The organism is Streptomyces sp. NPDC002092 (assembly GCF_053593775.1).
Window position 1 is genome coordinate 404257 of sequence record NZ_JBSFDG010000002.1, and the last position, 56588, is coordinate 460844.

Consider the following 56588-nt stretch of genomic DNA (forward strand, 5'->3'; position numbering starts at 1 on the left):
CGACGGTGGCCGGCGGCGCCTTCCCGCTGACCGCCAAGGGCAGCGACGTCACGGGCGTACCCGCGGCGCTCGCCATAGGGGCCCCCACCGCTGTGTCGCCGTCCACTCGGAGAGCGCCGGCCGGGCCATGGGACGGAGACAGCGCCTCACTGGTCGAAGTGGATGAGATCTCCTACGGTCCATGCGCTGACGTCCTTGATCGCGACGCGGTACATGCCACCCGTCTCCGGGATCCCGAGGCTGCCCTGCAGGATCCGGGCGAGATGAAAGTGCAGATGCGTGGGCGCCTCGCCACGACCGGACCGGTTTCCTCCCGGCGGGTGGGCGAAGACGTCCGAGAACGGGCCGAGACGGTCCGAGTCCTTCAGGACCTCCGCCACCCGCTCCCTCCACACGGCCTCGGGAGCCAGCCGGCCGGTGATGACGGCGCCGCCGACGACCACGGTCAGCGACATCTGATTGCTTCGCTCGGACTCCACCGCGGCGGAGATGGCGACGAGCAGCTCATCAGGGTTCGACATGACAGCAGAGCTTATGCGGCCCACCCGCACCCGCGACCCCCGCGGGGCCGAAGTGGTCGCGTGCGCGGCCGGCAGGCGGCTTGCGCCCACCCGGTGGGGGCCTGCCACGGCAGGGTTCTTCCTCCACCAGAAGAGTGAAATCTTCTCTTGCCAGAGTAGATTTTCGTTCCTGGCGTGGGTATGCTTCTTCACGTAGACACGGTCGACGAGATCCGCCAGACACGAACTGGCGGGTGACTGAAGACGAAGTACGCAGGTCAGTGCGGCTCTCGAGCCTCGAAGCCAGAGTGTTCCCAGGACGGTGACGGGACTGAGAGCCGCACTGGGCGGCTCGCACGTCAAGGAGCTGCCGACAGCAGTACCGGTTCAAACGGTGGTTGGTTCAGAGAGGAACGGAGGAGCAGACGCCATCAGGATCGCCCGGCCCGAGAAGCACTCGGCCCGGGTACCGCAAGACCCCGGAATGGATGGTGGTCCCCGGTCAAGCAGCTGCGATCCCCCCGCACCCCCGTCTGCCGGGCCGGTAGCGGAAACAGAAGGTCGGCACAGCAGTAGGGCCGACAGATGGTGTTCAATTTCCTTCGGGGCCCTGGTGCCGTACGGCACCGGGGCCCCTCGACGCGTTGCACAGCGAGGTGACATGACATCGGACATTCCCCTGAATGATCGTCTGGACGACGATGACTATCCCGCGTACACGATGGGCCGGGCAGCCGAGATGCTCGGCGCCACCCCGGCCTTCCTCCGAGCCATCGGTGAGGCTCGCCTGATCACTCCGCTCCGCTCGGAGGGAGGACATCGCCGGTACTCCCGTTACCAACTCCGGATCGCCGCGCGCGCCCGGGAGCTCGTCGACAAGGGGACTCCGATCGACGCCGCGTGCCGCATCGTCATCCTCGAGGACCAGCTCGAGGAAGCGCAGCGCATCAACGCCGAGTACCGCCGTGCCGCCGGCGAATCGGCGGGCCGCGCCGGCTCCGCGTCCGCCTGAACACGCGGACGCGTGCCGTATCCGGAACGCACTCGTCAAGGGCGGGGCACAAGACCCTTGCAGGGCCGGGCACTTGACGGCCGAGCGGGCGTACGGCCCGCGCGGACACGGACGGACCGGGCGAGCCGAGTCCACTCGCCGCTTTTATCGTCCAGGCCAATTCGGCCAGGGCGCACCGTCATGCGTGAATTCAGTAAGAGAAAAATACCCAGTCTTCACCTTTCATTTTGAGCGGGATTTCGCGTCGCCCCCGTATTCACCGGTGCCACACAGTCCAAGTCAGCGGCGAGCAGCGCCAGTTGGCAAGACAGACAAGGCATCGGAAAGGAGGGCCTCACCATGTCCTTCGCGAAGATCACGCTGGGCAAGAAGGCCAAGAAGAAGGAAGACTGCGCCGGCAAGGCCAAGCACCACCACAAGAAGAAGCATCACCGCAAGCACAAGAAACACGCCGCCAAGTAGCAGGGCGTCGAAACACCGACCGGACAAGAACGCCGTGCCGGGGTCCGTGCGCACCAGCGGGTGCGCGACGGGTCCCGGCGCGGCGTCGGTTCGAGCACCGTGCTGGGAGTGTTGCGCACATGAGCCGAGCTGCCCCGATCGCCATGCCCGTGGCCGCACCCGGAGCATCCGCCCCCACCCGTCATGCCCGTCTCTCCCCGCTGGCCGCGTTCCGGATCTTCTGGCCGCTGGTGAGCGTCAACCGCGTGGTCGTCGTGGTCTCCGTGGTGCTGCTGGTGGTGTCGGCCGGGTGCGACGCGGCCGCGATCGGCATCGTCGGCGTACTCACCGACAAGGTGCTCGCCCCGGGCGACCTGGCCGCTTTCTGGCAGCCCGCCGCCCTCTGGCTGGGGCTCGCCGCGGCCGGTGCGGTGGCCTCGGCCGCGGGCGGTTATCTCACCGGCTGGTCCAGCGAACACTTCCTGCTCGGCCTGCGCGACCGGCTCTTCCAGCACCTCCAGCAGGTGCCGCCCGACGCCCTCGACCGCTTCGGCACCGGCGATCTGGTCACCCGGCTCACCGGCGACATCGAGGCCGTCGAGTCACTGGTGGCCTCCGCCCCGGTCGACCTCGTCACCACCGCGGTGTCAGCCGTGGTCTTCGGCGTCGCGGCCTTCTGGACCAGTTGGCAACTGGCCCTGGTCACCTTCGCCGTGGCGCCCGTCATCTGGTTCGGTGCCCGGGTGTTCGGCACCCTGATGCGCTCCGCCACCCGCGACGAACGCGACAGCAACGGACGCCTCGCCTCCCTGCTGGAGGAGAGCCTCGCCAACATGCCGCTCGTGCAGGCGTACGGCCGTCAGCAGGCCGAGCGGGGGAAGCTGCACCGGGAGGGACGGGTGTGGATGCGGGCCGGGCTGCGGCAGATCCGGCTGTCCTCGGTGTACGGGCCGGCGGGTGAGTTCATCGAGACCCTGAGCGTGCTGGCCGTGATCGGCGCCGGGGCCTGGCAGATCTCCGAGCACCACCTCAGCGTCGGCGGTCTGCTCTCCTTCGCCGCCTACCTCGGCTATCTCCAGCCCAAGCTGCAGGAACTCGGCGAACTCGCGGTCAGTGCCTCCTCCGCGACGGCCGCGTGCGAGCGCCTCGTCGAGGTGCTGCGCACCGGCCCCGTCGCCGCAAGCGCCCCACGGCCGGACATACCGCCACTCGCCGAACCGGTGCGCGGCGCCCTCGCCTTCCACGACGTCGGCTTCGCCTACCCCGGTGCCGGCCACCCCGTACTGGACCGCGTCCGCCTGGACATCGCCCCCGGCACCCTGGTCGCGGTCACGGGCCCCAGCGGCGCCGGCAAATCCACCCTCGGCAAGCTGCTCCTGCGCGTGTACGAACCCTCGCGGGGGCGCATCCTGCTGGACGGCCGGGACATCGCCGAGCTCCCCGTCGACGAGGTGCGCCGGCACATCACCCTGCTGCTCCAGGACAGCATGCTCTTCGACGGCACCATCAGGGAGAACATCGTCTACGGCCGCCCCGACGCCACCGACGAGGAGGTGCTCGCCGCCGCCACGGCCGCCGACGCGCACGGCTTCATCGACGCCCTGTCCGGCGGCTACGACACTCCCGTCGGCAAACGCGGCAGCCATCTCTCCGGGGGCCAGCGCCGCAGGATCGCGCTGGCCCGGGCCATGCTGCGCACCGCCCCCGTGCTGATCCTCGACGAGCCCACGGCCGGCCTCGACGACGCCTCGGCGGCCCGCATCATGGCGCCGCTGCGCCGCCTGACGGCGGGCCGTACGACCCTTCTCATCACCCACGACCTGCGCCTGACCGCCCAGGCCGACCTCGTTCTCCACCTGGCCGACGCCACGGTCACCGTTGTCGCCGGTGCGCTTGCGGCCACGGCCACCGAGGTTGAGCACGACGCGGCCTGAAGCACCCGCTGACCGCCACGCGCTCTCAGGCGGGCCGGGTGGGGGCCCGTAGTTCGATCTCGTAACCGCCGTGGGGGGTGGGTTCGGCGGTGAGGGTGCCGTCGAGGAGTTCGGCGCGTTCTTTCAGGCCGATCAGGCCGTGCCGGGCGCTGGGCAGGGCGACGGACGGGCGGGTGGGGGCGGTGTTGGTGACGGTGACGCCGAAGTGCTGCGCGTCGTGCCACAGGCGTACCTCTGCGCGGGCGCCGGGGGCGTGCTTGCGCACGTTCGTGAGGGCTTCCTGGACCGTGCGGTAGACGGTGCGTTGGGCGGTCGTGCTGATGCCCGGCGGGAGGCCGCCGGTCAGGGTGGTCTCGATGCCGCTGTTGTCGATCAGCTGCTGGATGTCCGCGAGGGTGGGCTGGGGGGTGAGTTCGGTCTCCTTGCCGCCGGAGGCGCGCAGCAGGGTGACCATGTGGCGGAGTTCGTCGAGGGTGTTCACGCTCAGGGTGCGGATGGTGCGGGCGGCGTCGCGGGCGTCGGGGTCCTTGGCGGCGACCTGCAGGGCTCCGGCCTGTACGGCGATGAGGCTGACCTGGTGGGAGACGACGTCGTGCATCTCGCGGGCCAGTTGGGCGCGTTCGCGGGCCAGGACGGTCTGGGCGTACAGGGCGCGTTCGTGTTCGCGGGCCACTTCGACCTCGACCAGCTGGCGGGCCACGTCGTGTCCGGCCTGCACGAGCTGGCCGCACAGGATCGGGGCGAAGGCCGTGGCCAGCGTGTAGACGAACTGGACGAGCGTCCAGGTCCGGTCGCCGGAGAACGTCTCGGACAGGGGCCAGGCCAGGGTGCTCGCCGTCGCGTTCAGCAGGGCGCAGCCGGCCAGCAGCGGGCGGTTGCGGGTGTGCGTGGCCAGGGTGTACAGGGCGGACAGCGGTGCGACCGCCACGTCCATGAACAGGGTCATGGGCAGGGTCAGCAGGAAGACGGCCAGGGGAAGGCGCCTGCGCAGGAACAGTCCGGCGCAGCCGAGGGCGGCGCAGGCCCACATGAACGGTGTCGCCTCGCCGTAGAGGTTGATCCAGGTGTCCAGCGCGGCGAGCACGACGAGGCCCGCGTCGACGGCCCAGGGCGGCACCCGTCGCCACAGCGCCTGGCCCGTGCTCACCACCCGTTGTCCCGCGCGTCGGCGCGGTCGTCGCTGAGCAGTCCGGCCCGCTCCGCGAGGAGCGCCGCCTGGACGCGGCCGGCCACCCGGAGCTTGGTCAGGATCGAGCTGACGTGGTCCTTGACGGTTCCCGCGCTCAGATGGATGCGGGTGCCGATGTCGGCGTTGGAGAGTCCTTCCGCGATCAGGACGAGGACGTCGCGTTCGCGGTCGGTGAGCTGGTGCACGCGCGCCACGTCCGCGTCCTGGGACGCGCCTGCCCCGGGATGGCTGCGCAGCAGAGCCCGCGAGGCTTTCGGAGACATCACCACCCCGCCCGCGGCCAGGGTCCGTACGAGGTGGGCGAGTTGTTCGGGCTCGGTGTCCTTGAGCAGGAAGCCCGCGGCTCCCGAGCGCAGCGCGGTCAGGATGTACTCGTCGGTGTCGAAGGTGGTCAGCATGGCCACCGTCGGCGGCTCGGGCAGGGTCTGGATCTGACGGAGGACGGTCAGGCCGTCCACGTCCGGCATGCGGATGTCGAGGAGTACGACGTCCGGGTGCTCGCGCCGGATCACGTCGGCGGCCTGCGCTCCTTCCGCGGTCGCCACGACCCGGATGCCGTCGGAGGCGTTCAGGATCAGCTCGAACCCTGACCGCACCAGGGCCTCGTCGTCCACCACCACTACCCGGATCACCGGCGTTCCGCCTCACACTCGTCTGCTCTGTCCAGCTTCTCGGCGACCCGTGCACCGCGCATGGGGGCACCATGTTCTCGTACGGTGATCGCCTGCCGTCGACAGTACGTCCGGCGCGACGGGCGACGGTACGGCCGCCGTGGACACCCGCCACCCCGCAGGCCGGTTCCAGCCGTTCGGGGGGAGCGCTCCGGCCCGTCGGCGGGGGTGTCACCGAGACCTGTCGGATGGTCCGCCCTGTGACCTCCACGCGAGGTTCTCCGTATGACACAGATACAGCCGCCGCAGGAGACACCGGCTCCGCAGGAGAACTCGCCGCCAGGGCCCCGCACCCCGCCCGAGTCCGCCGGGCAGGCCCCCGGCGGCCCCTCGACGGGACGCCTCGTCGGAGTGGACCTGGCCCGTGCGCTGGCGGTGTTCGGCATGTACGTCGTGCACATCGGCCCGCCGCTGTCGGCCACGCACGGCGTCGCCGGCTGGGTCCGGTACATGGCCGACGGCCACTCGTCGGTCCTGTTCGCCACCCTCGCCGGGTTCTCGCTGATGCTGATCGCCGGCCGCTTCGAGCCGAAGACCGGACTCGCCGGCCGGCAGGCGAAGGCCCGGATCGCGATCCGCGCCGTGATCCTGCTGGCGCTGGGCACCGCCATGGCGATGGAATACGGCGGCGTGATCATCCTGGGCTTCTACGGCGTCTACTTCCTCCTCGCCCTGCCCCTGGTGCGGCTGAGCGCCGGGGCCCTCGCGACGATCGCGGCGGGGCTCGCGCTCGTCACGCCGCAGCTGGCGTTCGTCCTGACCGCGCGGCTGAGCGACTCGGTCCAGCAGGGCATCAACGCCTACGACCCGCTCCACCGGCTCAGCGAGGTGGGCGTGCTCGATCTGCTGCTCACCGGTTTCTACCCGGCGCTCACATGGATGCCGTTCGTGATCGCCGGTATGGCACTGGGTCGCCTGGACCTGTCGGCGGTGGCCGTCCAGCGGCGCCTGGCCGTGCTCGGCGCCGGCCTCGTCGTGGGGGCTTACGGCCTGTCCCTGCTGCTGGCGGGCAGGAACGCGTTGCGGAGCACGGCGGAGGACGGGGCGTCGTCCGGTGGCTCCGGGGCGGCGTCCATGGGCAGCGGGTCCATGAGCCCCCGGCTGTCGTTCTCGGATCTGTTGTCCGCCGGGCCGCACAGCGGCACCACGTTCGACATCATCGGCAGCGTGGGCGTCGCGATCCTCGTGATCGTGGGCGCGACGGTGCTGATGGACCGGCTGCCGCGCCTGCGCCGCCTGGCGAAACCGGTCATCGCCGTGGGCACCATGTCCCTGACGGCCTACGTCGGCCACTTCCTGGCGCAGTCCCTGCTGTCCACGCCCGCCGGGACGGGCACCCAGCAGTCATGGATGCCGCTGCTCATGTTCGTACTCGTGGCGATCCTGTTCGCCGCCGTCTGGTCCCGCTTCTTCCGCCGCGGTCCCCTGGAGCATCTGCTCAACACCGCCACCAGGCCCGCCAAGTACGTACGGTGAGGTCCGGCCGGGGCGGCTCGGCTCCGGCCCCGTCCAGACGGCCCGCACGGCCCGCACGGCCCGCAGGGGACCGCCCTTGCGGGCTTCGGCCGTGGTCCCGGCCGGCGGCTGTCAGCTCGGCGCGGCGCCGCAAGGCCCGGACAGCTGCGGGGGGCACGGCGGCCGCCGGTGTGGCTGAGAGCACGACGGACACACCGAGGTGGTGTGAGGACTCGGCGGCGGCGCACCGGGATGGCACGGCGAAAGTGCCGAGGCGGGCCACGGTGGTGAAGCCCGGGCGCGCCGAGCGTCCGGGCACGGAGCGGGCTGTCGGCCGATGCCCCTGCGCATCAGGTTGAGCGGGCGGCTGTCCGGCCTGCTCAGCGGAGCCTGCCAGGCCCGCCCCTGGCCATGCGGTGGCGAAACTCCCGTCGTCCGCCCCGAAGGGCGGGCCTCGCGGCGCCCCGTGCGTACTCGGCGCGCCGGGGGCAAGCCCTCCCACCTCGGGTGCGGCGCGTGGGCCCCTATCGAAGAGCTTGGGGGCGCGCGCCGGGCTCGCGGGACAGGCAGACTTTCACACCGGGCCCTGACCCGCCCGCGCCCACCGCACGGCCCTGGTAGTGGGACGCGGCGTCGACCAGCTTGTACACCGGCTCCATCAGGTAGAAGAGGTACAGCAGGAACGCGATGACCGTGGAGACCGGGATCTCCCCGGACGCCACCCGCGCCCCGCCGACAGCGAGCACCGCGAGGAACGCCAGTTCGACGGCGAGGTTGTCCGCCGTCCCCAGCACGGCCTCCCACTTCGCGCCGCGTACGCCGTGGCGCCACGCCCTGCGTGCCGCCGCCTCGACGCGAGCGGTCTCCCGTCCCTCGGCGCCGGACGCCTTCACCGTACGGAATGCGCCGAAGACCCGCTCCAGGCCGGTGGACATCTCCCCGACGGCCGCCTGGGAGCGCTCGGTGGCCTGCCCGATCTTCGGCATCATCAGCGCGGCACCCACACCGACGACCGCGACCACGCCGAGCGTGACGCCCAGCAGAACGGCATCGAGGAACGCCATCACCACGACCGCCGCGACCAGCGTCACCGCCCCCGTCGCCGCGGAGACCACCGCCTGGGTGCTGACCGCCCTCAGCAGCGTGGTGTCGGAGGTCACCCGGGACATCAGATCGCCCGGCTGCATCCGGTCCACCTCCGCGAGGCGCAGCCGCAGCAGCCGTCCGACGAGGCTGCGGCGGGCGGCGAGCACCACCGACTCCGCGGTCCGTTCCAGCACATAGGCACCGAACGCCTCAGCCGCCGTGCTCAGCAGCACCAGCGCGGTCAGCATCAGCAGGACGGTACCGATCGTGCCACCGGAGGAGAGCCGGTCGACCAGCGTCTTCGTGGCCAGCGGCTGCAGCAGGCCCCCGGCGGCCCCGGCCAGCGCGCACAGCAGACCGAGCGCGACGGCCCACCGGTGCGGACGGACGTACCCGTACAGCGCCTTGAGCGTCTCGCGGGCACGGAGGGACTCGGCACCCGTCGGCTCCAGGGCGGATGCGGTGTTCACGGGATTCCTTTCCTACGGGCCTTCGGGACGCGGCTCAGCGGACCAGTGAAGCCGCCCGTGTGGCGAAGAGGTGCACCGCTGCCTCGTAGAACTCGGGGCGGACGACGAACAGGACGCCGGCGGCCGCCGCCAGCGTCAGGCCGAGGAGTTCCAGCGGCCCGCCTTTGCGGGGTGTGACGTCACGGCCCGCCGGGTCGGTGTCGGCCGATGTCCTGAGGGCGGTCTCGGGCTCCTTGTTGAGAACATGCTGTGTCATGCCTCCAGCCTGGAAGCCCGGCCGCTCTCCGCATATCCGGCGACTGTCGGGTCCGCCCCCGCCGAGTGGCTGGAGCAGCTCCCGCCGGTCAGGGAGCGGGCGATGAGCACCGAGCCGCCGCCGTGCAGCAGAACGCTGCCGAGCACCGTCAGGGTCATGGCGTACAGGGCGGTGTCGGCGTACCGCCCGTCCGGCAGAGCGTTGAACGCGAGCAGGCCGAACACGATGGAGGTGGTGCCGCGTGGCCCGAGCGCACCGACCATGAGCCTCTCCCGCCAGGTGAACTTCGAGCCGAGGAAGGCGAGCATGATCGGAAGGATGCGCACGACGGTGAGCGCGGCGACGCAGAGCACGACGGTGGGCCAGTGGACGCCCTCCTCCATGGCGAGCACCACGGCGTTGCCGAAGAAGAACCACATGCACATCGTCGCCATCGAGTTGGTGTCCTCGATGAGCTGGAAGTCCGAGGCGTGGGGAGCCGAGGCGCCCCGTCGGCGGACCGGCGCCTGTCTGACGTAGCGGAAGGCGATCCCGCACACGAACGAGGCCACGAAACCATTGCCGTCCATCGCCGTGGTCACGGTGTAGGCGAGCAGCGGTGTGACCAGCACGACGATCCGCCGGGACTGCTCCGTCATCCACTCCGCGCGGTCGGCCAGATTGATCAGCCACGCCACCAGTGCCCCCACCACGAAGCCCGCCACCAGGGCCTTCAGCGCGAACGGCACGGCCGTGCCGAGGGCCTGCATGGGCGTGCGCGTCACGGTGTCGGTGCCGACGAGGATCAGTGCGAACAGGAAGAGGGGCGAGACGATGCCGTCGTTGTAGCCGCTCTCCACGTTGAGCACGCTGCGCACCCTCGCCGGGATGCGCCGGTCGCGGACCAGCGTCTCGGCCGGGGCGAAGTCGGTCGGGACGACGATGCACGCGATGAGCAGCAGCAGCGCGACCGGCAGCCCGGGCAGCAGCCACGTTCCCAGCAGCACCGCCATGACCAGGCTCAGCGGCAGCGCCACCAGCAGGGCCCGCGCCGCGGAGCCGGGGTCGTTGCCGAACAGTCGCCCGCCCGGCAGCTCGGTGGCGTCGACGAACAGCAGGACGGCCAGGATGACCTCGGCCACATGCTGGGCGACCTCGGAGTTCAGGGTCACGGCGATATGGCTGTGGGTGAACACTCCCGTGACCACACCCGCGAGCACCAGCACCAGGGGAGCCCGCACATGCCGTTGCTCCAGCCGCCCGGCGACCAGCGACCACCCGGCCACCACCGTGGTGATCACAATCAGGACAAAGATCATTTGCATCCGCTTCAGAACTCGGAACAGACCAGGGGCCACTCCATCGGAATCCTTGCCGAAAGTCACTCCGCTGATCAGCGGCATCCTCCCCGCCGACCGGCTGGAATCCACCGTCCCCGAGGAGACCCGAGGAGAGCGGTCACAGGCGGCGGGCCGCGCGCAGCCCCTGGGCGTAGTAGCCGTCACCGTCGAGCCGTGCGGTGCCGCCCTTGTCGCCCATGGTCGGGCCGCCCGCGTTCTTCCGGCTGGAGATGAAGCGCGGGTGGTCGTCGGTGTCCAGGCCGAGGTAGACACCCACGTGGCCGATGCGTCCGCCGGGCAGCTCCCGTGTGCTGAAGAAGACCAGGTCGCCGGGCTGGAGCTGCTGGACGGCAGCGGGGCGGCGGTCGGCGAGCGGGATCACGGGTACGCCGAGCCGCCCGCGGGCGATCGCGTCGGGGGTCCGCTCCAGCCCGCTGCCCGCCGGGCTGTCCCTGCTGTCCAACGGCAGCCCCGAGCGGTATCCGTACACCAGCCGTACATAGCCGGAGCTGTCGACGGAGCGCGCGCGGTCCTTCTCCGGGCGGCGGGTGACCCCGTCGGGGAAGGTCCAGGGGATGCCCAGGTAGTCGTAGAAGTCCGAGCCCGTGCGTCGCTTCCGCTTGCCCTGCCCCGCACTCCCTGAGCCATCGGGTGTGTAGCGTGCGGCACCGCTGTACGGGACTCCCGCTGCCGTCGTCCGGGCCGGGGCGCCGGCGATGTAGTCGAAGGCCGTGGCGAGGATGTCGGGGGCGCGGCTGCCGAGCCGGGAGCCGAGCCAGGTCCCGAACCAGCCGCTCCGCTCCGCGCCGCGGGCCCAGGCCTTGGGCAGCAACCGCACCCAGCTCCTGGTGACGACCTCGGCGTCCGTCGTACGCGGCTCCGCGAAGGTCCTGCTGGGCCCGGTCAGTACGGCCGTACGGGCGCCGTCGGTGAAGGTGGCGACGACGGTGCCGCGCCGGTCCCGGGCGACCGTGCGGGCAGGGTTGCCGATCCGCTCGAAGTGCAGCCGGCCGTTGCCGACCCGGATCTCGGCACCCGGTGCGCCCTGTGCTGCCTGTGCTGCCTGTGCTGCCTGTGCTGCCTGTGCTGTCGGCGGCGATGCCTCCGGATGGTCGGTGCGGTGCCTGAACTGCAGGGTCAGCACGCAGCTCGCCGCGAGCAGGACGGCTGTCACCAGGAACAGGGCCGCGTTCCTGGACAGGGAGAAGGCCCGGATTCCGGGCAGGGGGCGTTTCACTGGTCAACTCCGGTGCGAACAGGGCGAGATGGTGCCGTAGGCCGGGGACAGGACCGGCTCATGTCGTGGGCAGGGCGCCCAGCAGCAGCCCGGACACGAGAATCACGTAGGTGGCGAAGGTGACCGCGCCGGTGGAGAGGACCGTCGCCGTCTTGGGCTGCCTCTCCAGCTGGTAGGCGATGAGACCGGGGACGATGAACCCGAGGGCCTGATGGGCGAAGAGCAGGGGGAACTGCTGCTGGAGCAACAAGGAGAGCCCGGCCTGGAGCAGGACGCCGGTGAGCACGACGGCGGCGAACAGCCGCTTGCCGTAGAGGATGACGAAGCGCTGGAGCAGCTTGGTCAGCAGGTAGGTCAGGCCTGCCACGGCCGCGACCATGGCGGCGCGCCGCAGATCACCGACGAGGGTGAGGGCGAGCCAGCCGGGGGTGATCATGCCGCCCGGTGAGAGGTTCGTGGTCAGGTAGCACAGGAGGGAGAAGACCAGACCGAGCGCGATACCGATGGCGGCGATCTGCGGGGTGACTACTGCGGGGATCAACGGGATGCTCCGTGGAGGGAGTTGTGGTCGGCGGCGTCGGGCGGTTCGGGCGCGAGAGCCGCGAGCCGCTCCAGGAGGAGTTCGCCCTGGCCGTGGATGTTGCCGATGGCGACGAGCGAGGAGTCGGGCCCGATCTGGGCCAGCAGATCCGTGGTCAGCTGGTCGGGGTCGCGGCGGTCACCGCCGAGATCGACGACGTTCCCGGTCCAGTGGGTGGGTATCGCGTCGGCGGCCGACTTGGTGGGGTGGCCGATGAGGAACACCGTCTCCGGGTCCAGTCGGGGGATGAGCGCGCCCATCTGCCCGTTGCGCTCCACACGGTCGGGACGGCAGTTGACGACGACGTGCAACGGGCGGTGGATCGCGCCCAGTTCGAGCAGCTGATTGATGTTCATCAGCGTCGACTCGGGGTCGTTGGCGGCGAAGACGTTCGCGAAGCGCAGCCGCTTTCCGTCAGGGGTGCGGTACCGCTCGACGGACAGCACACCCGGGTCCGGTGGCGCCTCGTACATTCCCTTCAGCGCGGTCGCGCGGTCGACGCCGAGCAGTTCGGCGACCGCGATGGCGATGGCGACGTTCTCCTTGAAGGTGAACCAGCTGAAGCCGCGCAGTTCCTCGTCGGTGACGGTTCCCGGGTCGACCTGGACCAGCTTGCAGTTCCGGGCGTCGGCCTCTTCCCGGAGTATGTGGAAGCGCTCCTTCTCCGCCGTCACGCAGACACCACCCTCCGGCAGGGACCTGCACAGGGAGCGGGCCACGTCGTCCAGCGTCGGGCCCATCTCGGCGAGATGGTCCTCTCGGACGTTGCAGAGCACGCCGATGGTGGAGCGGATCAGCTTGGACTGGTTGATCTCCTGGAGTGCGGGCATGACGGCCATGCACTCCATGACCAGGGCATCGGGCCGGTAGCCGGCGGCCCGCCGGACGATGCCGATCTGCTCCACCACGTTGGCGATGCCGAACTTGCGGTAGACCGGCTCCTCGGTGGCGTCGGGGTGGATGAACCGGGCCGCGGTGCCGGTGGTCTTGGCGACGGTCACCAGGCCGCTGCCGCGCAGCGCGCCCGCGCACAGCCGGGTGATGGAGGACTTGCCGCGTATGCCGTTGACCAGCACTCGGGTGGGTATGGAGGCGAGATTCGCGTCATGGCGGCGCTGTTCGACGATGCCTGCGACGAGCAGGCCGGCGCAGCACGCCGCAAGGACGCAGTACAGGAAGAGCACCGGAGGTCAGCTCCTGGGACCGGGGTCGGACGGGGAGGTGGAGGGAGTGGGCGCCGCCCCGTCCGGGGAACCGGGCGCGGGCGGTGCGCCGGTACGGGGGAGTCGCTGTCTGATCAGTTCGAGGCTGCGGGCGACGGATCCCACCTCGTCGTGGTGGCGCGGGTAGCGCACCGTCGTACGGTCCCCGGCCGCCAACTCCTCTGCGCCCCGGGCGACTTCACACAGGGGCCGTACGACGACGAGGTACAGCCAGCCGAGGCAGAGGGCACCCGTGGTCACCCCCAGCAGACCGACGAGCATGATCCGGCGCTGTGCCTCGTACTCGGGCAGGCCGATCCAGAACACCGGCCTGATCGAGGCGACCTTCCAGCCGAGTGCGCCCGCGACGCCGGGCTTGCCGTTGAACGGCGCCACCGCGGCGACCGCCGGATCCCCCCGGCCGAGCAGCAGTTCGGCGGAGCCCTTGGTCGTACGGTCGGTCTTCATCTGGGCCCGCAGCCGGCTGTCGGAGACCCGCCCGAAGGCCACGAACCCCTTGTTGGACGCGATGACCCGATGCGCGGAGTCCACCAGCCACACCGAGCCGAGACCGGGCCGGTTGAGGATGCCGGTCAGGTACCGGACCTTGAACTCGCCCACGACGTAGTGGCGTCCGGACCTCGCCGGCGCGCCCTTGACCGGCTGAGCGGCCACGGCGGCGAGCACCGGTTCCGTGCCGGAGGTGTTCGTCTGCCTGACCCCGGGCCTGATGCGGGCCTTGTTCTGCGTACGGGGTTCGTCGCCGGCGCGGACGAGGATCTGGCCGGTGCCGTCGACGACGTACAGGGACCGGTATCGGCCGTGCTGCTCCAGGGACCTGTCGAGGACCTCGCGCGCCCGCTGCGACCGGGAAGCGTCGATCACCGTGGCGAGACGGGCGAGATCCGCGTAGCCGTCGTTGATTCCCCTGCGCACGCGATCCGCCGTCGTCTCGGTGCGTTGCCGCTGGTCGTCGGAGATCACCCGCGGTACGACCGCAGCCGGATGCGGCCAGGTGCTGCCGAGCGTCAGCAGCATCGAAGCGGGCCAGGCCAGCAGGGCGAACGCGGACACCACCAGGACGGCGCGCAGTCCGAGCCGGCGCCGGACCTTGCCCGCCCCCGTGGCCGGTGACTGCCCGCCCCCGCCCCGTAGTTGAAGGCGCAGTGCCTCCAGCGCGGCGCCGACCCGGGCGGGTTCCCCGAAGCGGGGCACGTGGACGGGGGCCGTGAGGTCACCCGAGCCGAGCCTCTGCGCGTCGCGGCGCAACCGCAGCACAGGCCGCTGCACCAGCAGGTGGAGGGCGGCGGTGACCCCGGCCGCGAGAGCCAGGAGCACGGCCGCGGCGAGGAGGGCGAGACGGAGGTCACCGGTCCCGGCCCCATGAGGCTCGGTTCGCACCGTCGTGACGACCGTCAGTCCGAGTGCGCCGCTCGGACTCTCCTTCGCGGCGAGCCCCCGGGCCACTGCTGCGTACCCGACGGCGGTACGGGTGCTGCCTTCCGAGGCCTCGACGAGACTGCCGCTCGGACCGTCGAAGCCGCCGGCCGCGGCGGTGTCCGACGGTCCCCTGCCCTGCACCTCGCGGGCCGCGGTGCCCAGTGCCCTGGCCCGGTCGGTGCCGGATCCCGGCCCGGCCGAGGTGAGGGCGGTCCCGTCACGGTCCACGACGTCGACGGTGTGGTTCCTGCCGACGGAGATGCCCGGCGGCTTCAGGCTCTGGGAGGCGACGAGCACCTCCTGCCTGCCGCCCTGCGCCAGCGTCGCGAAGGTCAGCAGCCGGGTGACGCCCGAGTCGTCCCGCACCAGTCTCGGCGGCGGGTTCTCCGGCAGCCCGCGAAGGTTCACCTTCCCGAGCGGTACGGCCTCGCCCTGCGCGGCGAGCAGCCGGCCGGTCGGCCGGTCGACGACGGCGGTGCCGCGCCACTTGCGGTAGGCGCGGTCGAGGCGGCTCAGCATCGCGTCCGCCGGTACGGACATGGAGCCCGCGAAGTCCGCGGCCGCTGTCCGCAGATCGGTGACGCTCTGGTCCACGGCGCCCTGCAGCGCGACCGCCCCGTCCTCGGCGATGTGCTGCTGGGAGCTGAGGACGGCCTCGGGCACACCCCGTTCGGCATCGCTCCCGACGGCGAACACCGTCAGGGCCGCGACGAGCGCCAACAGAACCGGCAGGGCTACCAGTGGCGGCCGCACACCTCCCAACACCGCCATGTCCGCCCGACGCCGGGACGGGCTCTGGATGGATATCCGGGATCCAGTGGTGGTCAAGAAGAAACCCTTCCAGGCGTGAAACAGTCATAGAGGCCGAAGTTGCCCCTGGTGCGCCAGCCGTAGGCGCCGGAGCGGATGCGCCCGCAGTGGGACTTCACCCACGTCGTGGCGGGGGTGGTGGGACGCAGGCGGGTGAGCAGGACGTAGCGGAGTTGGTGAGTGGCGATCAGGTCGGACAGCTGCGGGGCGCTGGGAAAGGGGGTCCTGCCGGTGAATCCGCCCATGACGAGCACGGGTTGGGACCGAGCGCGCAGCAGGCGTTCCGCCGGGTAGGCCGCCTGGGTCGCGAGCAGGTACTTCTCGCCTCTGCGGTGCGCGACGAGGTAGTCCAGCAGGGCGGTGTCGCGGGCGCTGGGCCGGTCGAGCTCGGCCCGGCGGAGAGCGGACGGGGCGTGCAGGGCCCTGTGGTGGAACTCGCCGACCGGACCGGCCGTCGGGGACGTGGAGGCCCCGGCGTAGCGCGGGTCGAGGCAGGAGACGGCCCAGCCGGCGGGTACGAGCAGAGTGGCCGCGATCCCGGTGGCCAGACAGGCCCGGACCCGTCTCCGGGAGGCGTGTGACCCGCCGGCCCACAGGCCGAGCGTCCCGCACACCGCGAAGACCACGGCGAACACCAGCAGCCGGGAGGCGAACCACGCCGGCCCGTCGAGTACGAGCGCCCAGGCCACCGACAGCACGATCGCCGAGGGCAGCCACAGCCGTCGCCGGCCGCCCGCCTCGTACGCGGACCGGAAGAGCGCGAGCCCGCCTCCGGTGAGCGCGGCGACCGCCGGGGCGAGGACGGCCGTGTAGTAGGGGTGATTGCCGTTGGAGACGCTGAACACCACGGCATGGACGGCAAGCCAGCCGCCCCAGAGGAGGAAACCCGCACGCAGCAGGTCCGTCCGCGGCTCACGGGCGCGCCAGATGAGGGCCGTTACGACGGTGAGCGCGGCAAGCGGCAGGAACCAGGCGACCTGCGGGCCGACGGTGTGGTTGACGAGCATCCCCCAGCCGGTGTTTCCGGTCGTACGGCTGGCGGCGGTGGCCGGGACGGCGCCGAACGCGGTGGCGTCGGCGCTGAAGCGGCTCAGGCCGTTGTAGCCGAAGACCAGGCTGAAGGGGTTGTTGTTCGACGTACCGTCGACATACGGGCGGTTGCCCGCGGGAGTCGCCCACGTGATCAGCGCCCATGAGCAGGAGACGGCCAGCGTGACCGCACCGCTCAGCAGGAAGCGCAGAGCCCTGCGCAACGGCGGGCCCGGCGCGGTGAGTTGATGGACCACGGCGAAGACGGGCAGGACGAGCCAGGCCTGCAGCATCTTCGTCTGGAAGGCGAGCCCGACCCAGACGCCACACATGACCAGCGGGAACAGCCGCCCCGTCCGTACCGCCTTCTGCAGGGCCCCGGCGGCTGCAACCAGCAGCAGAGTGAGTGCGGTGTCCGGGATGGTGGCCCTGTTCAGTGCCACGGTGACCGGAGTGAAGGTGAGTGTCAGCGCGGCGGTCAGTGCGGCGAAGGGACCGGCCCAGGCCCGTACGATCCGGTGCAGCAGCCATACGGTGAGCACGCCCTCGATCACATGGGGCAGCGCCGCCGCCCACGTGTGCGGCCCGAAGATCCATACGGAGACGGCATCGGGCCAGAAGGCGCCCGGCAGCTTGTCGAGGGTGATCGAACCGCTGGTGTCGAGACCGCCGAAGAAGAAGGCACGCCAACTGGTGGCCATCGACCGTATCGCCGCGCTGTAGTAGGGGTGGATCGCGGCGTGCCCCATGCCCCAGCCGTACAGCAGTGCGGCGACGCCCAGCACGGCGGCCGACGCCGGGCGCTCCCAGCGTGCCGGAGCTTTCGGCCGGTCGGCGCGAGCGTGCGATTCCCGGCCCAGGCCCAGGAAGCCGGTGCTCCGGGCGGTGGGGAAGACGGCCATGGCCAAGGTCCTCGAAGTCGGGGTTGAGGCGGAACGGCAGGCTCAGCGGGCGAAAGGGGCAAGCCTGGTGGCGCCGTTGAGCAGGTGCTCCAGTGGGCCGCGGCGAAAGAGGCGGGACCAGACCGCCGCGAACACGGTGGCTGCGACGACGAAGCAGAGCAGCGCGGCGGAGGCGGACTGCGGCGGGGTGGCCCGCTTCGCCGGGCAGGGCGGGGATCACCAGGATGTGGCCCACGTAGAGAGTCAGGGACATGGTGCCGACGGCGATGACCGGCGTTGCGAGCCGGCGCAGCCATGGCAGCCGGTCCAGGGCCACGGTCAGGCACAGGAGCACGCTGATCGCGATCCCCAGGCTGCCGATGAGGTCGAACGTGCAGCCGCTGTGCGGCTCGGCCGCCAGGAGCCCCCATGTGTCGTTGCCGCCCGGAGCCTCTCACGGCAGGCATGGCGGCCATGATCTTCTGAGCACCGCCGGTCAGCCGGAGCGCCAGCCATGAGACGCCGTATCCGAACGTGACCATCGCGGGGCCGACGACGGCCAGGCGCCGCCGGACCGTGCCGGAGGTCAGATCCAGCCTGCCCAGCGCCATGCCGGTGACCAAGAACGTCATCCAGGTGATCGCCGGGTAGAGGCCGGTGAGCAGGAGATCGAGCACGCCCACGCCGCACAGTCGCGCGAGCGGGTCGTACGCGTCGATGCCGTGCACGACCGACTCGGTGAGCAAGGCCCGGATCACGTACGCCACTTGCGGCGTGACGACCGCGAGCGTGACCGCGATGATCGCGAGCGTCCTGGCCCGCAGTCGCGGCAGAGGCAGGGCCAGCAGGAAGTACACCGCGTAGAAGTTGAGGATTCCGGCGCCGCCGAAGTCGGTCATCGCCAGCGCGCTGCCCAGCACCAGCAGGATCAGGGCCCGGATCACTGTGCGGGCCCTCGCCTGCCGGCCGGCCAGTCCGGTCTTCGGCTCGAAACGGCCCGCGATCAGCATCAGCGAGAACCTGGCGAGGGTGGCGAACAGCGCCGACGCCCGGCCGCTCGCCGGCTCCGGTAACCAGTCGCCGACGCCGCCCCCGGGCGTGGGCGCAGGACCGACGTGCACGGCGAACATCCCGAAAACGGCCAGTGCACGGGCGAGGTCCACCCCGACCAGCCGCGTCATCGGCGCCGGGCGTTTTGTCGCCGTCGCGGACTCGGGTGCGGGGTTTTTCGATCTCGGTCACCGGGACAACCCTGCCGAGGCGGGGGGCGGTCGACCATCCGCCGGGCTTCGGAAGGCGCCCCGCCGGTCGACCGGCCGGACCCCTCCGGTCGGCGGGGTCCGGCCCCGGCCGTACGCGCCGTGGCTCTCGTCCACACCCTGTGGAGGGAGAGCGCGTCCTGCCAGTGCGTCATGGCCTGCCCGTGCGAGAGGGGCCGCCCGGACGGCGTCTGCCGCGGGAAGTGGTGGTCCAGCCGGTGCGTCGGCACGTTCCCGGCGACCGTCAGCAGCGTCGCCTCCGCCAGGTCCTCCGCGCTCACCGCCGCGCGCCGCGCGGACGGGTGCGCGGAGGACATCAGCAGCACCCTCGGCTGCGACACCAGCACCGGACCCAGCGTCAGATCGGGTTCGCCCACGGGGGGGTTCGGTGACCTGGAGTTCTATGTCCCCGGCGCGCAGCGGACCGTAGGGCGCGGGTCAGTCATGTGCGCGTGGGACCAGGGCGACCCCGCGGTGGCAGCCCTCGGACCCCGGACCCGACTGGTGCTCGCCGACGACGAGGTCTTCCCATCGACTAGACCGCGTGGCCGCGGCGGAGGACCCCCGCCTCCTTTGCCAGGCGGCTCGTGCTGCCCATGACGACGACCTGGAAGGCCGCGCCGAAGTAGGCGGTGACGAAGCGGGTGATCCTGCGGGTGCTGCGCATGGTGGTTGCCTGCCTTCCGGGTCGGTGGGATGCGGTTCGCCGAACGGGCCCCAGGTGTCACCAGCTGGTGGCGTCGCCCAGCTCCTGCTGCCAGTACGTGACCTTGATCGAGTCGTCGACGTAGACGCCCTTCGCGGGCAGCGGCGGGTGGGCGGCGGCGCCGACGCTTCCGCTCATGGAGCGAGGGGAGAAGTAGACCGCCAGGGACTTCGCGGTGTGGCCGCCCTCGCTGCTGCCGTCGGTGGCGGACAGGCTGATGGCCGCGTACCCGGACTGGCCCGGCTCGAGGGTGACGACCGCCTGCGGCTGCGAGTCCTTGATGACCGGCGGCACGGCCTGGGCGCCGGTGAAACGGACGGCCGGATAGCCGTAGAGGAAGCAGGTCCTGCTGCCGGTGTTGGTCACCGTGAGCAGCATGTGGTTCACGGGGCGGGTCAGCGGGGCCGCGACCGTCTTGGTGTTGGAGCCCTCGCAGGTGACCGGCGTGCCGGGCGCCTTCGACGCGGAGGTGCCGCCGGCGGACTTCGAACCGGTGGTGGACCCGGAGGTGGACTTGCCGCCGGAGGAGCCCGTCGTACCCGTGGAGCCGGTCGTGCCCGTGGAGCCGGTCGTACCCGTGGAGCCGGTCGTACCCGTGGAGTTGGAGGCCGTGCCCGACGAAGTCGCGCCGGACGAAGGGCTCGTGGAGGTGGTCGACGCCGCGCCCTCGTCGTGGGCGCCCGTTCCGTCGTTGCAGGCGGTCAGGGAGAGCGCGGCGAGAACGGCGGTTGCGGCGGCGGCCGCGAGACGGGTGCGGGAGGTACGGAGACCGGACATGTGGCTGTGCCCCTCAGGTGTTCGGGTGGTGGTGCTGATCGGATGACCGAAGCTTGCGAGGCGATCCGTCCCAACCGCCACGCCCAGCGGGCTGTTGGGGACACTGGAACGGTGAAACGCATCCTGACCTGGGAGAACACAGTCACCCTGGAACGGGCGAATGGGATGCGGGGGCTACCGGGAACGGGTGCGGGGGCCACAGTGCTTTTGCGGTTCGGGGTGAGGACTGCGTTGCTCGGGCGGGCTTCTCGGCGTTGCTGTGTCGTAGCCCTCTATCCAAGGAAGTCCGGACATGCCCCGTTCTGCTCATATCGCCATGGTCGGTACGCCTCTGGTCGGGCATGTGCTGCCCAGTCTGGAGATCATCCGTGAGCTTGTGGCGCGCGGTCATCGCGTGACCTATGCCAACGCCGGTCCCCTCGCCGAGCTGGTCGCCTCCACGGGCGCCGAGCCGATCGGCGTCATGTCCACCCTCCCGGCCGCCGGCCACGACTGGCCGCGGGATCCCATCGCATCCGCCTCCCGCTTCCTCGACGAGGCGATGAGCGTGCTGCCTCAGCTGCACGCCGTGTACGACGACGATCCCGCCGATCTCTATCTCTACGACGCCGGCGCGTACGCGGGCCGTGCGCTGGCCGAAGCACAGGGCCGCGGCGTCGTCCAGCTGGCCGCGGGGCATGTGGCCTGGGAGGGCGCCCAGGAGGAGATCGGCGCGGCGTACGACCGGCTGCCCGGAGGCCCCGCCTACCGGGCGCGGTTCGCCGACTGGCTGGCCCGGTGCGGTGCGGTGACCACGAACGTGGAGGAGTTCACCGGCCATCCGAAGCGGGTGCTGGCCATGATCCCGCGCGCCATGCAGCCGCTCGCGGAACGTGTCGACGCCGAGGCGGTGACGTTCGTCGGCCCGTGCTTCGGCGCCGAGCGGGAGCAGGACGGCTGGATGCGGCCGGCCGGGGCGAAGAAGGTGCTGCTGGTCTCGCTGGCCGGCTCGGCGTACCACGCGGCACGGGAGATCTACCACCAGTGCGCGGCCGCGTTCACGGATCTCCCGGGATGGCATGTGGTGCTGCAGACGGGCGGTGCCGACGATCTGGGCGAGCGGATTCCCCGTAACTTCGAAGTACGGCCGTGGGCCTCGCCGTTGACCGTTCTCGAGCAGGCGGACGTGTGGGTGACGCACACCGGGATGGACAGCAGCAGCCAGGGCCTGTGCAGCGGTGTGCCGATGATCGCGGTACCGAACGGCCCCGGCCAGTCCCTGTACGCCGACCGGCTCGTCGAACTGGGCGTCGCCCGCCGGGTCGACGCCGCCGACGTCACGGCGGCGGCGCTGCGTACCGCCCTGATGGAACTCATCGGCGATCCACAGGTCGCCGCGCGCTCGGCATGGCTGTGGTCCGAGGTCCGCGCCGAGGGCGGCACCCGCCGGGCCGCCGATCTGATCGAAGAGCAGGCAACTCCTCGCATGTGTGCGCCGTCTCACGCACACCAATAGCCATCCGAGTTGTCCAGATCACAGCGCAAATGCCCATTTGGCGTCCATGCTCGAAGCGGCTCAAGGAGCCCGAAGTGGAGCGCAGCGCCATTTATTTGGACACAACGTCTCTAAGTGGCCCATGACACAGCATTCGTGGCGTTCTACCTCTTCCCATCCCCCGTAGAGAGGTGCCCCTCATGGCCGCTTACCTGTGCCCGCCTGCCGTGATACACGGTGAGCACACCGTGCAGACCAGCCAGATCGTGGCGGAGGTGAGCGGTCGCCACCCGGACGCGGCGTGGGCGCCGCGCATCGACTCCATCGCGGCCAGTACGGGCATCGAATCCCGCGGCTGGATGCTGCCGTTGGAGGCCGCCGTCGCGCCCGGCAGCGGGGGCGGCCTGCCGGCTGCCGGCATCGGGCCGGCGCGTCAGGCGCTGGCCGGGGACGGGTTCACCGAGCAGGACGTGGACCGTGTGATCGCCGCCCTGGAGGCGATACCCGCGCCGCAGACCGTCCAGGAGCGCACCGCGCCGGCCTGGGCGGCCGTGCAGTCCTGCGGGGAGCGTGCGGCGCGCGGGGCCCTGCAGATCGCGGGCCTGGACACCACGGACGTCGACTGTCTGATCACCAGTCACTCCACCACCCCGGCGCTGCCGGGGCTGGACGTCTCCCTGGCCAACAAGCTCCCGCTCCGGGACGACGTGCTGCTGCTGCCGGCCACGCAGTGGGCCTGCATAGCCGGGACCCGTTCGCTGGCGCTGGCGGCGGATCTGGTGGCCGCGGACCCCGACCGGGTGGTCCTGGTGGTGATCGCGGAGGCGCTGAGCACGACGTACCAGCCCGCGGACGACACCCTGGAGTCCCTGATCGTCCGGCTGCTGTTCGCGGACACCGCGGTCGCCGCGGTGGTCACGGGCCGGCCTAGGCCCGAGTCGGCGCTGCGGCTGGACGCCTCCTGGAACCACACCCTGCCCGGCACCCAGGACCTGCACCGCCTGGAGACCCGGCAGGACGGCACCCACTTCGTGATGGACCGGCGCGGACCGCGCGCCGTGCAGGAGACGGTCACCGCGATGTGGGAGTGGCTGCGCCTGCGCTACCAAGACGACCCTGACTCCTGGCACCCCGACGTGCTGCTCGCGCACCCCGGCGGGACGCGCGTGCTGGAGTACATGGAGCAGACGATGCCCGACGGGTGGCCGTCGGGGCTGCTGGAGTACAGCCGGGACAGCTACACCAGCGGCAACCGCGGAGGCGCCGCCGTGTTCGACATCATGCGCAGGGCCTACGACGCGGGGCAGGAACCAGGCAGCCGTGCCGTCCTGTACGCGGCGGCCCCGGGCCTGACGGCCACCGCCCTGGAAGGCGAGTGGCTGTAGCCCCAGGAAGGCTCCGTCACTTCTCGACCGACGCCCAGACCACCTTGCCGGTGTCCGTCCAGCGCACGCCCCACCGGGTGGTGAGGCCGTGCACCACGTGCAGGCCTCGGCCGCCGTCGTCGAGGAGCCCGCCCCGGCCCAGCCGCGGCCGGCCGTTGCCGGTGTCGCCCACCTCGCACAGCAGCCCGTGGCCGGTCCTGATCAGCCGTACCGTGAGGGGCCCGCCGGCGAAGCGGACCGCGTTGGCGACCAGTTCGTCGACCACCAGCAGCACCTTGTCCTGGGTGTCGTCCCTGACACGCCACTGCCCGAGCAGCGCGGCGATCAGCGTTCGGGCCCGGGCGGCCGCGTCGCCGCGGGCCGGCAGCCGCCAGGTCGCGGTGTCCCCCTTGCGGTAGCCGATCATGCGCGCGAGCAGCAGCGTCACGTCGTCGCGCCGGTGCGCGGGCGCCAGCGCGGAGACCACGCGCCGGGCGGCCTCCTGCAGGGCGTCCCAGGGGTGCACCGTGGACACGGCGTCCGCCAGCCTGGTGATGCCCTCGTCGATCGACAGGGCGGGATCCTCCACCAGGCCGTCGGTGTAGAGGGCGAGCAGTGAGCCCGGGGGCGCGGCGAAGGCGTGCACCTCGTACGGCTCCCGCAGTGCGAACTCGGCGCCCAGCCCGGGGTGGGTTCGCACGGCCACCGGACCGGCGGGTCCGCCCGGGGGCATCAGAACCGGGGGGAGATGGCCGGCGCTGGCCAGGGCCACATGGTGGCTGACCGGGTCGTACACCGCGATGCAGCAGGTCGAGCCGAGGGCGCTGTAGCCGGCCGCCAGCCCGGACTCGGCGTCGTCCAGCAGTGACACGGTGTCGTCCAGGTGCTCCAGCACCTCGTCGGGTGCAAGGCCCGCGGACAGCAGCGCGCGGGCCTCCATGCTCAGCTGTCCCATGGTCGCGGCGGCTCCCAGGCCGTGCCCGACGACGTCACCCACCACCAGCGCGGTACGGCCGTCCGGCAGCGGAAAGCTGTTCACCCAGTCACCGCCGACGCCCGCGCTGTCGGGGGTGGCGGGCTGGTAGACGCTGGCGGTCTCGATGGTGTCGCCGCCGGACCGGGGCAGCAGCCGGCGCTGCAGCGCCAGCACCTGCGTGTGCTCGCGCTGGTGCTGACGGGCCAGGTCGACGTGGTGGGAGGTCCTGGCCACCAGCTCCTGGAGGTCGAACAGCTCGCTGTCCTCGAAGGGGCGGTCCGCCCGCCGCCAGACCTCCGCCACCCCCAGGACGACGGGCGGCGCGCCGTCCAGGACCAGCGGTATGCACGCCACGGCCGCCGCCTGGTCACCGGGCACCAGGGCACGGACCAGCCGCGGACTGCCGAGCACCCGCTCGATCGCTTCCCGGTCGGGTATGACGAGGGCCTGCGCGGCGTCGTCACGCAGTACCGCCTGGGCCAGCAGGCGGCTCGCATCGCCGGGAAGGTCGTCGCCCGGCGTCAGATAGCCGTCGGGCCAGGCCCGGTCCGGCACCAGGGCCGCCCGCCGCAGCCGGATGCGCTCCTGCGGCTGCCCCGTGACCACCTCGCCCGTCCATACGGCGAAGTCGAGGTCGATGGCGGTCACGTCTCCCCAGGCCAGCAGGGACTCCGCCAGCGACTGCGCGGTCTCGCCGACGTCCAGCGAGGTGCCGATCGCAGTCTCGGCGGCGTACAGGTGCAGCCTCCTTGCCATGGCGATCAGGGAGACGGTCAGGCCCTCCTGGGGCGCCGCCGCGGCCAGGATGCTCATCGAGACCACCAGCTCCGACCCGTCGCCGCGCCGCAGCCGCTGGACCCGGGCGACGTGCGGCTCACCGGTCTCCAGGACCTGCCGCAGCCGCCGGGTGACCGTCGGTACGTCCCAGGGCGGCAGCAGATCCACGAAAGGTTTCCCGGTCGCGGCCTCCACCCCCGCGAAGACGGGGGCGTCCAGATTGCAGCGGGTGATTCTCAGGTCCGGGTCCAGGCTGACCGCGCCGAGGATCTGCTCCGGGCGGCCGGGGGCCTGATCGGCGGCCGCGGTTGGGCGGGCGGCGCTGTCGTCCTGCTGATCGGCGGAACCGGCGGCCGCCGCTCCCTCGCCTGGCATGTACCGCCCCAAAGCGCCGCTGACCATGTCGAACGGCGACGCGGACGAAGGGGAGGGGGTGGAGTCCATGCGGCTCTCTCAGCTCGCTCGCCGGCCCCGGCACAGCGCCGGGGACGTATCAGAACCCGGGCGACAGGGCCCCGAGATTCCTGACCGCACAGCTCATTCAATAACACCCACGGCCGCTTCGCCCACACCAGCGGATCACACACCAGGGCGCCGATGCCACCCCCGACCGGCGCTCACCGGCAGCCCTCCCCTCTCTGCGCATCGGGCGCCGACGTCAGACGGCCGTGTCCAGTCCGCCTTGCCCGTGACATCGCCGTCCAGCGGATCACACACCAGGCGGTGACCCGGGACGCGGACCCGACCCCAGCCCGAAACGCCCGCGGTCACGCCGCCGCGTTCAGCAGGTCGGCCAGAACGTCGGGCCGTTCCAGGGCGATGAAGTGGCCGGCCCCCGGCACCTGCGTGAACTCGGCGGCCGGCAGCAGTTGCCGGTTGGCCTCCCGGTCCGAGGGCCGGGACCAGTCCTTCTCCCCGTAGACGAGGTGGACGGGCGCCTTGACCTCGGGATAGCGCGAGCGGGCCGCGATGAGGCTGGGCAGGGCCTGGTACACGGCCCGTGCGACGGCCGGGTAGCCGGGGCGGCCGCCCACCCGCAGGAGCTCGTCCACGTAGTCCGCCCGCAGTGCGGTCCTGTCGCCGAGGCCGCCCTGGAGGATCCGCCGGAAGGCAGGCCTGGGCTCAACCCCGGCGATCACCGGCCCCACTCCGGGGGCGAGGACCCCGCTGACGACCGCGCGGGCGAGGAGTCCGGACCGGGCGATTCCACCGCGGAAGTCGTACGTGTTCACCGCGACGACCCGCCGGACGCGCTCCGGGAGATCGGCCGCCGTGGTCAGGGCGAGCACCGCCCCCATGGACTCCCCGACCAACGTCACGTCACGGAGGCCGAGTCCGGTGACGAGCCGCTCGACGCCCGCGCGCATCGCCGGCTCGTCGTACGACGCGCCGGGCACGATCTCGGAGTAGCCCATCCCCGGCAGGTCGAGGGCGTACACGGTGTACCGCTCCGCGATCAGCGGGATGAGCAGGCGGAAGTGCTCGGCCTGCGTGCGCACGGTGTGCAGCAGGACCAGCGGGGCGCCGGTGCCCGCCTTGAGGTAGCGCAGGGTTCCCTCGCGGCCGTCGAGTCCTGCGCGCGGGGCGAGGGTGTGGCTGGTGGTCCCCGGGATGTGGATCGAGGGACGTGACTCCTGGGCGGGCATCTCACCGACTCCTTGTGGGAAGGGGCTTACTTCGCCAGCTGGGCGTACAGCCCCGCCAGGTCGCCGGCCAGACCCGCCTTGACCTGCCGCGAGATGTCGTCGGCGAGCACCTCGTACGCCCCCGTCTCGATGCCGTCGAGGGCGAGTGCGGCGACCTCACGGGGGTCGGACTTGGGTGCGTCGACATCCGCCGCGAGGTCCGTGTCCACGTAACCCACGTGCAGTCCGGTGACACCGATGCCACGCGGCTGCAGCTCCAGGCGCAGGGAGTTGGTCTGCGACCACAGGGCCGCCTTGGAGGCGCTGTAGGAGCCGCCGAGGGCCAGCCAGGAGAGCACGGAGTGCACGTTCAGGATGTGGCCGCCGCCGTTGCGCTCGATGACCGGCACGAAGGCCCGGGCGACGAGGAGCGGGCCGTAGAAGTTGGTCTCGAACTCCCGGCGTACGTCGTCGACCGGGGAGCCGAGGAAGGACGCGCCGACCGCGGCCCCGGCGTTGTTGATCAGCACGGTGACGTCCTGGGCCTGCTCGGCGGCCGCCGCCACGGAGGCCGGGTCGGTGACCTCCAGCGCCACCGGGACGGCGTCGGGGTGCGTCACGCCGCGCGGATCACGTGCCGTGGCGTAGACCTTGCCGGCACCACGCGCGTACAGCTCTTCCACCAGCGCCTTGCCTATGCCACGGCTGCCGCCGGTGACGAAGACGTGTGCGCCCTTCAATGCGGTCATGAGTGCCTCCGGAGAATGCGAAACCGATCAGTTTCCACCACGGTAAACCGATCGGTTTCCAAGCGCAAGCCCGGCAGCACCCCGGGGAAACCGATCAGTTTTCTTTCGCTGGGAATCGAGTTAACCTCGCAGCATGACCACCGAGGCGAAGCCGAGCCCCCGAGAGCGGCTGCTGGACGCGGCGGCCACGCTCACCTACCGGGAAGGTGTCGGTATCGGCGTGGACGCCCTGTGCAAGGCGGCAGGGGTGTCGAAGCGCTCCATGTACCAGCTGTTCGAGAGCAAGGACGAACTGCTGGCGGCGAGCCTTGAGCAGCGCGCGGCCGCCTACGTGGCGACGCTCCTGCCCCCGGCGGACGACGACCGCCCGCCCCGGGAGCGGATCCTGCACGTCTTCGAGCAGGTGGAGTCGGAGTCGGACGCGCCCGAGTTCCGGGGCTGCCGGTATCTGGCCGTCCAGATCGAGCTCAAGGACCAGAGCCACCCCGCGAGCCGGGTCGCCCACCGGGTCAAGGAGAACCTGACCGGCTTCTTCCGCGCCGAGGCCGAGCGGGGCGGGGCGGGCGATCCCGGTCTGCTGGCCCGGCAGCTCAGCCTGGTCTTCGACGGCGCCAGCGCCCGCGCGGGCATCGGGGCGGACACACTGCCGGGGCTCGTCGCGCCCACGGTGACCACCCTGCTCGACGCGGCGGGCATGCGCTGACGCTACGTTGCGCGCCTGTCGGCCCGCGTGCGGGGAAGCGGTGACGCCGCCGAGCGCGTACCCCCGCTGGGCGCGGGCCGGAACCAGTACGACGTGCTGACCTCGCCCGGGGACGTCAGCGCTGACGGCCGTCCCGCCCAGCCTCCGGCGACTGCACCCCGGAAAGAATTCTCCGGTTTCACGTAATCGCCCACACCCCACCGAAGTCTCCCTGGACGAACCCCCGACCGGGCCCCGAACCCACAGGAGGCACACGTCCATGAACCCGGAGTTCCTCAGGACCGGGAGGCGCAGCTCGTGAGCACCCACCGCCTCGACGTCCCCCAGCTCCACCGGCGTCTCGACGAACGGCGCCGCGAACTCGGCCTCACCTGGCGCGGTGTGGCACAGCAGACGCGGCTCGCTCCGGCCACGTTCAGCCGCCTCACCAACGGCTGTTCGCTCGAAGCCGACGCGCTCGTCACCCTCTTGGTCTGGCTCGACCTCGACACCGGCATCGCGTCCTTGATCGAACCCGGCGGCACACCGCTTCCCTGCCCGGACTGCGGACGGGCCTTCCAGCCCAAGCGCGACGGCAGCATGCGCGCCCACCCCTGCCGGAAGACCGCCGGCTGACGGCGGCAACCCGCCACTGCCGGGCAGCGGGCCGTACGGGACCCCGTCCACCGGATCCGAAACGCTCCGAAGTGATCACGGCCGGGGTGCGGCCTCGTTCCACACGGTGTGGAAAGCGAGCCGCAGACAGGCCGCGAGGGCCGGGTGTTCGATGAAGAGGGTGGTGGTGGAGCCGGCGCCGGCCACCGGGTCGGGCATGTCGCACAGGACGAAGGAGGCGTCGGCTATGACGAGTTTCAGCGGCAGTTCGGGGGCGAATCGCGCCTCCTCCCCCGCGGCGGCGAAGCGCCGTACGTGCTCCACCGTCTCGGGGTCGTCCAGGGCGTCGTCGAGGTAGATCGCCCGGACCGTGCCGCCGGAGCTCCGGAGCCGGCGGACCACCGTGATGCCCTCGGTGTTGTCCGCGGGCGCGACGAACGGCGGTTTGCAGAAGGTGAGAAGTTCGCGCTGCGCCTGCCGCTGGATGTCGGCGAAGCGCTCGGCGATCGCCTTCGGGTCGCGCAGGATCTCGATGTAGTCCAGCGGATCGGTGTGCTCCCGCCCCTGGGACCACAGCGGCTGCAGCACACCGGCCAGCCCCTGCGAGACCCGCTCCAGACGGTCCACGGACTCGCGTTGCCGCGCCATCAGCCGGGCGAGGGCCAACTCGGGCGTGACGGCGGAGTACGTGGCCACGCGGCCGGGGTGAGAGGTGGCCAACTGCCGTCGTACCAGCGCGTCCAGCACGTCGTAGACGCGCTGGCGCGGCACGTCGGCCTCCCGGGCCACCTCGGCGGCCGTGTAGGAACCACGCCTGACGAGTGCCAGGTAGACCCGTGCCTCGTACCGGGCCAGGCCCAGTGACATCAGGTCGTTGATGGTTCCGTCCTCAAGCTCCATGGCTGCACAAGGTACCTGTCCCGGCAGTGCAGTTGGGGACCAAGGTTTTACCAATCCGCTCTGTTCTCTTCGGCAAACTGTCAATAACCTCATGGGCAGCCACCACTGACCGGGGTGGCAACCAACAGAATGCCCGGAACACGGCTCCACTCGGCACACCCCCAACGGAAACTGCTTGTCATGCACGTGACATAAGCCATGGCTCAGCGCTTCCGGCCGCCGACACGGAGCCCCCCATCCCCCCACGGAGGGCAGTTCATTGAGTTCTCACCGCAGAAGGAACCTGATACGCCGCGGCGCGCCCGCACTGCTGTCGGCAGCGGCTCTGATCACCGGCGGTCTGGCCGTCGCCTCGCAGTCCTCGGCCTTCGCGGACACGGCCACCGCGGCGCCCGCCGCCGCCACGGTGCACACGCACCGGCTCTGTTCGCAGCCGAGCAAGCCGGGCTACATGGCGTGCCAGGCGGAGGTCCGCACCGACCTCAAGACGCAGAAGTCCCTCGGCCGCCAGGACACCCCGAAGGGCTTCGGACCGGCCGATCTGCAGGCCGCGTACAACCTGCCCAAGGACGGCGGCAAGGGCGCCACGGTCGCGATCGTCGACGCGAACGACGACCCGAACGCCGAGAAGGACCTCGCGGCCTACCGCTCCCAGTACGGCCTGCCGGAGTGCAGCACCGGCAACGGCTGCTTCAAGAAGATCGACCAGGACGGCGGCACCAACTACCCGGCGCCGGACGCCGGTTGGGCCGGTGAGATCTCCCTCGACGTCGACATGGTCAGCGCGGCCTGCCCGCAGTGCCACATCCTGCTCGTCGAGGCCAAGTCCGCCAACATGGACGACCTCGGCGCGGCCGTGAACCAGGCCGTCAAGCAGGGCGCCAAGTACGTCTCCAACAGCTACGGCGGCAGCGAGGAGGCCGCGGACACCGCCTCGGACGACCAGTACTTCAAGCACCCCGGCGTGGCCATCACCGTCAGCTCCGGTGACAGCGGCTACGGCACCGAGTACCCGGCCGCCTCGCAGTACGTCACCGCGGTCGGCGGCACCTCTCTCAAGAAGGACAACAGCACCCGCGGCTGGTCCGAGTCCGTGTGGGGCACCTCCGCCGGCGGCAACGGGGCGGGCTCGGGCTGCTCGCAGTTCGACGCCAAGCCGTCCTGGCAGAAGGACAGCGGCTGCGCCAAGCGGGCCGTCGCCGACGTCGCGGCCGTCGCCGACCCGGCCACCGGACTCGCCGTCTACGACACCTACCAGGCCGGCGGCTGGAACGTGTACGGAGGCACCAGCGCCTCCGCGCCGTTCATCGCCGGCGTGTACGCCCTCGCGGGCACTCCCGGCAATGACGTTCCGGCCGCGTACCCCTACGCCCACCCGGACCAGCTGAACGACGTCACCGACGGCGCCAACGGCTCCTGCAGCGACTACCTGTGCAAGGCGGGCAAGGGCTACGACGGCCCGACGGGCCTCGGTACCCCGAACGGAGTCGCGGCCTTCACCAAGTAATACGCGCGACGAAGGGCCCAGGTCGGTGACCTGGGCTCTTCTGCCGTTACGGCCTCACCAGTCGACGGCGTCGTCCATCGACTGCTGCCAGTAGCCGACCTTGAGCGAGTCGTCGATGTAGACGCCCTTCGCGGGCAGCGCCGGGTGCGCGGCCGTGCCGACGCTCCCGCTCATGGAGCGGCCGAAGAAGTGGACGGCGAGGGACTTCACCGTGCGGCCGTCGGTGCCGCTGCCGTCGGTGGCGGACAGGGCCACCGACGCGTAACCGGACTCGCCGGGCCGGAGGGTGACGACCGCCTGCGGCTTCGACGCCTCGATGACGGGGGGCACGGCCTGGGCGTCGGTGAACTGGACGGCCGGGTAGCCGTAGAGGTAGCAGGTCCTGCTGCCGGTGTTGGTCACCGTGAGCAGCATGTGGTTCACGGGCCGCGTCAACGGGGCCGCGACCGTGCGGGTGTTGGACCCCTCGCAGGTGACCGGCCTGCCGGAGGGGGCGGGCACCTTCGGGGCGGGTGTGCGCACGGTCCGCTTCGAACCGGCGGTGGTCGAACCGGAACCGGTGGAACCGGCGGAGCTCGTGGAGACCGTCGGGGCCGCCGCACTCGCCGAACCGGTGGGATGCGTGGAAGCGACGGAGCCGGCCGGAACCACATCCGACGAAGAGTTCGTGGAGGTGCTCGTCGCGGCGCCCTCGTTCCTGGCGCCCGTCCCGTCACCGCAGGCGGTCAGGGAGAGCGCGGCGAGAACCACGGTGGCGGCGGCGCCGACGAAACGGGTGCGGGAAGTGCGGAAGTCGAACATGTGACTGTGCCCCTTCGGAGTTAGGTGGCGGTGGTGATTGGATGACGGAAGCTTGTGAGGTGATCCGTCCCAACGGCCACGCCCGGCGGGCAGTTGGGGACGCCGGAACGCCGAAACGCGTTCTGACCAGGGGGAACGCAGTGCTCCTGGAACGCGCGACTGGAACACGGGGGACACGGAGGGGTGGGGAAACAGGTGTCGGAGGCGAGCGGGGCCGCGGAGACCGAGGCGTTCGCGCGGCTGTTGCGGGAGCTCAAGGACCGCTCGGGGCTGAGTTACGGGACGCTGGCCAAGCGGCTGCACATGAGTACGTCGACGCTGCACCGCTACTGCAACGGCAGCGCGGTGCCGGTCGAGTACGCGCCGGTGGAGCGCCTGGCGAGGGTCTGCCGGGCGACGCCGCAGGAGCTGGTGGAGCTGCACCGGCGCTGGATCCTGGCGGACGCGGCACGAGGACGCAGGGCGGAACAGACAGAAGCCGTCGAGACGGTGGAACCCGGCCCGGCGGCATCGCACGAGCCCGACCGTCGCGAGAGCGGGCGGGAGGGCGAGAGCGAGGGCGGGACCGACGACGTCGACGAGCCGGTGGTCGTCGACGCACCGCGCGCGCTCACGCCACCCGTCCGTCCACGTCATCGCCGTGCCGTCCTGGTGGCGTCCGCCGCCGCGGCCACCGTGCTGGGGGTCGTCGCGCTCACCGTGCAGCCGGGCTTCGGCGGCGGGAACAACACGGCGGACCGGCAGGAGGTCGGCGCGGGCGCCACGACCAGCGGCGCGGCGGACACCGGGACGCCGTCGGCCATCTCGTCCCCGAGTGCGAAGGGCCGCCAGCCGTCCGCGTCGGCCACCGCCTCCGCCACCGGGTCCCAGGCGGCCGGGTCCGGCAAGGGCCCCGACCAGTCCACCGGCGGCAGCGACACCGCCGCCACCGTCCCGCTCACCGTCGGAACCCGCCCCTACGTCTACGACAGCCCGTGCAGCCAGCACTTCCTCGTGGACAGCGAACCCGCACAGGTGGGCCCGCCGGCGAGCGAGGAAACCGCCACGCGCTGGGCCGCCGCGTACGGGGCGGTGTCCTCGGGCGAGCAGGAGGTCGCCCTCACGGTGCAGGGCACCGGCGCTCAGACCGTCGTCCTGGAGGCGCTGCACGTCCGCATCCTCAGCAAGGACGCGCCGCTCGCCTGGAACGACTACTCGATGGGCGTCGGCTGCGGCGGAGGCGTCGACACCAAGTCGTTCGACGTCGACCTCGACAACGGCAGCCCCACGGTCACCGTCAAGGGCGGCCAGCGCGACTTCCCGTACAAGGTCAGCGAGTCCGACCCGGAGGTCTTCTACGTCGTCGCCCACACCAAGGCCCACGACGTCCGCTGGGACCTCACCCTGGACTGGTCCAGCGGCAGCCGCCGCGGCACCGTCCACATCGACAACTCCGGCACCGCGTTCCGCACCAGCGCCGACGCGGGCCGCCCGGGTTACGACTACCCGCTGGGCACCAACGAGTGGATCAAACGGGAGAGCTGACCGTCAATCGGGAAAGTTGACGGTCAATCGGGAGGTAAAGGGTTCGGCATCGTCGCTTCAACGGTCTTGAACTGTGCATGACTCATTCGATGGGATGCGCGAAGACCATCTCGGAATCACCCCGTGAGACCGAGCCCTTCGCGAACCCGCTTCGCGAATCCACTTCGTGATACTCCGAATCCAGGGGGATTCATGCACATAGCCCGTATCGGGCTGGGCGCCGCGGCTGCCACGTCCGTCGCCGCCCTCGCGGTCACCGCACTGGGGACCGCCGCACCCGCCGCCGTACCGCACACCCTGGCGGTACCGGCCGTCGCCGGGCACACCCTGGTCCACGGCGTGAGCAGCCCGCTGACCAGCGAGCAGTGCCAGGCCAAGTGGCACATCAACTGCTACACCCCGCTGCAGTACCGCAAGGCGTACGACCTGAACGCCCTCTACCGCAAGGGCGTCACCGGCAAGGGCCGCACCATCGTCATCGTCGACTCGTACGGTTCGCCGACCGTCCAGCACGACCTCGACGTCTACAGCCACCAGTTCGGTCTGCCCAGCACCAAGGTGAAGGTGGTCAAGTGGGGCCACGTCCCCGCCTTCGACCCCAAGAACTCCGACATGACCGGCTGGGCCGGCGAGACCACCCTCGACGTCGAGATGGCGCACGCGGTCGCGCCCGACGCGAAGATCGTCGTGGTGGAGACGGCGGTCGCCGAGACCGAGGGCACCACCGGTCTGCCGGAGATGATGGACGCCGAGAAGCACCTGATCGACCAGGGCGTCGGCGATGTCATCAGCCAGAGCTTCGGCGCCACGGAGAACACCTTCCCCGGCTTCGACCGGGGCGACTTCTCCAGCATCAAGAAGCTGCGGTACGCCTTCCAGGACGCGAACCGCAAGAAGGTGACCGTGCTGGCGGCCTCCGGTGACGGCGGCGCGACCGACAACATGGCGGACGGCAAGACGTACTACAAGAAGCGCGTCAACTCCTGGCCCTCCTCGGACCCGCTGGTCACCTCGATCGGCGGCACCCAGCTGCACCTGGACGACAAGGGCGACCGCGTCAAGCCGGACAGCGTCTACAACGACTACGGCTCCGGCGGTGGCGGCCAGTCCCACGTGTTCACCCGCCCCTCCTTCCAGGACGGCGTGAAGAGCAAGGTCGGCACCCGCCGCGGCACCCCGGACATCTCGATGACCGCGGCCGTCAACGGCGGCGCCTGGGTCTACTCCAGCTACGACCCGACCGCCGTCGGCTGGGACGTCAGCGGCGGCACCAGCGAGGCCACCCCGCTCTTCTCGGGCATCGTCGCCCTCGCCGACCAGGCGGCCGGCCACCGGGTGGGCAACATCCAGCAGGCGCTGTACCGCCTCTACGCCCACAACGCCAAGGCCAACGGCATCGTCGACGTCAACGACGGCACCGACAACAGCTACCAGGGCGTGACCGGCTACAAGGCCGTCAACGGCTACGACATGGCCACCGGCGTCGGCACCGTGGACGCCCTCAAGTTCGTCCCGGCCCTCGCCAAGGCGAGCAGCCGCGGCTGACACCTCTTGCACGACATGGACGGCCCGGGTTCCGCACCCGGGCCGTTCGCGTTGCCGGTCCGCTCCGGCACTCACGCCACCCCGAGAAAGTGCAGCACCGCAAGGACCCGGCGGTGGTCCGCGTCGGCCTTCGGCAGGTCGAGTTTGGCGAAGATGCTGTTGATGTGCTTGGCCACCGCGCTCTCGCTGACGACGAGTTGCTCGGCGATGCCCGCGTTGGAGCGGCCGCCCGCCATCAGTTCCAGGACCTCGCGTTCCCGGGGCGTGAGGCGGTCCAGCGGGTCGCTGTGGCGGCGTACCAGCAGCTGGGAGACCACCTGCGGATCGAGGGCGGTGCCGCCCGCGGCCACCCGGCGCAGGGTGGCCGCGAACTCCTCGACGTCCGCGACCCGTTGCTTCAGCAGATAACCGATGCCGGAGGTGTTGGCGGAGAGCAGATCGGTGGCGTACCGCTCCTCGACGTACTGGGACAGGAGCAGCACGGCGGTCTTCGGCCACTGGCGTTTGACGACCAGAGCTGCCCGTACGCCCTCGTCCGTGAAGCCGGGTGGCATGCGCACGTCCACCACCGCGATGTCCGGCCGGTGCTCCTCCACCGCCGCCAACAGCGCCTCGGCATCGCCCACTTCGGCCACCACCTCGAAACCGGCCATCTCCAGGACCCTGACCACGCCGATCCGGAGCAGTACGGAATCCTCGGCGATCACGGCACGCACGGCAGCTCCACGGTGATGACGGTCGGCCCCCCGGCGGGGCTGTCGACCGACAGCGTGCCATCGACGGAGGCGACCCGCTTGGCCAGCCCCGAAAGACCGGTCCCACCGCCGAGTCGGGCGCCGCCCACACCGTCGTCCCGGATGACCACGAGCAGGGTCGCCCCGGCGCGCACCACCGTGACCTCCGCTTCGGACGCCTCCGCGTGCTTCACCACGTTGGTCAGCGCTTCGGACACGACGAAGTAGGCCACGGACTCGACCGTCGGGGACAGCCGCGCCGTCAGCTCCACCGTCACCCGGACCGGGACCGGCACCCGGGCGGCGAGACCGGAGAGCGCGGCATCGAGGCCGCGGTCCTCCAGGACCGCCGGATGCAGGCCCCGTACCAGACTGCTCAGTTCCTCGATCGCCTCCTTCGCCTCCCGGTGCGCCTCGTCGATCACGCGGCGGACGTCCTCGGGAAGGTCGCCGAAGGTGGCCTTGGCGATACCGAGGTTCACGGCCAGGGAGACCAGCCGCTGCTGGGCGCCGTCGTGGAGGTCCCGTTCGATGCGCCGCCGTTCGGCGTCGACGACGTCCACGAGACCCGCCCGGCTCTCGGTCAGCACCTCGACCCGGCGGGCCAGTTGCTCGGCCCGGCTCGGTCCGAGCAGGTCGGTCGCCACGCGGGTGTCCAGCCGGGTGAGGGCGCCGGACAGCCAGGCCGCCAGGTCGAGGACGGCGATTCCGGCAACCGTGACGTAGGCCGCCCAGGTCGAAGACCCGAGGTGCTGGAGGCGCCACTCCAGTGGTACGGCCCAGATCCACACGTAGGTGAAGGCGGCGGCGACCGCGGCGGCCCAGGTCAGCAGCACGAGGAGCGCCCCGAGGGACAGCAGCGGCCCGTACAGCCAGTGGTACAAGAGCTGCCGCCGCCCCACCGGGGACCGCAGCCATTCGGACAGCCGCGGCCGCCGTCCGCCATGGGGCGAAGGGATGTCCACGCCGAGCCGGGTGCGGAAGCGGGCGTGCTGCGCCCGGGTCAGCAGCGGCTCCATCAGCACGGCGGCGGCGAGCCCCGCGGCCAACGCGAGCAGGACCGCCCCCGTCGACATCGCATTGAAGACGATCAACGGCAGAGCCATGACGATCAGAACGCCGAACTGGATCAGCAGACCCGTGGCGAGGAAGGCGACCTGGCGTTGGGTCCCTCGGAACGGCCGCAGGAGCAGCCCCTGCAGACGGGTGACGGTGCGCATTGGCGAAACGCTACGGGCCCAGGTCAGGGGCGGTCCATGGTGCAGTTGCCCGGCTCGGGGTGCAACTGGTGCCACCCCCGGAACGGACCGCTGCGTTACTGACTGTGACCGCCGTATGGCGAAGGCTGGAGGTCGTGGAGGAGAGCCGGAAACGCGAGGGGACCGAACCGATGAGCATGCTGATGACCCGTCAGGAGCACGGGGTCACCCGCCGCGTGGCCGTACCCGGCGTCCGCCGCTGGTACCACCGCTGGCGCACGGAACATGTCCTCGTCTGCTGCGGGCTGGCCCTGCTGCCCTGGCTGGTCGTACTGGCGAGCGGCCTGCCCGGCACCGCCGTCGCCACGCACTGGAACACCGCCTGGGTGGGCCTGGACGCCCTGGAGGCGACGGGCCTGATCGCCACGGGACTGCTGGCCGCCCGCGGCCACCCTCTGCACGCGCTCACGTCCTCCGCGACCGCGACCCTGCTGGTGGCCGACGCCTGGTTCGACACCATGACGGCGGCCCCGGGCGGGGACCAGCTCTCGGCGCTCGCGATGGCGTTCGGCGCGGAGCTGCCGCTGGCGGCGTTGTGCGGGGCGCTGGCGGTACGGGGGCTCGCCCGCCGCACCGCCTGACCGGTTCCACGGCCGTACCGACGCGCCGGCCGGACTCAGACCGCCGCCTCGCCGACGTCCGTACGCGAGACCGCCAGGTAGCCGACGAAGCCGAGGATGGCGACCGTCCAGGACAGGGTGACCGGGCCAAGGCCGAGAGCCAGTCCGCCCCGGTCGTGGCCCATGGCCATCCAGTCGGCGACGGAGGCACCGAGCGGTCGGGTGATGACGTACGCCGACCAGAAGGCGAGCACCGCGTTCAGGCCGCTCCAGCGGTGGGCGACGGCCGGTACCGCGATGGCGGCGGCGTAGACGACGGCCGAACCGAGGTAGCCGAGGCCGATCGTGGCGGTGAGGTCGCCCGCGGCGGTGCCCAGCGCGAAGGTGGCGAGGACCGCCGCCCAGTAGAAGGTTTCGCGGCGCCGGGTGTGGATGCTGTGGATGGAGAGGGTGCCCTCGCTGCGGTACCAGAGGACGAAGACGGCGGCCAGCGCCACCATGAAGAACGGCGTCGAGATCAGATACGGCACCCCGAGGCCGACGTGCAGCACATCGGCGGCCATCGTGCCGAACACGCTGACCACCACGATCGCCGTCCAGTAGATCCAGGCCACGTACCGGCGAACGGCGAACTGCACCACCAGGGCGGCCACGAACGCGACACCGCCGACGCCCACCGCGGGGATCGGGCCGAGCACGTGCGCCAGCCAGTCCGAGGCCGTCTCGCCCATCCCGGTGGTCAGCACCTTGATGATCCAGAAGTAGACGGTCACCTCCGGCACCTTGCTCGCCGCATGCCGTACGCGACCCGTGTGCTGCCCGTGCCGCGAGGGCTGCACGGGCCGGTCGGAGGTGAGGTGATCTGTGGTCATGGCAGGCACGATGACATGACGAACGGCCGTCGCCACAGGCCCCTTTGCCAGAGTTTTGGTGCTTGTAGTCCACGAGTTGCCCGAGCTCTGTCCGAGCCTGAAAGCAACCTGAACGGGAGGGCAGATGTGCTGGTCACGGACGTACGTCGGGTGGTACGTCCGCCAGTCCCGTCGCCCGGCCCTCCTGGTCCCACCGGACCACCAGGACACGCTCCACCGCCTCGCGGTCGAGGGGTCCGAACACATGCGGGAACAGGGTGTCCTCCGCGACTCCCGGCGGCGGTGCGGGCTCGGCCGCCTCCCACACACACTTCGCGCTCAGCCGGGCCTCGTCGATCAGCAGCGCGAGCAGCGGCCGGGGGGCGCTGCCGTAGAACGAATTGACGATCTTGAGCGTGGTCGCCTCGTCGGGGGAGCAGTGGACGAAACCGTCCTTGACCAGGGAGGCAGGGGCGTAGGGCCGGTCGGGACTCGCGTTCCACTCGGCGCTCGACACGACGTGATAGATCATTGCCCGGTTATACCCCAGCATCGCGCCCCGACCTGTGCTACCGTGATAAAAGTGGCAGTTTTGGTTACCAGAGACTTTTGAGTGCTCTTCGACCTTCCGTCGACGAGCACTCTTTTTTGTTCACGTCAGGTCAATCGTTGCTGCGACACCGGGACCGCAAGGTGCGGACCCGGGCACTGCCCTCAAGGGAGATTCAATATGGCATCTGGCACCGTGAAGTGGTTCAACGCGGAAAAGGGCTTCGGCTTCATCGAGCAGGACGGTGGCGGCGCCGACGTGTTCGCCCACTACTCGAACATCGCCACCTCCGGCTTCCGCGAGCTTCAGGAGGGCCAGAAGGTGACCTTCGACGTGACGCAGGGCCAGAAGGGCCCGCAGGCCGAGAACATCGTTCCCGCCTGACGCTGACGCGTACGCACTACGTGGCTGGGGCCCGCACTCTTTGGGTGCGGGCCCCGGCTCGTTGCGTTTTCCCCGCGCTGCGCTCCATTCCTCACCGCATCCTTCACTTCGAATTCTTGATCCGTTCCTTCGGTTTCTTCGGCTACTTCTTGCGAATCCTCATGCGGTCCGTCCGCCGGGAGGCATTCCTCGATACGTGCCGCATCGAGGAGGCTTCCGCATGAACCGCACCGCTCGTACGCATACGAGCAAGAGATCCACCCGTGCCCGTACGGCGGGCCGGGGCCGCCCCGCCGCGTCCGGCGGCGAGTTCGCACTGCCCGTCACCGTCACCCCGGCGCTGCCGCCCGTCGAGGACTTCGCCGAACTCGACATGCCCGAGCGCCTGTTGGCCACGCTCGGCGCCGAGGGCGTGACCGCCCCGTTCCCGATCCAGGCCGCGACGCTGCCCAACTCCCTCGCAGGCCGCGACGTCCTGGGCCGCGGGCGCACCGGCTCGGGCAAGACGCTCGCCTTCGGCCTCGCCCTGCTGGCCCGGACCGCGGGGCAGCGGGCGGAGCCCCGGCAGCCGCTGGCCCTCGTCCTCGTACCCACCCGGGAACTGGCGCAGCAGGTCACCGACGCGCTCACGCCGTACGCCCGAGCGCTGCGGCTGCGGCTCGCCACCGTGGTCGGGGGGCTGTCGATCGGCCGTCAGGCGAGCGCCCTGCGCGGCGGTGCCGAGGTCGTCGTGGCGACGCCCGGCCGGCTCAAGGACCTCATAGACCGGGGCGACTGCCGTCTGGACCAGGTTGCCGTCACCGTCCTGGACGAGGCCGACCAGATGGCCGACATGGGCTTCATGCCGCAGGTGACCGCTCTCCTCGACCAGGTGCGCCCGGGCGGTCAGCGACTGCTGTTCTCGGCGACGCTGGACCGCAACGTGGACCGCCTGGTCCGGACGTATCTCCACGACCCGGTCGTCCACTCCGTGGACCCGTCCGCGGGCGCCGTCACCACGATGGACCACCACGTGCTGCACGTGGAGGACGAGGACAAGCACGCCACCACGACCGAGATCGCCGCCCGCGACGGACGGGTGATCATGTTCCTGGACACCAAGCACGCGGCGGACCGGCTGGCCAAGAAGCTGCTGGCCGTCGGGGTGCGGGCGGCGGCGCTGCACGGCGGCAAGTCGCAGAACCAGCGCACCCGTACCCTCGCCCAGTTCAAGGACGGCCAGGTCAGCGTGCTGGTGGCCACGAACGTGGCGGCCCGCGGCATCCACGTCGACAACCTCGACCTCGTCGTCAACGTCGACCCGCCCGGCGACCACAAGGACTATCTGCACCGGGGCGGCCGTACGGCACGCGCCGGCGAGTCCGGCACCGTCGTCACGCTGGTCCTGCCCCACCAGCGCCGCGAGGTGTCCCGTCTGATGGCCGACGCCGGCATCACCCCGCGGACCACCCGGGTCCGCTCCGGCGAGGCGGAACTGAGCCGTATCACCGGCGCCCAGGCCCCGTCGGGCGTGCCCGTCGTCCTCACTCCGCCCGCCGCTCCCGAGAGCCGCCCGGCGCGTGCGGGTTCCGCCCCGCGGGCCCGGCGCGGCCGTCCCGCCCAGCAGGGCCGCCGCCGGTCCCCGGCCAGGGGCGGCAACGGGACCAAGGGCGGCAACGGGAACGGCCGCTGAAACACGCGCCCGGGACGCTCATGCCTCCCGGGCGGTGGTGCCGCTGCCCCTGGACTACTTCAGCCCGATGGCCGCGCAGTCCGCCGCGTACTTCGCGGTGCAGATGTCCTTGACGGTGTAGACACCGTCCTTGATCACCGTGGACTTGATGTTGTTCTTGGTGAGGGCGACGACGGGGACGAGCATCGCCGGGATGGCCTTCTGGGTGGGGCTGTCGACCGAGTCCTGGGTCAGCGCGTCGAACTCGAGGTTCTTGCCCTGCACCTTGTCCACCGCCATCTCCGCGGCGTTGGTCGCCTCCAGCAGGAACGACTTGTACACGGTCATCGTCTGCTCGCCGGCGACGATCCGCTGCACCGCGTCCAGGTTGGCGTCCTGCCCGGTGACCAGCGGCATCTTGGTGGCGCCCGCCGCCTTCAGCGCGTCGATGGCGGCGCCCGCCATGCCGTCGTTGGCCGAGTAGACGGCGGCTATGTTGCTGAGCCCGACGGACTGGATGGCCTTGGTCATGTTCGCCTTGGCGACCGCGGGCGACCACTTGTCGGTGTCGTACGACTTGACGATGTCGACCCGGCCCTTCAGCTCGCTGAGCGCGCCATCCTTGACGAGGGCCGTGTTCGGGTCTCCGGGGTCGCCGTTGATCATGACGACCTTGCTGGAGGCGGCCTTCTCGCCGAGCGCGTCGGTGACGGCACGGCCCTGCACCTCGCCGACGAGCTCGTTGTCGTGCGAGATGTACGCGTCGATCGGCCCTTGTGCCAGCCGGTCGTACGCGATCACGGGTATCCCGGCGTCCTTGGCCTTCTGCACATCCGGCGCGATGGCCTTGGCATCGACCGCATCCACCAGGATGACGTCGACCTTGGCGTCGATCATCTCCCCGAACTGCTTACTCTGCTTGCCCACGCTGGCACCGGCGTTGGCGTAGCGGACCTTGCCCTTGCCATGGGTGAGGGAGGCGACCCGCTCCTTGATCAGGGGATGGTCGAACTTCTCGAACCGCGCGGTGTCCGTGTCGGGCAGCAACAGCCCCACCGTGATGTCGTCGCCCTTCTGCGGACTCGCGGAAGTGCTGCTCCCACTGACGCTGTCGATGACACCGCACGAGGAGAGAAGGAGCGCCGAGGCGGAGACGAGCACGGGGACGACGGCGAAACGACGCGCGCCGGTTCTGCGGGGGGTGTGAGCCATCACTTGCAGGTGCCTTCCGGGCAGTGGAGGAGCGGACCACCGGGTGAGCAAGAAGCCAACGGGCCCGTGGAGACCACGTCAAGACATCTGGTTGTCATCCCTTCAACTTCCTACGGAATCTCCTCATCCGGGTTCGGCATCCTGCGAAGGCCCCAGAAGGGTCAGGTAACTGTAAAGAACCTTGACAGACAATTGGTCTAGTCCAAATATGGTCGTCTGTTCGCCCCCACACCTCCCCTCTTCCTCTCCGCCATCCCCCTGGGAGCGTCAATGAGACGACCGCGTCCTGCTCTTCGTGCGTTGCTGTCCTGCATCACCGTGACCGGCCTGTCGGCCGGTCTCGTCGCGCTCGGGGGAGGTGGGGCGTTCGCAGCGGATGCCGCGCCCTCGCGGCCCGTTGCGCCCATGCCCGCCCATGTCGCCGCGCCGTACTTCGAGGCGTGGACCGGGCAGAGCCCGGCCCAACTCGCCGCCGCCTCCGGGAACAAGTACCTGACCATGGCGTTTCTGCAGACGGACGCCGCCGGTTCGTGCACCGCGTACTGGAACGGCGACACCACCCAGCCCGTCTCCAAGGGGACCTTCGGCGCCGACATCGCGGCCATCCAGGCCCGCGGCGGCAACGTCGTTGCGTCCTTCGGCGGCTACGGCGCCGACACCACCGGTACCGAACTCGCCGACAGCTGCACCAGCGTCGACGCCATCGCCAAGGTCTACGAGGGCCTGGTGACGACGTACGGGATCTCGCGGATCGATCTCGACGTCGAGGCCGACTCCATCAACAACACCGCCGGGATCGACCGCCGCAACAAGGCCATCGCCCAGGTCGAGCGGTGGGCCGAACGCACCGGGCGGCGCGTGCAGTTCTCGTACACCCTGCCCACGACCACCACCGGGCTCGCACCGAACGGCGTGGCCCTTCTCAAGAACGCCGTCGACAACCACGCGCGCGTGGACGTCGTCAACATCATGACCTTCGACTACTGGGACGGCGCCACCCATGACATGGCCGCCGACACCGAGACCGCCGGTGCCGGGCTCGTCGGCCAACTCGCCGCGCTCTACCCCAAGAAGAGCCAGGCCAGGCTCTGGCACATGGTCGGTATCACCGAGATGCCCGGAATCGACGACTTCGGTCCGCAGGAGACCTTCACCACCCAGGACGCGGTGAAGGTCGAGCAGTGGGCCGAGGCCAAGGGCATCAACACCCTTTCCTTCTGGGCGCTGCAGCGGGACAACGGCGGGTGCGTGGGCACCGCCGGCTCCAACTCCTGCTCCGGGATCGCGCAGGACACCTGGTACTTCAGCCACGCCTTCGAGCGGTTCACTCGCTGGTAGGCCAGGCGGGCTCAGCACGGGAACCGCGCCCGCACATCCCGTCCGTGACCGGCCCCTTCACCGGGGCCGGCGCGTGCCGCGGCCGTCGTCCGCGCCCTCACCTGTACCGGCCGCAGGAACGACGGCAGCACCGTCGACATCCCGGTGAGTGTGATCAGTGCCACGGACTTGCGCATCGCCTGGAAGCTCCGGCGCTGACCTGGTCGTTCGACCGCGGTGTGCAAGACGTGCAGAGAATCCGCGCAGGAGAAGCACACGGGCGTTACACGGTCTTTCGAAACCCTCGTTACCGTTGCAGCCCGTTCGAACTCGCATGCATCTTCGGTGCATCTCCCCGTGCGAAGGGTCAGGAAGACAGCGGATGGACTACTGCTCCTCATGCCGCCGGCACCTCAACGGCGCCCTGGTGTGCCCCGGTTGCGGTGCCTACGCCCCCGACATCGCACCGGTGACCTCCCACGGCCGCCCCGCCCCGGCCCCCGCCGCGACGGCGATGTGGCCGGAGGTGGAAGAGCCCCCGGAGACCGACGCATACGGTGACGCCGAGACCGGCGCCGCGGCCGCGATACCCCTGTCGGAGGGGCGGGCCGCCCGGCGCAGGCAGCGGGCCCGCTGGAAGAAGAACCAGCGCAAGGCCGTGGTCGCGACCGCCGTGGCGCTCGTCGGCGGCGGCCTGACCCTCGCCTCGATGGACCGCGGTTCCGGCCACCGGGCCGAGGCGGCGACGGCGACGGACCTCTCCAGCATGGGCTCCGAGGACGGGACCGCGGACCAGAACGCCCAGCCCCCGGCGGCCGGCACGGGCAAGCACCGCAAGCCCGACGCCACGCCCGACCGCTCCGCCACGAGCGGCACGGCTCAGCAGCGTTCCGGGGTCACGGCGTCCCACACCGATTCGGCGCGGACGCAGTCGTACACCCCGGCCGCGCACTCGACGCCGGCGACGAAGCCCGCCCAGCAGGGCTCCGTGGCCACCGTGCACACCCCCTCCGTCGACACGACGCCCGTCACCGGCGGCACGACCACGACCACCCAGACCCCTTCCGCGACGCCCGCGGGCAGCACGGGTTCGGGTACGTCGAGCACGTCCGGATCCTCCGGAACGTCGGGGTCCTCCACCACCTCGGGCACGTCCCAGTCGGACAACACGTCCTCGGCGACCTCCCCGTCGGGGATCTGCGTACTCGGTCTGCTGTGCGTCAGCTGACCTGACCTTCACCCGCACCATGACCCTGGCCGTGACCGGCCAGGGTCGACTGGTTTCCAACGGCTCTCGTTCTACGGCCGGTCCAGATGCCGCTCCTGTACGGCGGTGACGGCGCGGACGACGAAGATGCCGGCCACGGCCGCGCCGACGACCGCGGCGTCGGACGCCAGGAGCTGCCATACGTGGGTGTAGGCGCGGGCGATGAGCTCGTCGGTGGAGTCGCCGTACATGAGGCCGACTCCGCTGAGCATGCCGATCAGCCACAGGCCCCACCACACGTTCAGGGAGCGGGGCAGCCGCTCGCTGGGGGCGCTGGCGCGGTAGGCGTCCGCGATGATGCCGCGCGGAAACCACAGGTTGACGACGGGCACCACCCAGCCGAAGTAGACCCACGGCCCCGAATAGCGCGGCCTGGTCCCGGAGAGTTCGCGCGCGTTGTCCCGGACACGGCCCGTCCACACCAGGAACGCGATCGCACAGACCGCCGCCGCGAAGCCCGACACCGTGGTGACGAGGTGGTACGAGTCCTCCAGGGAGGTCAGCGGACGGTGCACCCCATCGCCCTGGTCCGGCGGCCCGGAGGCCGGCTCCCCCGCCATCGCGAGCCGGATCTGCCATACGCCCCGCGCCGCCCATCCGAGCCCGGCGAGGGCAAGGGCGGTCATGGTGGCGATGCCTGCCGCCCGGACCGGTTGCAGGGCGGGGGCGGGAGCAGCAGCGAGGGGTCCTATGTGATCGTTCACCGGGGCATCCTCGCCGACGACGAGCGACGACCGCCACATCGACATGCCTGGCGGCGGGCCTTCACTCGTCCTTCACTGAACCCCGTTGCTGCCTGCGACGTATGAGTCGCTGTGGGTGGTGCCGCGCCCATGAACCGCGACCGGGCCGAAAGGAAGGGCCGAACGATTTTACTGGAATCGATCCGTTCCGACAGCAGGAATACCGATGTGGACGGTACGGGGGAATTAGAAACAGGCAGTCATGTGCCGGGGCTTGACGGGCTCCGTGGGGTGGCTGCACTGTATGTGGTTCTTTTTCACTGCTGGTTGCTTGCCTTTCCGGGGTTTCCCAGGAACTCGGGTCCCCTGTGGCTGGGCTGGCTGATGTACGGGCGACTCGCCGTCGTCTTCTTCCTCGTGCTGTCCGGGTTCTCGCTGGCGCTGTCGCCCGCGCGCAACGGCTGGCATCAAGGTGGCGTTGTCCGGTTTCTGCGGCGGCGGGCCCGGCGGATCCTTCCGCCGTACTGGGCGGCGCTCGTGCTGAGCGTGGCGGTCGCCCATTTCGTGGTGCGTGCCTCGCACCACGGGCCGCCGGATCACAGGACGGTCGTCGTGTACGGCCTGGTGCTCCAGGACATGTTCACGGCTCGTACGCCCAACGGTGCGTTCTGGTCGATCGCCGTGGAGGCGGAGCTCTATCTCCTCTTCCCGGTGCTGCTCTTCCTCCGGCGGCGGCTGGGGGCGGCGGTTGTGGTCAGCGGTGTGACACTGCTGGTGGTCGCACGGGGCCTGCTCGCGGGAAACGCGTCCCCGGTCGAAGGTGACAACTGGCTGGCCCCGAATCTGGTGCCCGTGTTCGTCGCCGGTCTGATCGGCGCGGGAGTCGTCGTCGCGCGGGAGAAGGTCCGGCGGATGCCCTGGCACTGGCTTGCGGCGTCGGCGGTGGTTCCGGTCCTGGCACTCATCGCCGTCAAGGGATCGGCCTGGACGGTGCATCACTACTTCTGGGTGGATCTCGCCGTCGCTCCCGCCATGGCGATGTTCCTTGCCGGGATCGCCACTGGGAGGCCTGCCTTCCTTTTGCGGCTCCTTGCCACGCGGCCCATGCGCGGTCTCGGCGACTTCTCGTACAGCCTCTATCTCATCCATCTGCCGATCGTGATGATCGTGGTGCGGAAAATCGCCCCGCACTATGTGTCGGCGGGGCTGCCCACGTTCTGTTTCACGGTGGTTGTGGGGCTGTCGGCTTCGGTTCTGTCGGCATGGCTGTTCTCAGAAGTCTTTGAGATGCCCTTCAAGCGGAAACGGGAGCCGCGGGCCGCGTGATCCCGGTGGCTCACTCGTCCTCCGGCGGCTTCCCTTCCAGGAGGCGTTCGGCGATGTCGTCGGCCCATACCTGGGCCCATTGGCGGAGTTCCGCGATCGCGCCCGCGTCGAGCCCGTAGGCGGCGAACTCCCTGTCGTCCATCAGGTCCGCGCCGGACAGACGCGCCTGAAGGTCGGTGAGGTCGAAGGTGTCCCGGGCGTGGCGGCGGCCGAGTTCCTCGAGTTCGGGGTGGGTCCAGCGGTCCGCGGCCGCTCGGACGTCGATGAGGTCGCGCGCAAGGCCCCGGTCGGCCAGGGCCCAGACCCTGGTGCCGACGACGTCCTCAAGGGAGAGGGCCGGACCGTACTCGGTCTGTACCGGCGGCCGCCACATGACCTCCTTGAGGACGTCCACCTCGCACTCGTCGCCACTGTCCGGGTCGGTGACGATCAGCTGTGCGGAGAGCGGATCCGTCTCCAGCACCCGCACCTGCCAGCCCCGTTCCTCCAGCCCGGTCCGTACGGCGGCGCCGATCCGCTCCATGTCCTCGGGGTTCTCGGTGGCGACGTCGAGGTCCTGGCTGAGGTGCTCGACCAGGCCGTGCGCCTGCGCGGCACAGTCGCCCGTGAGGACGAGCGGGTAGGCACTGCCCACGGCGAGCACGTCGGTCAGGATGCGACGCTGCAGGTCGGTCAGTGCGGCCATGTCCGGATTATGGCTCGTGGGAGCCGCACTCAGGCGCGATCACCGCGGGACCGGGCAGCGTGTTGTCGTTAGGGTGATCCCCATGCGATGGGGGGATCGTCCGATATGGGTCCGGTGTGTGGCGGCGGTGTACGTCATCGGCTTCCTGGAAGGCACGGGAGCGCACGCGTACTTCCTGGCGACAGGCGGGCTGCATACCTTCGGCTACGCGCCGCTGCCCGTCCAGCTGCTGTTGCACGCGCTGTTGCTGCTGGATCCGCTGGTCGCCCTGCTGATCGTCCGGGCCCACCCGAGTGGCCCGCTGCTCGCCGCCGCGGTCATGGTGCTGGATCTGGCCGGCAACTGGGATGTCGCATGGCATGCCGTGCTGGCGGATCCGGTGGCCTTTCTGCGTCCGGTCGGGCTGTTGCCCATGACCGTGTTCGGCATGTTCGTCGTGTTCAGCGCGCTTCCGCTGCGGCAGGCGTTGGCGAACGCCGGAGCGCCGGGTGATGGCAACCGCCACCGGCCCGGCGCTCCTCACGCATCCGTCGACTAGTTGGTGAAGTACAGGTACTTCCAGTCGCTGTACGTGTTCGAGTTGACGTTGTCGCCCGACGAGTTGTTGATGTACGCCGCGCGGACGCGGGCCTTGATGCCGGACTGGCCCGGGGCGCCCAGGCTCACCGCGGACTTGCCGTTCGAGCCGAGAGCGAAGTACTGCGGGCTGCCCTCGGTCGCGTACCACTTGCCGTTGTAGTAGACCTCGAGCTCGAGGCGCTGCTTGCGGCCCGGGTAGTACGTCATGGTCGTCGTGACGACCGGTGCGGTGCTCTTGTGGAACCAGTAGTACGTGTGCGAGCCGATCGCTGCCTTCTTGTAGTTCTTGGTGACGGCCGTGGAGACCTTCACCCTCGCGTAGCCCGTGGACTTGACCGTCCTGGGTGCGTAACGGGCGTCGCCCTTGAAGACCGCGGTGACGTCGGTGTCGCGGGTCATGTCGACGGTCGCGGAGATGTTGCCGCCTGCGTCGACCGTGCCCGTCTTCAGCAGCTTGTTGGGCTTGTCGCCGCCGTAGGGGTTGGCCCAGATCTCCACCGTGCGGTTCTTGTACGTCGTGCCGAGGTGCGCGGTGAACTTCACGTCGGTGCCGTACGAGTACACCTTGCCGTTGTTGTTCAGGCTCAGCGAGGTCGCGGTGCGGGAGACGGCGACCTTGTCGCTCGCGCTGACCGCCGAGTGGACGTCGTCGCCCGCGTACGCGACCTTGTAGGTGGCCGTGCCGCCGGCCGGCGGGGTGTCGGAGAAGGAGTACGTGCCGTCGGCGTTCACCGTGACGGCGGGCAGCGCCCTGCCGTTCGGGGAGTCCAGGTCGGTGCGGGTGACCTGGAGCTTCACGCCCGTCGGCAGCGAGTACGACGCCGAGATCCTGCCGGTGACGGTGAGCTTCTTGCCGCGGGTCGCCGTCGCCGGGGCGTTGACCGTGAGGGTCGGGTTGTTCATCGTCGGGTCGGTGAGCGCCTTGAGCGTGTAGCCGCCGTTCGCCGCGTCCGTGCCGACGAGCGCGAAGAGCCTGGAGGTGTCCGGGGCCCAGGCCAGACCGGCCGTGCGCTGCGTGCCCATGTCGTAGGCGTGCAGCACCTTGGTGGCGCCCGGCCGGTACGTGAGGATCTTGCCGCCGCCGGCCTGGGCGACCAGGCCGTCGCGGGCGACGTCGGCGAGCTGCCCGGCCGGGTAGGCGCCGGCCTTGCTGAACTTGCCGTCCGCGTACGCGTCCCGGTCCGTGCCGTTGACGATCACCTCGTTCCAGCCGGCGGCCAGGTCGATGTCACTGATGCCGCTGTTCAGCGTGTAGTCGCCGAAGTACCAGGCGGTGAGCTTGGGCGTGCCGCTCGACACGTCGACCACGGCCATCGAGTCCGTGGAGATACCGGTCTGCCCGATGGCCAGGACGCCCGGCCGCAGCGGGTCGGTGTCCAGCAGCGCCTGGCCCCACAGGCCGGGCGAGGTGCCCTCGGTCGGGAACTGCGCCATCGTCACCGGGTTGGTGCCGCTCGCCGGGTCCACCGTCGGATCGACCGAGCCCAGGTCGCCGTCCCACTGGTCGCCGTAGGTGAACCACACCTTGCCGCTGGTGAAGGCCACGTGGCGCGGGCCGGTGTCGGTGGCGACGGCATAGCGGGCCTTGACGTCGAGGGTGGCCGCGTCGATGGCCACTATCTCGTGAGAGCCGGGCGCGGCCGCGTACACGGTGGCCCCGTCGTCCGAGACGGCGATGTCGCTGACGCCGGTGACGCCGCTCACCGAACCGAGGACGGCACCGGAGTAGTCGGTGACCGCGACGGTCCCGGCGGAGCTGTCACCGACGAACACCCGCTTGAGCGGGCCGTCCGCGACGATGCCGCCGGGCGAGGTGACGTGAGCGGTGGCCGCCGAGGCGGTGCCCGCCCCGAGGACGCTCAGCGCCGCCGAGCCGAAGAGGACCGCAAGCGCTGTCGCGGTCGAGATGCTGCGCGTACGCACAGTGTTGTAACCCCCACAGGAAAACCCGGTGTCACCGGGGAGATGAGTGCGCCGCGCAGCACCCGGACATGACCGCTCTACGGCGGTGACGCGCGGGGCGCGGCTGCCGGGAGCAGCGTATGGCATGCCCGTGACAGTTGTGGAGAGGGTTTCCGGTGTGCGGACGTCCCGTGCAGGCCCTGCTGCCGGCCTTATCCGACCTCGTCGGCCTCGTCGTCGCCATCGGCCTCGTCGCGGGCCAGCACCGTCACGCGGTGGAAGTTGCACAGGGCCGGCGCCCGGCGCCCCGGCTGGGCGGAGTGGGCCTTGAGGGCGACGCTGACCAGGCTGAGCAGCAGGTCGACGTCCGTCTCGCAGTCGAGATGGACGGTGACCCAGCGGGAGCCCGGCACCAGACGGATGGCGGTCGACTCCGCGAAGTCGTAGTGCAGCCGCTGGATCGCGCGGGTGGTGAGGTGCAGGTCCACGTCCCGCTCGGAGTGGAAGTGCACGATCTCGTCCCGCACGGAACGCAGCGCCCGGCCGGTGCCGCAGCCGGCCTCGCACGGGCTGAGGTCGGGCCACGCGGCCAGCTGATCCATGGCTCTCTGCGCCGGTGTCATGCGCCCATGGTGCGGCGCTCACCGCACGGACACCAGGGCTTGAGCGATCCGTAACCCGCAGGAGACCTACCTCACTTGGGCCCCTTTTCCCAGACGGCCTCCGGCGGCAGACCGCGCTCCGCGCGGGCCCGGTCGGTCAGCTCCTGCACGAGGGCCGTCTTCGCACGCGAGTAGTCCCGGGCCGGGGTGCCGGCCGCCACGAGGGCCCGCTTGAGTGCGGCGTACCGGGCCGCCTCCTCGGGGTGGGCGCGCAGGTAGTCCCGCAGGATGCGCTGGTTGCGGGTGGGCCAGCTGTCCTGTGTCACCACGTGCAGGATGTGGCTGCGGACACCGGCGTCGGCGCGGACGTACAGGAGCCGGTCGGTCATTCCGTTGTCGTGGGGGAGGAAGCCGAGCGCGGCGAGCGCCGGCTCGTGGGGGCCGACCTCGGCGAGGTCCGGTACGGCCGCCATCAGGTCGATGACGGGCTTGGCGGCCAGGCCCGGGACGGCGGTGGAGCCGATGTGTTCCAGCGCGAGGAACAGGCCGGGGGCCGCCGCGCGGAGGGCGTCCGCCGCAGTGGATGCCTTGCGGGGCCAGTCGGGGTCGTAGTCGACCACGCGCACCGCCTGCACCTTATGCCCAGCCCTGGAAGCCCCGTTGACCTGCGGAAATACCGAACACTCCGCAATCGCCCCCTTTCGGCGATAATAAGGGCATGAGTACTGCGACGTTTGTTGTTGCGGCCACGTCGAGTGAGGTACTCAACGTGATCGCCGCCTTTGTCGGTGGCCTGATCATCGCCGGCGCACTGATCTGGGCCGTGCAGTTCGGCATGAGGGTCCGGGACCGCGAACTGCCGCGGCCCAATCCGGACGAGCAGCCCCACCTACCCGACGGCGGCCCCGTCCGGGAGACGCGCGAGATCCGGGAACCCGACGAGGTGCCGCACGCCGAGGGCAAGGAACGACTCATGCCCTACGAGCTCCACCCATCCGGCACGAGGACAGGGAAGGACCAGCACCGGCGGCGCTGGCTGCCCGGCTCCAGCGGATCCTTCGGCAGCGGCGGCAGCGGGCGCGTCTGAGGACTCGTACGTCCCCTACGCCATCCAGAAGAACACCGCCGTCATGCGCTTCTCCTCCAGCGTGCTGCCGGAGTAGCCCGTGGCGCTGTGCACCAGGTTGGCGTTGTAGAGGAGCAGACGGTTGTACTTGTGCGGCACCCGCAGGTCCTCCTCGAAGTGGTCCCCCGGGACGAACCGCGTTCCCAGGGCCTCGACGAGGTTGTTGTGCGGGGCCTGCACGACGTTGCCGCCGAGCCGGCCCCCGGGCAGGGACTGCCGGTAGAAGGCGGTCCCGCAGTCCTTGGGGACGCCGGGGTTGAGGTACAGCACCGCCGCGTAGCGGCACAGCGCACGGGAGTCGGTGTGCGGGCGCGGCTCGCTCTCGCCCTCGCCGACGACCTGGATGCAGTTGTGGTTGAGGGTGCCGCCGCCGGGGGCCTCCTGCACCCACAGTTCCTTCGCACCGGTCGACTTCTTCACCAGGCGTTCCACGCGGGCGAGTTCGGCGGGCTCCAGGCCCGGCATGGTGCGCAGGCCCGGCCAGGTCTCCGAGGTGTACGGGTATCCCTTGACCCAGTCGTCCTTGGCGAGACAGCGCTCCCGTACGGCGTCCACGTCCGGCAGGACGTCGTCGATGACCCAGTAGTCGCGGCCCTTCGTGGGCTTGCGGTAGGGCAGGACGGGAAGGGCTGCCGGGGCTTTCCTGGGCTGTGGGGGCATGGGGCGAATTTAGGTCCGGTGTTCGCCTTGTCTCTCCCGTGAAATGGTCAACATTCCGTCAACCGGCCCGGGCTCGCGGGCCGTTACCTGCCTCACATCCGCCGGTTTTTACCAAATCAAAAGGTTCCGCGGCCGAACCCCATCCGTACTCCTCTGCGTCCGACCCCCGCCGTCCGCCGGCGGGAACCACCGACCGGGCAGGAGGCACGGTGCGTTTTTCGCGGAATGCGACGGGAACTCTCTTCGTGGGCGGGGCCCTCAGTCTGACCCTGGCCGCGCTCGCCTATCCCGCGATGCTCGGAGTCAACACGGTGTCGAGCGACGGATCGAGAGTCATCGCCCAGACCCAGTGGGGGCCGCTGACGGAGGCCGACCGGGACTTCGTGGTCAAGGTGCGCGCGGCCGGGCTGTGGGAGTACCCCGTCGGCCAGATGGGCCTGAAGAAGGGGCAGAGCCAGGCGGTGATCACCGCGAGCAAGCACCTCATCGACGGACACGCCGCGCTGGACGCCAGCTGCCGCAAGATCAGCACGATGCTGAACATCACGATCCCCAACGTGGCCAGCCCCCAGCAGGTCGGCTTCGTCAACACGCTCGCCGCGGACCAGGGCAAGCAGTTCGACACGGACTTCGCCAACATCCTGCGCGTGACCCACGGTTCGATCTTCAACACGATCGCGAAGATCCGCTCGACGACCAAGAACACGGTGGTGCGCGTGCTGGCCAACCAGGCCAACGCGACGGTCCTCGACCACATCACGGTCATGGAGCAGACCGGTCTGGTCAACTTCGACCAGGTCCTCTTCCAGGAGACGACCCCGCCGAAGCTGCCCGCCACGGACCTGACCCCGCCGCCCCCGGTCGCGGGCCAGCCGGAGGTCGTCCTCACCCCGCCGGTGGACAGCACCACCCAGCCGCCGGTCCTGCCGGGCGAGTCCTCGACCGACCCGAACGCGGCCCCGAGCCCGACCGTGAGGTGAGAACCGGGCGGCTCCGCGGTACCGGAGCCGCCCGTTCCGGCTGTGGCGAAATTGTAATAGACGATTGAACTACCCGGCGGTTACCGCAGGTTGACAGCGTTCCGCCAAGGGATCCACGATGTGATCGCACCGGGGCGCATGTGACCAATGGGCCCGGTGTTCCTCAGACCATTCACCCCCGGTACGGCCGGGCGCGGCGTGCTGCCCTGCGCCGCCGCGCCGGGGACTGCACACGCCAAGATGGGGATCTGCATGTCCATAGCCAGACGTGTCATCGCGCGCCGCCTGCTGGGAACCGGCGCCGCCTCGCTCGCCCTGTGCGCCGCCGGCGTGGCCGCGGCCTCGGGCGCCTGGGCCACCGGCACGCCCGGCGGTGACGGCTGGAAGCACGCCGACGGCTACCGGCCCGGCACGGGTGCCGGCACCAAGACGGAGACGGACCGCTGCCAGTTCTCGCTGGACGGCACCAGCTTCTACGACTCGGTCAAGGTCGACGACCAGACCCTGAAGCCCACCGACGACGGCAAGGTCCACATCAAGGTGCGTACCGCGGGCGACGCCACGACCTGCACGGCCTCCCTGGCCTCCTACCTCGCGCACGGCCCGTCCTTCGCCACCTCCGGCGAGCAGGTCTTCGTCGACTTCGACTCGGTGACGGTCAAGCAGGGCCAGACCGACTCCCTCGACATCGCGGTGCCGGACGCGGGCTGCTTCGCGCAGATCGACCTCTACCGGGGCGCCGTGAAGTTCGACGGCAAGCTGGACGCGAAGGACGGCTTCGTCCACGGCGATCTGCCCAAGGGCCCCGACCACCCGGTCATCAAGGACAAGCTGATCGCGTCCTGGAACGGCGGCACGAAGGACTGCACGAGCACCGAGTCGCAGCCGCCGTCCTCGCCGCCGGCCACGACCCCGGCCTCCGAGCAGCCCTCCACGCCGGCCGAGGAGAGCCCCACCCCGACCCCGAGTGCCTCCGAGTCGACGCCGAGCGCGACCGACACCCCGGTCGCCTCCGCGTCGACCACCGTCCCCGCGGCCGGCAACAGCGGCGGCGGTGGCCTCGCTGAGACCGGCGGCGGCAGCGGCTCCGGCCTCATCGCCGGCGGAGCCGCCGCACTCCTGGCCGCCGGCGGAGCGATCGTCGTCGCGACCAGGCGCCGTCGCACGGCCCGATAGCCACCCCCGAGACGAACGCCCCGGAGACCCCCGCTCCGGGGCGTTCGTGCTGCCGTATCCATCGTTCCGGACGAACGACGGCCGGCGCGGTCAGGCGTCGCCGGTGTCGGTCGGTGTCCGCCGCCACGGCGTGTTCGTCGGCGACGTCCGCGCGCACCGCGATCGCCCGGCCGCCAGCGGTGACGCCTGCTGTGGTTCACCGCACCGCCCGGAAGCCGGGGAGCCGGGGAGCCGAGCAGCTGGAACTGCTTTCTGTCGTGGGAACCCAGGAGCTGGGCGTCGCGCGGGGCACGGCACCGGCGGAATCCGGATCGCAGCGCTGACCCGGCCGCAGAGGCAGCGGAGCGCTAACGCTCCACCGTCTCCAGGTACAGCTTCACGAAGCGTTCGACGTCGACCTCCAGTGCCACGTCCACCAGCGGCTGCCGGCGGACGCCCTCGTGGATCTCCGACTCTCCGGGGCGGGGGCGGCGGTCGACGATCGTCTGGCCGCGGGTCGGGCCCGGCGCGAGGGCGACCTCGACCGGGAGGAGACGGCTGGTGATGCCCGCGGGGTCGACGACCGTGCAGACCGCGCCCGCGTCGCCGAGGCCGCCCGCCTCCTCCGCCTCGGGGGCCTCGCCCTGGTGCGCCGGACGGTGGGCGAGGAGTTCGCCGGCCAGCCGGGTGCCGGGCTCGGCGCTCGCGCGCAGCCGGTGCACATCGGCGCCGGGGACGACGACCTGGGTGAAGACGTCCAGGCCGTACATGGTGATCGGCACTCCGGCGGTGAGCAGGACGGCGGCCGCCTCCGGGTCGTGCCAGACGTTGAACTCGGCGACCGCGGTGGCGTTCCCGGTGGCCACCGCGCCGCCCATGAACACGATCCGCTCGATGTTGCGGGTGACTTCGGGGTGGGTGCGCAGCAGCAGGGCGATGTTCGTCAGGGGCGCGGTGGGGACGAGGGTGACCGGGCGTGGGGAGGCGAGGATCTCGCGGCGCAGCAGGGTGACGGCGTCCACGTCGGCCGGGGTGCGGGCGGGCGCGGGCAGCCCGAGGTCGCCCATGCCGTCGGAGCCGTGCACATGCCGTGCCGAGCGGGCCGGCTCGATCAGAGGGCGCTCGGCTCCGCGGCCGACGGGGATGTCGGGGGCGCCGGCCTGCTCCAGCACGGTGAGGGTGTTGCGGACGACGCCGTCCACGTCCGTGTTCCCGGCGACGCAGGTGACCGCGCGCAGGTCGATCCCCGGGTGGCGGACGGCGAACAGCAGGGCCAGGGCGTCGTCGACACCCGTGTCGCAGTCGATGATCACCGGGATGGGCTGACCGTTCACGGCCGGGCTCCTCTCACTACGACGACACACGTCTCCACGACACGGGCTCCGCGTCCTGGGCTACGACAGTGACCTTACGCAGCCGCCCACAGTTCGGCGCCGCGGGCGTCGACGCACGCCCTGATCCCTTCCAGCAGCCGTTCCACCGGTACGGCACCCGGACGCCGTCCGTCCCGCAGCCGTAGGGCCGCCAGGTCGCCTTCGGCCTCCCGTTCGCCGATCACGGCCTGGTACGGCACCAGGCGCGCCGCCCGGACGCGGGCGCCGAGGCTGCCCTGCTCGGGCCCGGCGAACTCGGCGCGCAGCCCGCGTGCCACGGCCCGCCGTACGACGTCGTGCGCCTGGTCCTGCTGGGCGTCCGACACCGGCAGCACCACGAGCTGGACGGGTGCGACCCAGGCCGGGAAGGCCCCGCCGTGCTCCTCGATCAGCTGCGCCACCGCCCGCTCCACGCTGCCGATGATGCTGCGGTGGACCATGACCGGCCGGTGCTTCGCGCCGTCGGCGCCGATGTAGTGCAGATCGAAGCGTTCGGGCTGGTGGAAGTCGATCTGGACGGTGGAGAGGGTGGCCTCGCGGCCGGCGGAGTCGACGACCTGGACGTCGATCTTGGGCCCGTAGAAGGCGGCCTCCCCCTCCGCCGCCTCGTATGCGACACCGGCGCCCGCCAGCACCTCCTCCAGCAGCCCGGTGGCCCGTTTCCACAGCTCCGGGTCGGCGACGTACTTGCCGCCCTGCCCCGGCAGGGACAGCCGGTGGCGGGACGCGCGGATGCCGAGGTCGGCGTAGGCGCGGCCGATCAGCTCCAGCGCCTTGCGGGCCTCGTCCACCGCCTGCTCCAGGGTGCAGAAGATATGGGCGTCGTTGAGCTGGATGGACCGTACGCGGGTCAGGCCGCCGAGCACCCCGGACAGCTCGGACCGGTACATGCCGCCCAACTCGGCGATACGGAGAGGCAGTTCGCGGTAGCTGTGGGAG

50 protein-coding genes and 5 pseudogenes (1 of these 55 running past the window's edge) are annotated in these 56588 nt (G+C 70.9%); 23 read left to right on the forward strand and 32 right to left on the reverse strand.

What is annotated here, in order from left to right:
- A pseudogene (locus tag ACWCRD_RS05920) lies at positions 1 to 77 on the forward strand (TIGR02234 family membrane protein); the annotation flags it as partial.
- 69 nt (positions 78 to 146) lie between these two features.
- Here ACWCRD_RS05920 and ACWCRD_RS05925 read toward each other — a convergent pair.
- A complete protein-coding gene (locus ACWCRD_RS05925; RefSeq protein ID WP_450964716.1) occupies positions 147 to 521 on the reverse strand; it encodes a hypothetical protein in 375 nt (124 codons plus the stop codon).
- Positions 522 to 1161: 640 nt separating this feature from the next.
- On the opposite strand from ACWCRD_RS05925, the gene ACWCRD_RS05930 reads away from it, so the two are divergent.
- The 3 genes from ACWCRD_RS05930 (at position 1162) to ACWCRD_RS05940 (ending at position 3887) form a co-directional block, all read left to right on the forward strand.
- On the forward strand, positions 1162 to 1512 hold the full coding sequence (locus tag ACWCRD_RS05930) for a MerR family transcriptional regulator (protein ID WP_450964717.1): 351 nt from the start codon (positions 1162 to 1164) through the stop codon (positions 1510 to 1512).
- A 339-nt stretch (positions 1513 to 1851) separates the two neighbouring features.
- Positions 1852 to 1974 carry a hypothetical protein gene (locus tag ACWCRD_RS05935; protein ID WP_450964718.1) on the forward strand — a complete coding sequence of 41 codons (123 nt, stop codon included), beginning with the start codon at positions 1852 to 1854 and terminating at the stop codon, positions 1972 to 1974.
- 119 nt (positions 1975 to 2093) lie between these two features.
- Positions 2094 to 3887 carry an ABC transporter ATP-binding protein gene (locus tag ACWCRD_RS05940; protein WP_450964719.1) on the forward strand — a complete coding sequence of 598 codons (1794 nt, stop codon included), beginning with the start codon at positions 2094 to 2096 and terminating at the stop codon, positions 3885 to 3887.
- Positions 3888 to 3912: 25 nt separating this feature from the next.
- Here the strand turns inward: ACWCRD_RS05940 and ACWCRD_RS05945 are convergent, their stop codons facing one another.
- Complete coding sequence (locus ACWCRD_RS05945) at positions 3913 to 5034, reverse strand: sensor histidine kinase (protein ID WP_450964720.1); 1122 nt, start codon at positions 5032 to 5034, stop codon at positions 3913 to 3915.
- The gene (locus tag ACWCRD_RS05950; RefSeq protein ID WP_450964947.1) at positions 5031 to 5696 is read right to left on the reverse strand and encodes a response regulator; all 666 of its coding nucleotides are present in this window, start codon (positions 5694 to 5696) and stop codon (positions 5031 to 5033) included. The genes ACWCRD_RS05945 and ACWCRD_RS05950 overlap by 4 nt, the downstream gene beginning before the upstream one ends.
- Before the next feature lie 276 nt (positions 5697 to 5972).
- Here ACWCRD_RS05950 and ACWCRD_RS05955 point away from each other — a divergent pair, with 276 nt between their 5' ends.
- Positions 5973 to 7223, forward strand: coding sequence for a DUF418 domain-containing protein (locus tag ACWCRD_RS05955; protein ID WP_450964721.1), 1251 nt, complete (start codon positions 5973 to 5975; stop codon positions 7221 to 7223).
- A 593-nt stretch (positions 7224 to 7816) separates the two neighbouring features.
- Here the strand turns inward: ACWCRD_RS05955 and ACWCRD_RS05960 are convergent.
- The 11 genes and pseudogenes from ACWCRD_RS05960 to ACWCRD_RS06010 form a co-directional block, all read right to left on the reverse strand.
- Positions 7817 to 8758, reverse strand: a pseudogene (locus tag ACWCRD_RS05960) (ABC transporter transmembrane domain-containing protein); the annotation flags it as partial.
- 34 nt (positions 8759 to 8792) lie between these two features.
- The gene (locus ACWCRD_RS05965; protein ID WP_450964722.1) at positions 8793 to 9014 is read right to left on the reverse strand and encodes a hypothetical protein; all 222 of its coding nucleotides are present in this window, start codon (positions 9012 to 9014) and stop codon (positions 8793 to 8795) included.
- On the reverse strand, positions 9011 to 10312 hold the full coding sequence (locus ACWCRD_RS05970) for a cation:proton antiporter (protein ID WP_450964723.1): 1302 nt from the start codon (positions 10310 to 10312) through the stop codon (positions 9011 to 9013). Before ACWCRD_RS05970 ends, ACWCRD_RS05965 begins: the two co-directional genes overlap by 4 nt.
- A gap of 139 nt (positions 10313 to 10451) precedes the next feature.
- Complete coding sequence (locus tag ACWCRD_RS05975; protein WP_450964724.1) at positions 10452 to 11570, reverse strand: NlpC/P60 family protein; 1119 nt, start codon at positions 11568 to 11570, stop codon at positions 10452 to 10454.
- A gap of 58 nt (positions 11571 to 11628) precedes the next feature.
- The gene (locus ACWCRD_RS05980) at positions 11629 to 12111 is read right to left on the reverse strand and encodes a poly-gamma-glutamate biosynthesis protein PgsC/CapC (protein WP_450964725.1); all 483 of its coding nucleotides are present in this window, start codon (positions 12109 to 12111) and stop codon (positions 11629 to 11631) included.
- A complete protein-coding gene (pgsB, locus tag ACWCRD_RS05985) occupies positions 12108 to 13334 on the reverse strand; it encodes a poly-gamma-glutamate synthase PgsB (protein WP_450964726.1) in 1227 nt (408 codons plus the stop codon). The genes ACWCRD_RS05980 and pgsB overlap by 4 nt, the downstream gene beginning before the upstream one ends.
- A gap of 6 nt (positions 13335 to 13340) precedes the next feature.
- Complete coding sequence (locus ACWCRD_RS05990; RefSeq protein WP_450964727.1) at positions 13341 to 15620, reverse strand: HAMP domain-containing protein; 2280 nt, start codon at positions 15618 to 15620, stop codon at positions 13341 to 13343.
- Positions 15617 to 17533: an ArnT family glycosyltransferase gene (locus ACWCRD_RS05995; protein ID WP_450964728.1), complete on the reverse strand. Its 1917-nt coding sequence runs from the start codon at positions 17531 to 17533 to the stop codon at positions 15617 to 15619. The genes ACWCRD_RS05990 and ACWCRD_RS05995 overlap by 4 nt, the downstream gene beginning before the upstream one ends.
- 42 nt (positions 17534 to 17575) lie before the next feature.
- Positions 17576 to 18693: pseudogene (locus tag ACWCRD_RS06000) on the reverse strand (DUF418 domain-containing protein).
- Between the two features lie 613 nt (positions 18694 to 19306).
- The gene (locus ACWCRD_RS06005) at positions 19307 to 19438 is read right to left on the reverse strand and encodes a hypothetical protein (protein WP_450964729.1); all 132 of its coding nucleotides are present in this window, start codon (positions 19436 to 19438) and stop codon (positions 19307 to 19309) included.
- Positions 19439 to 19495: 57 nt separating this feature from the next.
- Positions 19496 to 20254, reverse strand: coding sequence for a DUF4232 domain-containing protein (locus tag ACWCRD_RS06010; protein WP_450964730.1), 759 nt, complete (start codon positions 20252 to 20254; stop codon positions 19496 to 19498).
- Between the two features lie 292 nt (positions 20255 to 20546).
- Here ACWCRD_RS06010 and ACWCRD_RS06015 point away from each other — a divergent pair, with 292 nt between their 5' ends.
- Positions 20547 to 21749, forward strand: a complete 1203-nt coding sequence (locus ACWCRD_RS06015) for a macrolide family glycosyltransferase (protein WP_450964731.1) — start codon at positions 20547 to 20549, stop codon at positions 21747 to 21749.
- Positions 21750 to 21928: 179 nt separating this feature from the next.
- Positions 21929 to 23113, forward strand: a complete 1185-nt coding sequence (locus ACWCRD_RS06020; protein WP_450964732.1) for a type III polyketide synthase — start codon at positions 21929 to 21931, stop codon at positions 23111 to 23113.
- 16 nt (positions 23114 to 23129) lie between these two features.
- Here ACWCRD_RS06020 and ACWCRD_RS06025 read toward each other — a convergent pair whose 3' ends face one another.
- From ACWCRD_RS06025 to ACWCRD_RS06035, 3 genes are all read right to left on the reverse strand, one after another.
- A complete protein-coding gene (locus ACWCRD_RS06025; RefSeq protein WP_450964733.1) occupies positions 23130 to 25289 on the reverse strand; it encodes a SpoIIE family protein phosphatase in 2160 nt (719 codons plus the stop codon).
- 323 nt (positions 25290 to 25612) lie between these two features.
- A complete protein-coding gene (locus ACWCRD_RS06030; protein WP_450964734.1) occupies positions 25613 to 26491 on the reverse strand; it encodes an alpha/beta fold hydrolase in 879 nt (292 codons plus the stop codon).
- A 26-nt stretch (positions 26492 to 26517) separates the two neighbouring features.
- Entirely contained in the window at positions 26518 to 27219 is a 702-nt protein-coding gene (locus ACWCRD_RS06035) for an SDR family oxidoreductase (protein WP_450964735.1), read from the reverse strand.
- Positions 27220 to 27352: 133 nt separating this feature from the next.
- Here ACWCRD_RS06035 and ACWCRD_RS06040 point away from each other — a divergent pair, with 133 nt between their 5' ends.
- Positions 27353 to 27922, forward strand: a complete 570-nt coding sequence (locus ACWCRD_RS06040) for a TetR/AcrR family transcriptional regulator (protein ID WP_450964736.1) — start codon at positions 27353 to 27355, stop codon at positions 27920 to 27922.
- Between the two features lie 297 nt (positions 27923 to 28219).
- Positions 28220 to 28537: a hypothetical protein gene (locus ACWCRD_RS06045; RefSeq protein ID WP_450964737.1), complete on the forward strand. Its 318-nt coding sequence runs from the start codon at positions 28220 to 28222 to the stop codon at positions 28535 to 28537.
- A 75-nt stretch (positions 28538 to 28612) separates the two neighbouring features.
- Here ACWCRD_RS06045 and ACWCRD_RS06050 read toward each other — a convergent pair whose 3' ends face one another.
- The gene (locus ACWCRD_RS06050) at positions 28613 to 29416 is read right to left on the reverse strand and encodes a TrmB family transcriptional regulator (RefSeq protein WP_450964738.1); all 804 of its coding nucleotides are present in this window, start codon (positions 29414 to 29416) and stop codon (positions 28613 to 28615) included.
- 259 nt (positions 29417 to 29675) lie between these two features.
- Between ACWCRD_RS06050 and ACWCRD_RS06055 the strand changes: the two genes are divergently transcribed.
- Positions 29676 to 30923 (forward strand): S53 family peptidase, encoded by a 1248-nt coding sequence (locus ACWCRD_RS06055; RefSeq protein WP_450964739.1) that lies wholly within the window; start codon positions 29676 to 29678, stop codon positions 30921 to 30923.
- Positions 30924 to 30977: 54 nt separating this feature from the next.
- Here ACWCRD_RS06055 and ACWCRD_RS06060 read toward each other — a convergent pair whose 3' ends face one another.
- Positions 30978 to 31724 carry a DUF4232 domain-containing protein gene (locus tag ACWCRD_RS06060; RefSeq protein ID WP_450964740.1) on the reverse strand — a complete coding sequence of 249 codons (747 nt, stop codon included), beginning with the start codon at positions 31722 to 31724 and terminating at the stop codon, positions 30978 to 30980.
- Positions 31725 to 31919: 195 nt separating this feature from the next.
- On the opposite strand from ACWCRD_RS06060, the gene ACWCRD_RS06065 reads away from it, so the two are divergent.
- Positions 31920 to 33248, forward strand: a complete 1329-nt coding sequence (locus ACWCRD_RS06065) for a helix-turn-helix domain-containing protein (RefSeq protein ID WP_450964741.1) — start codon at positions 31920 to 31922, stop codon at positions 33246 to 33248.
- Between the two features lie 192 nt (positions 33249 to 33440).
- Positions 33441 to 34793 (forward strand): S53 family peptidase, encoded by a 1353-nt coding sequence (locus ACWCRD_RS06070; RefSeq protein WP_450964742.1) that lies wholly within the window; start codon positions 33441 to 33443, stop codon positions 34791 to 34793.
- A gap of 71 nt (positions 34794 to 34864) precedes the next feature.
- Here the strand turns inward: ACWCRD_RS06070 and ACWCRD_RS06075 are convergent, their stop codons facing one another.
- Positions 34865 to 35509, reverse strand: coding sequence for a response regulator (locus ACWCRD_RS06075; protein ID WP_389072487.1), 645 nt, complete (start codon positions 35507 to 35509; stop codon positions 34865 to 34867).
- Complete coding sequence (locus ACWCRD_RS06080; RefSeq protein ID WP_450964743.1) at positions 35497 to 36747, reverse strand: histidine kinase; 1251 nt, start codon at positions 36745 to 36747, stop codon at positions 35497 to 35499. The genes ACWCRD_RS06075 and ACWCRD_RS06080 overlap by 13 nt, the downstream gene beginning before the upstream one ends.
- 170 nt (positions 36748 to 36917) lie before the next feature.
- On the opposite strand from ACWCRD_RS06080, the gene ACWCRD_RS06085 reads away from it, so the two are divergent.
- On the forward strand, positions 36918 to 37367 hold the full coding sequence (locus ACWCRD_RS06085) for a hypothetical protein (RefSeq protein WP_450964744.1): 450 nt from the start codon (positions 36918 to 36920) through the stop codon (positions 37365 to 37367).
- 35 nt (positions 37368 to 37402) lie between these two features.
- Here ACWCRD_RS06085 and ACWCRD_RS06090 read toward each other — a convergent pair whose 3' ends face one another.
- Both ACWCRD_RS06090 and ACWCRD_RS06095 read right to left on the reverse strand, forming a co-directional pair.
- Positions 37403 to 38218, reverse strand: coding sequence for a COG4705 family protein (locus ACWCRD_RS06090; RefSeq protein ID WP_450964745.1), 816 nt, complete (start codon positions 38216 to 38218; stop codon positions 37403 to 37405).
- 133 nt (positions 38219 to 38351) lie between these two features.
- Positions 38352 to 38729, reverse strand: a complete 378-nt coding sequence (locus ACWCRD_RS06095; protein ID WP_450964746.1) for a DUF952 domain-containing protein — start codon at positions 38727 to 38729, stop codon at positions 38352 to 38354.
- A 198-nt stretch (positions 38730 to 38927) separates the two neighbouring features.
- Between ACWCRD_RS06095 and ACWCRD_RS06100 the strand changes: the two genes are divergently transcribed.
- Together ACWCRD_RS06100 and ACWCRD_RS06105 are read left to right on the forward strand one after the other, a co-directional pair.
- The gene (locus ACWCRD_RS06100; protein WP_007383480.1) at positions 38928 to 39131 is read left to right on the forward strand and encodes a cold-shock protein; all 204 of its coding nucleotides are present in this window, start codon (positions 38928 to 38930) and stop codon (positions 39129 to 39131) included.
- 220 nt (positions 39132 to 39351) lie between these two features.
- Positions 39352 to 40803, forward strand: a complete 1452-nt coding sequence (locus ACWCRD_RS06105; RefSeq protein WP_450964747.1) for a DEAD/DEAH box helicase — start codon at positions 39352 to 39354, stop codon at positions 40801 to 40803.
- Between the two features lie 54 nt (positions 40804 to 40857).
- Here ACWCRD_RS06105 and ACWCRD_RS06110 read toward each other — a convergent pair whose 3' ends face one another.
- On the reverse strand, positions 40858 to 41994 hold the full coding sequence (locus ACWCRD_RS06110) for a sugar ABC transporter substrate-binding protein (protein ID WP_450964748.1): 1137 nt from the start codon (positions 41992 to 41994) through the stop codon (positions 40858 to 40860).
- Positions 41995 to 42264: 270 nt separating this feature from the next.
- On the opposite strand from ACWCRD_RS06110, the pseudogene ACWCRD_RS06115 reads away from it, so the two are divergent.
- Together ACWCRD_RS06115 and ACWCRD_RS06120 are read left to right on the forward strand one after the other, a co-directional pair.
- Positions 42265 to 43323: pseudogene (locus ACWCRD_RS06115) on the forward strand (chitinase); the annotation flags it as partial.
- 370 nt (positions 43324 to 43693) lie between these two features.
- Positions 43694 to 44539, forward strand: a complete 846-nt coding sequence (locus tag ACWCRD_RS06120) for an SCO2400 family protein (RefSeq protein ID WP_450964749.1) — start codon at positions 43694 to 43696, stop codon at positions 44537 to 44539.
- A 71-nt stretch (positions 44540 to 44610) separates the two neighbouring features.
- Here the strand turns inward: ACWCRD_RS06120 and ACWCRD_RS06125 are convergent, their stop codons facing one another.
- Positions 44611 to 45204 (reverse strand): DUF4328 domain-containing protein, encoded by a 594-nt coding sequence (locus ACWCRD_RS06125; protein ID WP_450964948.1) that lies wholly within the window; start codon positions 45202 to 45204, stop codon positions 44611 to 44613.
- Positions 45205 to 45411: 207 nt separating this feature from the next.
- Here ACWCRD_RS06125 and ACWCRD_RS06130 point away from each other — a divergent pair, with 207 nt between their 5' ends.
- Positions 45412 to 46587: an acyltransferase family protein gene (locus tag ACWCRD_RS06130; protein WP_450964750.1), complete on the forward strand. Its 1176-nt coding sequence runs from the start codon at positions 45412 to 45414 to the stop codon at positions 46585 to 46587.
- 10 nt (positions 46588 to 46597) lie between these two features.
- Here ACWCRD_RS06130 and ACWCRD_RS06135 read toward each other — a convergent pair whose 3' ends face one another.
- Positions 46598 to 47272 (reverse strand): nucleotidyl transferase AbiEii/AbiGii toxin family protein, encoded by a 675-nt coding sequence (locus tag ACWCRD_RS06135; RefSeq protein ID WP_450964751.1) that lies wholly within the window; start codon positions 47270 to 47272, stop codon positions 46598 to 46600.
- 118 nt (positions 47273 to 47390) lie between these two features.
- Here ACWCRD_RS06135 and ACWCRD_RS06140 point away from each other — a divergent pair, with 118 nt between their 5' ends.
- Positions 47391 to 47810 carry a hypothetical protein gene (locus tag ACWCRD_RS06140; protein WP_450964752.1) on the forward strand — a complete coding sequence of 140 codons (420 nt, stop codon included), beginning with the start codon at positions 47391 to 47393 and terminating at the stop codon, positions 47808 to 47810.
- Here ACWCRD_RS06140 and ACWCRD_RS06145 read toward each other — a convergent pair.
- The 3 genes from ACWCRD_RS06145 to ACWCRD_RS06155 form a co-directional block, all read right to left on the reverse strand.
- Positions 47807 to 49774 (reverse strand): YncE family protein, encoded by a 1968-nt coding sequence (locus ACWCRD_RS06145; protein ID WP_450964753.1) that lies wholly within the window; start codon positions 49772 to 49774, stop codon positions 47807 to 47809. The genes ACWCRD_RS06140 and ACWCRD_RS06145 overlap by 4 nt on opposite strands.
- A 191-nt stretch (positions 49775 to 49965) precedes the next feature.
- Positions 49966 to 50376 (reverse strand): luciferase domain-containing protein, encoded by a 411-nt coding sequence (locus ACWCRD_RS06150; protein ID WP_450964754.1) that lies wholly within the window; start codon positions 50374 to 50376, stop codon positions 49966 to 49968.
- A gap of 71 nt (positions 50377 to 50447) precedes the next feature.
- The gene (locus tag ACWCRD_RS06155) at positions 50448 to 50981 is read right to left on the reverse strand and encodes a GrpB family protein (protein WP_450964755.1); all 534 of its coding nucleotides are present in this window, start codon (positions 50979 to 50981) and stop codon (positions 50448 to 50450) included.
- A gap of 92 nt (positions 50982 to 51073) precedes the next feature.
- On the opposite strand from ACWCRD_RS06155, the gene ACWCRD_RS06160 reads away from it, so the two are divergent.
- Positions 51074 to 51442, forward strand: a complete 369-nt coding sequence (locus ACWCRD_RS06160) for a DUF6479 family protein (protein WP_450964756.1) — start codon at positions 51074 to 51076, stop codon at positions 51440 to 51442.
- A 15-nt stretch (positions 51443 to 51457) separates the two neighbouring features.
- On the opposite strand, the gene ACWCRD_RS06165 is transcribed toward ACWCRD_RS06160, so the two are convergent.
- Entirely contained in the window at positions 51458 to 52141 is a 684-nt protein-coding gene (locus ACWCRD_RS06165) for a DUF6445 family protein (RefSeq protein ID WP_450964757.1), read from the reverse strand.
- Between the two features lie 245 nt (positions 52142 to 52386).
- Here ACWCRD_RS06165 and ACWCRD_RS06170 point away from each other — a divergent pair, with 245 nt between their 5' ends.
- The 3 genes and pseudogenes from ACWCRD_RS06170 to ACWCRD_RS06180 all read left to right on the forward strand — a co-directional run.
- On the forward strand, positions 52387 to 53121 hold the full coding sequence (locus tag ACWCRD_RS06170; RefSeq protein WP_450964758.1) for a DUF4142 domain-containing protein: 735 nt from the start codon (positions 52387 to 52389) through the stop codon (positions 53119 to 53121).
- A 252-nt stretch (positions 53122 to 53373) separates the two neighbouring features.
- On the forward strand, positions 53374 to 54297 hold the full coding sequence (locus tag ACWCRD_RS06175; protein ID WP_450964759.1) for an LAETG motif-containing sortase-dependent surface protein: 924 nt from the start codon (positions 53374 to 53376) through the stop codon (positions 54295 to 54297).
- A gap of 183 nt (positions 54298 to 54480) precedes the next feature.
- A pseudogene (locus ACWCRD_RS06180) lies at positions 54481 to 54620 on the forward strand (transcriptional regulator); the annotation flags it as partial.
- A 24-nt stretch (positions 54621 to 54644) separates the two neighbouring features.
- Here the strand turns inward: ACWCRD_RS06180 and ACWCRD_RS06185 are convergent.
- Positions 54645 to 55610, reverse strand: a complete 966-nt coding sequence (locus ACWCRD_RS06185; RefSeq protein ID WP_450964760.1) for a nucleoside hydrolase — start codon at positions 55608 to 55610, stop codon at positions 54645 to 54647.
- A 74-nt stretch (positions 55611 to 55684) separates the two neighbouring features.
- Positions 55685 to 56588: the 3' portion of a threonine--tRNA ligase gene (thrS, locus tag ACWCRD_RS06190; RefSeq protein ID WP_450964761.1), read on the reverse strand. 317 nt of this gene lie beyond the right edge of the window; 904 of the gene's 1221 nt are visible here — the last part of the coding sequence; its start codon lies off the right edge, out of view; the stop codon is at positions 55685 to 55687.

Coding starts and splice junctions, on each gene's coding strand:
- ACWCRD_RS06060 (WP_450964740.1), bottom strand. CDS start 31,724: ATGTTCGACTTCCGCACTTCCCGCACCCGTTTCGTCGGCGCCGCCGCC.
- ACWCRD_RS06085 (WP_450964744.1), top strand. CDS start 36,918: ATGAGCATGCTGATGACCCGTCAGGAGCACGGGGTCACCCGCCGCGTG.
- ACWCRD_RS05940 (WP_450964719.1), top strand. CDS start 2,094: ATGAGCCGAGCTGCCCCGATCGCCATGCCCGTGGCCGCACCCGGAGCA.
- ACWCRD_RS06110 (WP_450964748.1), bottom strand. CDS start 41,994: ATGGCTCACACCCCCCGCAGAACCGGCGCGCGTCGTTTCGCCGTCGTC.
- ACWCRD_RS06070 (WP_450964742.1), top strand. CDS start 33,441: ATGCACATAGCCCGTATCGGGCTGGGCGCCGCGGCTGCCACGTCCGTC.
- ACWCRD_RS06025 (WP_450964733.1), bottom strand. CDS start 25,289: ATGGACTCCACCCCCTCCCCTTCGTCCGCGTCGCCGTTCGACATGGTC.
- ACWCRD_RS06020 (WP_450964732.1), top strand. CDS start 21,929: ATGGCCGCTTACCTGTGCCCGCCTGCCGTGATACACGGTGAGCACACC.
- ACWCRD_RS06165 (WP_450964757.1), bottom strand. CDS start 52,141: ATGCCCCCACAGCCCAGGAAAGCCCCGGCAGCCCTTCCCGTCCTGCCC.
- ACWCRD_RS06150 (WP_450964754.1), bottom strand. CDS start 50,376: ATGACACCGGCGCAGAGAGCCATGGATCAGCTGGCCGCGTGGCCCGAC.
- ACWCRD_RS06125 (WP_450964948.1), bottom strand. CDS start 45,204: ATGACCGCCCTTGCCCTCGCCGGGCTCGGATGGGCGGCGCGGGGCGTA.
- ACWCRD_RS06105 (WP_450964747.1), top strand. CDS start 39,352: ATGAACCGCACCGCTCGTACGCATACGAGCAAGAGATCCACCCGTGCC.
- ACWCRD_RS06005 (WP_450964729.1), bottom strand. CDS start 19,438: ATGCGCAGCACCCGCAGGATCACCCGCTTCGTCACCGCCTACTTCGGC.
- ACWCRD_RS06130 (WP_450964750.1), top strand. CDS start 45,412: ATGAACCGCGACCGGGCCGAAAGGAAGGGCCGAACGATTTTACTGGAA.
- ACWCRD_RS05955 (WP_450964721.1), top strand. CDS start 5,973: ATGACACAGATACAGCCGCCGCAGGAGACACCGGCTCCGCAGGAGAAC.
- ACWCRD_RS05970 (WP_450964723.1), bottom strand. CDS start 10,312: ATGATCTTTGTCCTGATTGTGATCACCACGGTGGTGGCCGGGTGGTCG.
- ACWCRD_RS06080 (WP_450964743.1), bottom strand. CDS start 36,747: ATGCGCACCGTCACCCGTCTGCAGGGGCTGCTCCTGCGGCCGTTCCGA.
- ACWCRD_RS06120 (WP_450964749.1), top strand. CDS start 43,694: ATGGACTACTGCTCCTCATGCCGCCGGCACCTCAACGGCGCCCTGGTG.
- ACWCRD_RS05995 (WP_450964728.1), bottom strand. CDS start 17,533: ATGGCCGTCTTCCCCACCGCCCGGAGCACCGGCTTCCTGGGCCTGGGC.
- ACWCRD_RS06175 (WP_450964759.1), top strand. CDS start 53,374: ATGTCCATAGCCAGACGTGTCATCGCGCGCCGCCTGCTGGGAACCGGC.
- ACWCRD_RS06015 (WP_450964731.1), top strand. CDS start 20,547: ATGCCCCGTTCTGCTCATATCGCCATGGTCGGTACGCCTCTGGTCGGG.
- ACWCRD_RS06160 (WP_450964756.1), top strand. CDS start 51,074: ATGAGTACTGCGACGTTTGTTGTTGCGGCCACGTCGAGTGAGGTACTC.
- ACWCRD_RS06090 (WP_450964745.1), bottom strand. CDS start 38,218: ATGACCACAGATCACCTCACCTCCGACCGGCCCGTGCAGCCCTCGCGG.
- ACWCRD_RS06010 (WP_450964730.1), bottom strand. CDS start 20,254: ATGTCCGGTCTCCGTACCTCCCGCACCCGTCTCGCGGCCGCCGCCGCA.
- ACWCRD_RS06100 (WP_007383480.1), top strand. CDS start 38,928: ATGGCATCTGGCACCGTGAAGTGGTTCAACGCGGAAAAGGGCTTCGGC.
- ACWCRD_RS06050 (WP_450964738.1), bottom strand. CDS start 29,416: ATGGAGCTTGAGGACGGAACCATCAACGACCTGATGTCACTGGGCCTG.
- ACWCRD_RS06030 (WP_450964734.1), bottom strand. CDS start 26,491: ATGCCCGCCCAGGAGTCACGTCCCTCGATCCACATCCCGGGGACCACC.
- ACWCRD_RS06035 (WP_450964735.1), bottom strand. CDS start 27,219: ATGACCGCATTGAAGGGCGCACACGTCTTCGTCACCGGCGGCAGCCGT.
- ACWCRD_RS05965 (WP_450964722.1), bottom strand. CDS start 9,014: ATGACACAGCATGTTCTCAACAAGGAGCCCGAGACCGCCCTCAGGACA.
- ACWCRD_RS06040 (WP_450964736.1), top strand. CDS start 27,353: ATGACCACCGAGGCGAAGCCGAGCCCCCGAGAGCGGCTGCTGGACGCG.
- ACWCRD_RS05935 (WP_450964718.1), top strand. CDS start 1,852: ATGTCCTTCGCGAAGATCACGCTGGGCAAGAAGGCCAAGAAGAAGGAA.
- ACWCRD_RS05925 (WP_450964716.1), bottom strand. CDS start 521: ATGTCGAACCCTGATGAGCTGCTCGTCGCCATCTCCGCCGCGGTGGAG.
- ACWCRD_RS06135 (WP_450964751.1), bottom strand. CDS start 47,272: ATGGCCGCACTGACCGACCTGCAGCGTCGCATCCTGACCGACGTGCTC.
- ACWCRD_RS05930 (WP_450964717.1), top strand. CDS start 1,162: ATGACATCGGACATTCCCCTGAATGATCGTCTGGACGACGATGACTAT.
- ACWCRD_RS06095 (WP_450964746.1), bottom strand. CDS start 38,729: ATGATCTATCACGTCGTGTCGAGCGCCGAGTGGAACGCGAGTCCCGAC.